Here is a 55,825-nt window from a genome sequence, read left to right as displayed (position 1 = left end):
GGCTGCGCCAGCTCTTCGACCGCATCGAGCACCGCAGCAACGGCCACACGGCGAGCGAAGGCGAGCTGCAGGCGCTGAAGCTGCTGTTCGAGGAAATCACCACGCGCCTGCGCTACCTGCACGACGTCGGCATCGGCTACCTCACGCTCGACCGCCAGAGCCGCACGCTCAGCGGCGGCGAGGTGCAGCGCATCAACCTCACGACCGCGCTCGGCACCTCGCTGGTCAACACGCTGTTCGTGCTCGACGAGCCCAGCATCGGTCTGCACCCGCGCGACATGAACCGCATCACCGAGGCCATGCTGCGCCTGCGCGATGCGGGCAACACGCTGGTGGTGGTCGAGCACGACCCGGCCGTGATGCTGGCCGCCGATCGCGTGATCGACATGGGCCCGGGGCCCGGCGCGCGCGGCGGGCAGGTGGTGTTCGACGGCACCACCGACCAGCTGCGCGACGCCGAGACGCTCACCGGCCTGTACCTGGGCGGGCGCAAGAAGATCGGCATGGGCTTCAAGCGCCTCGTGAGCGAGAACACGCACCGGCTCATCCTCGAGGGCGTGCGCGAGCACAACCTGAAGAACGTGACGGTCGAATTTCCGCTGGCGCGGCTGGTATGCGTTACCGGCGTGAGCGGCTCGGGCAAGTCCACGCTCATACAGGACGTGCTGGCGCCGGCGCTCATGCGCCACTTCGGCAAGGCCACCGAGAGCCCGGGCGCGCACGACCGCCTGCTGGGTGCCGACCACCTCGGCGACGTGGTGTTCGTCGACCAGTCGCCCATCGGCAAGACCGCGCGCTCCAACCCGGCGAGCTACGTGGGCGCCTGGGACGCCATCCGCGAGATCTTCGCCACCGCCACGCTCTCGCGCCAGCGCGGCTACACCGCGAGCAAGTTCAGCTTCAACTCCGGCGACGGGCGCTGCCCGACCTGCGGCGGCTCGGGCTTCGAGCACGTCGAGATGCAGTTCCTGTCCGACGTCTACCTGCGCTGCCCCGACTGCGACGGCAAGCGCTACCGCCCCGAGATCCTCGAAGTGCGCGTGGAACGCAAGGGCAAGAGCTACAACGTGGCCGACGTGCTCGAACTCACCGTGGCCGAGGCGGCGGCGGTGTTCGAGGCCGACCGCGACGTGCTGCGCGTGCTGCAGCCGATTTCCGACGTGGGCCTGGACTACGTCAAGCTCGGCCAGCCCGTGCCCACGCTCAGCGGCGGCGAGGCGCAGCGGCTGAAGCTCGCGGGCTTCCTGGCCGAGGCCGCGAAGAACGCCACCGCCAGCAAGCAGTCGGTGGCGCGCAAGGGCACGCTCTTCCTGTTCGACGAGCCGACCACCGGCCTGCACTTCGACGACATCGCGCGGCTCATGCGCGCGCTGCGCAAGCTGCTGGACGCCGGCCATTCGCTGATCGTGATCGAGCACAACCTCGACGTGATCCGCGCCAGCGACTGGCTCATCGACCTCGGCCCCGAAGGCGGCGAGGGCGGCGGCCAGGTGGTGGCCGAAGGCACGCCCGAGCAGCTGCGCGAGAACCGCGCCTCGCTCACCGGCGCCGCGCTGGCCGACTACGAACTGGCCATCGGCCCCGACGCCTACAAGGTGGCCGAGCGCGCCGCGCGCCGCTACATCGCCAATGCCAAGAAGGCGCCGGGCGCCGATGCGGTGGAGATCGTCAATGCGCGCGAGCACAACCTGAAGAACCTGAGCGTCGACATCCCGCGCGGCAAGTTCAGCGTGGTGACGGGCGTGAGCGGATCGGGCAAGTCGACGCTGGCCTTCGACATCCTGTTCAACGAAGGGCAGCGCCGCTACCTGGAATCGCTCAACGCCTATGCGCGCAGCATCGTGCAGCCGGCCGGCCGGCCCGAGGTGGACGCGGTGTACGGCATTCCGCCGACCGTGGCCATCGAGCAGCGCCTGTCGCGCGGCGGCCGCAAGAGCACGGTGGGCACCACCACCGAGGTGTGGCACTTCCTGCGCCTCTTGTACGTGAAGCTGGGCATCCAGCATTGCGTGCACGACGGCGCGGCCGTGCAGCCGCAGACGCCCGACAGCATCGCCGCGCAGCTCATGCGCAACTTCAAGGGCAAGCACATCGGCCTGCTCGCGCCCCTGGTGACCAACCGCAAGGGCGTGTACACCGAGCTGGCCGACTGGGCGCGCCCGCGCGGCTTCACGCATCTGCGCGTGGACGGCGACTTCCTGCCGACCACCGGCTTCCCGCGCATCGACCGCTTCAAGGAGCACAGCATCGAGCTGCCGGTGGCCAGCCTCGACGTGCTGCCCTCGAAGGAGAACGAGCTGCGCGAGGCGCTGGCCAAGGCGCTGGAGCACGGCAAGGGCGTGGTGCACGTGCTGAGCGAGCTCGACGGGCTGCGCGCCGCGATGATGGCGGGCGTGTCCGCGGCCGGCATCGGCCGCCTCAACGTGTTCTCCACGCTGCGCGCCTGCCCGGTGTGCAGCACCAGCTACGCAGAGCTCGATCCGCGCCTGTTCAGCTACAACAGCAAGCACGGCTGGTGCCCCGACTGCGTGGGCACCGGCGTCAAGCTCAGCAAGGACCAGCGCAAGGTGTTCGACGACTCCGTGCTGGCCGGCGACGACAAGGGCCGCGAGCAGACCTTCGCCGAGCCCGAGGTGGAAGACCTGGCCGACGTGGCCTGCCCGACCTGCGAGGGCACGCGCCTGAACGCCACGGCGCGCGCCGTGAGCTTCGGCACCGCGGCCGACGGCTCGGGCGGCATCGGCATCACCGAGCTCGCGCGCATGAGCGTGACCGAGGTGCGGCAGTGGTTCGACGGGCTGACGCTCACCGGCCGCGAAGCCGAGATCGCGCGCGACCTGGTGCCGGAAATCAGGAGCCGGCTCGAGTTCCTGGAAGAAGTGGGCCTGGGCTACCTCACGCTCGACCGCGGCGCGCCCACGCTCTCGGGCGGCGAGGCGCAGCGCATCCGCCTGGCGGCGCAGCTCGGCAGCAACCTGCAGGGCGTGTGCTACGTGCTCGACGAGCCGACCATCGGCCTGCACGCGCGCGACAACCAGATCCTGCTCGACGCCCTGCACAAGCTCGGCGACAAGGGCAACACGCTGGTGGTGGTGGAGCACGACGAGGACACCATCCGCCGCGCCGACCACATCATCGACATCGGCCCGAGCGCCGGCAAGCGCGGCGGCAGGCTGGTGGCCGAAGGCACGGTGGCCGACATCCAGAAGGCCGACGACTCGCAGACCGGCCGCTACCTGCGCGACGCCATCAGGCACCCGCTGCAGGCGCGCCGCCTGGTGCCCTCGCCCGACCCCAAGGCCGGGAAGAGCGGCGAGTGGCTCACCGTGCACGGCGCCGACCTGCACAACCTGCAGGACGTGACCGCCACGCTGCCGCTGCAGCGCCTGGTGGTCGTCACGGGCGTCAGCGGCTCGGGCAAGTCCACGCTGGCGCGCGACGTGCTGCTGGCCAACGTGCAGGCCATCGTGACGCAGCGCATGACCAAGGCGGGCCGCGACTCGGACGCCGCGGGCAAGCGCCCGGCATGGGCGGGCTGCCGCAGCGTCGAAGGCTACGAGACCATCGACCGCGTGCTCGAGGTCGACCAGACGCCCATCGGCAAGACGCCGCGCAGCTGCCCGGCCACCTACATCGGCTTCTGGGACACCATCCGCAAGCTCTTCGCCGACACGCTGGAGGCCAAGGCGCGCGGCTACGGCCCGGCGCGCTTCAGCTTCAACACCGGCGAAGGCCGCTGCCCGGGCTGCGAGGGCGCGGGCGTGCGCACCATCGAGATGAGCTTCCTGCCCGACGTGAAGGTGCCCTGCGAGGTCTGCCACGGCGCGCGCTTCAACCCCGAGACGCTGGCCGTGAGCTGGCGCGGCAAGAGCATCGGCGACGTGCTGAAGATGGAAGTCGACGAGGCCGTCGAGTTCTTCGCGAGCATGCCCAACATCAGCCATCCGCTGCAGCTGCTGAAGGACGTGGGGCTGGGCTACCTCACGCTGGGGCAGCCCTCGCCCACGCTCTCGGGCGGCGAGGCGCAGCGCATCAAGCTGGTGACCGAGCTGAGCAAGGTGCGCGACGACATCACCCGCCGCGGCCAGAAGGCGCCGCACACGCTGTACGTGCTCGACGAGCCGACCGTGGGCCTGCACATGGCCGACGTCGAGAAGCTGATCCACGTGCTGCACCGGCTGGTGAACGGCGGCCACAGCGTGGTGGTGATCGAGCACGACCTCGACCTGATCGCCGAGGCCGACTGGATCCTCGACCTCGGGCCCGAGGGCGGCAACGCGGGCGGGCGCATCGTCGCGGCGGCGCCGCCTGAAGAAGTGGTGCGGCTGGGCACGCACACCGGCGTGGCCCTGGCGCCGGTGCTGGCGCGATAGGGCAGGGCGGGGCTCGCCCCCGCTCCTTTCCTGCTCCTCTTACTTCTGGATGTCGCCCAGGCAGAGGTACTTGATCTCGACGTAGTCGTCCATGCCGTGGTGCGAGCCTTCGCGCCCCAGGCCCGACTGCTTCACGCCGCCGAAGGGCACATGCTCGGTGGCGATCACGCCGGCATTGATGCCGACCATGCCGTATTCCAGCGCCTCCGCCACGCGGAAGATCCGGCCCACGTCGCGTGTGTAGAAGTAGCTCGCCAGGCCGAACTCGGTGTTGTTCGCCGCGTCGATGCCGTCCTGCTCGGTCCTGAAGCGGAACACGGGCGCGAAGGGGCCGAAGGTTTCCTCGCGCGCGCACAGCATGTCGGGCGTGGCCTCGGCGATGACGGTCGGCTCGAAGAACTGGCCCTGCATCCTGTGGCCGCCCGCCAGCACCTTGCCGCCCTTGGCGACGGCGTCGTCGACGTGGCGCTGCACCTTGTCGAGGGCGGCATCCTCGATCAGCGGGCCCTGCACCACGCCGTCGTCGAAGCCGTTGCCGACCTTGAGCGCCCTGACCCTGGCGGCGAACTTCTCGACGAACGCGTCATAGATGCCTTCCTGCACATAGAGCCGGTTCGCGCACACGCAGGTCTGGCCGGCGTTGCGGTACTTGCTCGCGATGGCGCCCTCGACCGCCGAATCGAGATCGGCGTCGTCGAACACCAGGAAGGGCGCGTTGCCGCCCAGCTCCAGCGACAGCTTCTTGACCGTGGGTGCGCACTGGCTCATCAGGATGCGGCCCACTTCCGTGGAGCCCGTGAAGCTCAGGTGGCGCACGACGTCGCTCTCGCACAGCTCCTTGCCGATCGCGATGCTGTTCTGGCTGTCGGCCGTGAGCACGTTGAGCACGCCCGCCGGAATGCCGGCGCGCACGGCCAGTTCCGCTGCGGCAAGCGCGGTCAGCGGCGTGAGTTCGGCCGGCTTGATGACGACCGTGCAGCCCGCGGCCAGCGCCGGCGCCACCTTGCGGGTGATCATGGCCAGCGGAAAATTCCACGGCGTGATCGCCGCGCACACGCCGATGGGCTGCTTCATCACCAACAGGCGGCGGTTGTTGTCGAACTGCGGCAGCACCTCGCCATTCACGCGCTTGGCTTCTTCGGCAAACCACTCGATGAAGCTCGCGCCGTAGGCGACCTCGCCCTTGGCCTCGGCAAAGGGCTTGCCCTGCTCGGCGGTCATCAGGCGGCCCAGGTCTTCGGTGTTGGCGACCAGCAGGTCGAACCACTTGCGCAGCACGATGCTGCGTTCCTTGCCGGTCTTGCCGCGCCAGGCGGCGAGCGCCTCGTTGGCGGCGGCAATGGCATGCGCGGCGTCCGCACGCGTGAGGTTGGCGACGTCGACCAGCTTGCGGCCGGTGGCCGGGTCGTTCACGTCGAAGCGGCTGGCGCCGGCGACCCATTTGCCGGCGATCAGTGCGTCGGTCTTGAGCAGGGTCGGGTCGTTCAGCAGTGCGAGGGGGGATGTCTTCGTATCCATGGTGTCGTGTTGTCTCGAAGGAATTGAATAACCGGTGCAGGCACCCGGTGTCAGCGGAAAGGAACGCCCGGGAGCACGCAGAGCATTTCGTAGAGCAGATTGGCCCCGAGCAGCGCGGTGTTCCCGCTCGTGTCGTAGGGCGGGCTGACCTCCACCAGGTCGGCGCCCACCACGTTCAGCCCGCGGCAGCCGCGCACGATCTCCAGCGCCTGCGGCACGGTGAGCCCGCCGATCTCGGGCGTGCCCGTGCCGCCGGCGAACGAAGGGTCGATGCCGTCGATGTCGAAGCTGATGTAGACCGGATGAGTCGGCCCGATGCGCTCGCGAACCTGCGCCATCATCGGCGCGAGCGACTGGTACCAGACCTCGTGCGCCTGCACCACGGTGAAGCCCTGCTCGCGCGGCCAGTCGAAATCGTTCGCCGCATAGCCGGTGCCGCGCAGGCCGATCTGCCAGACCTTGTCGCAGGCCAGCAGCCCTTCTTCGACGGCGCGCCGGAACGGCGTGCCGTGGGCGATGCGCTCGCCGAACATGTCGTCGTTCACGTCCGCATGGGCGTCGACGTGCACCAGCGCGACCGGGCCGTGCCTGCGCGCCACCGCGCGCAGGATCGGCAGCGCGATGGTGTGGTCGCCGCCGAGCGTCAGCGGCGCGCAGCCGGCGGCCAGCACCGTGTCGTAGAAGGCCGAGATGATGGCCAGCGACTTGTCGAGCGAATAGGTGTTGATCGGCACGTCGCCCAGGTCGGCCACGTTCAGCTTGTCGAAGGGCGCCGCGCCGGTGGCCATGTTGTAGGGCCGCAGCAATGCCGACTCTGCGCGGATCTGGCGCGGTCCGAAGCGCGCTCCCGGTCGGTTGGAAGTGCCGATGTCCAGCGGCACGCCGATGAATGCCGCATTCAGCCCTTCTGGAGACGTTGCAGCGGGCAGCCGCATCATCGTGCCGGGTCCGGCGAAGCGCGGCATGGTGTTGCCGCCGAGCGGCTGGTTCGGAGTGGTAGGCATCGTGTGTGTATTCAGCGCCGCCGCCCGCGCAGCCATTCGAGCGCGAGCAGCAGCGTGGTGGTGAAGACGATCAGCAGCGTCGCCACCGCGGCGATGGTGGGCGAGATGTTCTCGCGGATGCCGGTGAACATCTGCCGCGGCAGCGTGACCTGGTCCGGCCCCGCGAGGAACAGCGTGACCACCACCTCGTCGAACGAAGTGGCGAAGGCGAACAGCGCGCCCGAGATCACGCCCGGCGCGATCACCGGCAGCGTGACGCGCATGAAGGTCCTGAACGGCGTCTCGCCCAGGCTCAGCGACGCGCGCACAAGGTTCTGGTTGAACCCGGCCAGCGTGGCGAGCACCGTGGTCAGCACGAAGGGCGCGCCCAGAGCCGCATGCACCACGATCAGCCCGAAGTAGGTGTCGGCCAAGCCGATGGGCGCGAAGTAGAGGTACGTGGCGACGCCCACCACCACGATCGGCACCACCATCGGCGAGATCAGCACGCTCATGAGCAGGCCCTTGAAGGCGAAGTTCGTGCGCGACAGCCCCACCGCCGCCAGCGTGCCCAGCACGGTGGCCAGCACCGTGGCGGCCGGCGCGACGATGAAGCTGTTGCGCGCCGCGCGCGCCCACTCTGGCGAATCGAAGAGGTTGCGATACCAGCGCAGCGACCAGCCCGGGATCGGATACGCCAGGAACGAGCTGTCGGAGAACGACAGCGGGATCACCACCAGGATCGGCGCCAGCAGGAAGGCCAGCACCGCGACGCAGCCGATGCGCACGAGCCACCAGCCGAGCTTGTCGGCGAAGGTGGCGTAGGCCGGGAATTGAGGGAGCTTCAGCATGCTTGTCCGTCTTTCGTACAGCTTCTCGTGTCGCTCAGCCGAGGCTCAGCTCGGCCTTGCCGATGCGGCGGTACACGGCATAGAGCACCAGCGTTGCGACCAGCAGCACGGCGCCCAGAGCGCAGGCCATGCCCCAGTTGATCTCGACGTTGGTGTAGCGTGCGATGTAGTAGCTCAGCATCTGGTCGTCCGCGCCGCCGAGCAGCGCGGGCGTCACGTAGTAGCCGATCGCCAGGATGAAGACCAGCAGCGCGCCGGCGCCGATGCCCGGGTAGGTCTGCGGCACGTACACGCGGAAGAAGGCCGCCAGCGGCGAGCTGCCCAGCGAGACGGCCGCGCGCAGGTAGGTGGGCGGCACGCTCTTCATGACGCTGTACAGCGGCAGGATCATGAAGGGCAGCAGGATGTGCACCATCGCGATGATCACGCCGGTGCGGTTGAACAGCAGCGCCAGCGGCTGGTCGATCAGGCCGATGCCCATGAGGCCGCGGTTGACCAGCCCCTCGGACTGCAGAAGCACGATCCATGCGGCCACGCGCACCAGGATGGAAGTCCAGAACGGCACCAGCACCAGGATCATCAGCACGTTGGCCTTGCGCGCAGGCAGCGTCGACAGCCACCACGCCAGCGGATAGGCCAGCAGCAGGCAGAAGAAGGTGACCACGGCGCTGATCTGGAAGGTGCGCAGCAGGATGCCGGCAAAGGCGCGCTGGTCGGCTGGCATGCGCTCCACCTCGCCGGCCACGTCGCGCCGCAGGTCGACCGAGGCGAGCAGGTAGTCGGGCGTCCAGCGCGAGCCGTTCTTGGCGATGGCCTGCCAGTACGGCGCCTCGCCCCAGCGCGGATCGAGCTCCAGCATGCGCGCCTTGATCTCTTCCGGCGTGCCGGTGATGGGCAATGCCCTGAAGGCGCCCATCACCAGCGAGCGGGCGCCGGCGATCTCGGTGTTGAGGCGGCGCGCCAGGGCGCCCGCGTCGGAGCTGTCGGGCAGCTGGCCCAGATCGGCCGCCATGGCTGCATAGGCCGCGGGCGCGGGCGCCTCCTTGCGGTTCCAGCCGTCGAGCGCGCGCACGGTGCGCGGCAGCGCGTTGGCCACTTCGGGGTTCTCGACCGCCCGCTGCAGCAGCGCCACGATGGGCACCAGCAGCGTCAGCAGCAGGAACACCAGCAGCGGCGCCGTGAGCGCGAAGGCGCGCCACTTGCGGCGGGCTTCGGCGCGCGCGAGCGCACGCCGCAGCTCGCCGGGCGGTGCCTGCGTTGGAACCGGGGGGACAGACGTTGCCGCGTGCATGGCCTCTTTCGCGCTCGCTCGTTGGTTGGTTCGTCTGTCTGGTTACTGCGTGGCCCAGGCCGCGAAGCGCTTCTCGAGCGCCTCGCCCTGGTCGGCCCAGAAGCCGACGTTGAACTGCAGCGCATCCTTGGCGTTGGTCGACGAGGTCGGCAGGTCGGCCAGCACCTTGGGGCTGAGCGAGGTCAGCGCCTTGGTGTTGGTGGGGCCGTAGGCGATGTTCTGGGCATAGACCGCCTGGTTGGCCGGCTGCATCGCGAACTGGATGTACTTCAGCGAGGCTTCCTTGTTCGGCGCGCCCTTCGGGATCACCAGGTAGTCGAGGTCGTAGATGCCGCCCGGCCAGTAGATCTTGAGGTCGCGGCCTTCGCGGTTGGCCGCGTCGATGCGGCCGTTGTAGACGGTGGTCAGCACCACGTCGCCGGCCACCAGGAACTGCGGCGGCTGCGCGCCGGCTTCCCACCACTGGATGTTCGGCTTGAGCTCGGTGAGCTTCTTGAACGCGCGGTCGGCGCCTTCCTTGGTGCCGAGCACCTTGTAGACGTCGGCCGGCTTCACGCCGTCGGCCATGAGCGCGAACTCGAGGTTGTAGCGAGCGCCCTTGCGCATGCCGCGCTTGCCGGGGATCTTCTTCACGTCCCAGAAGTCGGCCCAGCTGCTGGGCGCGGTCTTGAGCTTCTCGCCGTTGTAGGCCATCACGGTCGACCACACGAACAGGCCCACGCCGCAGTCGGTGACGGCGGCCGGCAGGAAGTCGGCCTTGCTGCCGATCTTGGAGTAGTCGAGCTTCTCGAACAGGCCCTCGTCGCAGCCGCGCGCGGCGTCGGGCGACTCGACCTCGACCACGTCCCAGGTGACCTTCTTCGTCTCGACCATGGCCTTGATCTTGGCCTGCTCGCCGTTGTATTCGACCGGAATGATCTTGGTGCCGGTCTTCTCGTAGGGCTCGTAGTAGGCCTTCTTCTGGGCATTGGCGTTGGCGCCGCCGAAGTTGACCACGGTGAGCTGCTGCTGGGCGAAGGCCGGCAGGGCGAAGCTGGCGGCGACGGTGCAGGCGAGGAGAGTCTTTTTCATGGTGGAAGTCTTCCTGGGTGATGGAGAAGGGGAGAAGGGAAACGAGGGAACAACAACCGGCCGGGTTCAGGGGGCGTAGATGCGCGCATGCGCCGTCGGAAACTCGAGCACCACCGCTTCGCCGGCCTGCGGCGCGGCGGCGCCGTCGAGGCCGTTCAGCGGCAGCTTCACGGTGGCCTCGGCCTGGCCCCCGCCGACGCTGCACAGCAGCCGCAGGTGATCGCCGAAGTAGATGACCCGCGCCACCTCGGCGTCGAGCATGTTGGCGCGCTGCGCGTCGGGCCGGCGATGCAGCACCACCCGCTCGGGGCGGATGCAGGCCTCGACGGTCGCGCCCGCTGCCGCGCCGCTGACGTTGAGCCCGTGCAGCACGCGGCCGTCGGGCAGCTTCATCTCCGCGTGCTCACCGCCATGGCCCTGTTGCTGGCCGAGCTGTCCCTTGAGCACCGTGTTGTCGCCGACGAAGCCGGCCACGAAGCGGTTGGAGGGCGTCTCGTAGAGCCGGTCGACCGTGTCCAGCTGCTGGATCACGCCTTCGTTGAACACCGCCACGCGGTCGCTCATGGTGAGCGCCTCGCCCTGGTCGTGCGTCACGTACACGAAGGTCACGCCGAGCTGGCGGTGCAGGTCCTTGAGCTCGATCTGCATGTGCTCGCGCAGCTGCTTGTCGAGCGCGCCGAGCGGCTCGTCCATCAGCACCAGCTGCGGCTCGAACACCAGTGCGCGCGCCAGCGCCACGCGCTGCTGCTGGCCGCCCGAGAGCTGGCCGGGCAGGCGGTCGGTCATGCCGCGCAGCTGCACCATGTCGAGCGCGCGCTGCACGCGGCGCTGCTGCTCGTCCTTCGGTACCTTGCGCACGGTCAGCGGATAGGCCACGTTCTGGCCCACGCTCAGGTGCGGGAACAGCGCGTAGTTCTGGAAGACCATGCCGAAGTTGCGCTTGTGCGGCGGCGTGCGGGTGATCGGCTTGCCGTCGAGCAGGATCTCGCCCGAGGTCGGCGACTCGAAGCCCGCCAGCATCATCAGCGTGGTGGTCTTGCCCGATCCCGAAGGCCCGAGCAGGCTAAGGAACTCGCCGCGATGAATGTCCAGATCGAGCTGGCGCACCACCAGGTGCTCGCCGTCGTAGGTTTTCTGGACACGCTGGAAGCGCACCAAGGGTTCAGCTGTCATGGAGGATTTCAGGAAAGGATCGTTCGATCAGCGCAGCGCGGCGAAGCTGTCCGCGAGAAGCGCCAGGCCTTCGTCCACAAGCAAGTCGGATGCCGTGAGCGGCACCAGCACGCGAATTACATTGCCGTAGGTGCCGCATGACAGCAGGATTAACCCGCGCCGCGCCGCCTCCGCGACCACCTTGCGGGTCAGTGCGGCGTCAGGTCGCGCGGTGTCGCCCTCCTCGAACAGCTCGATGGCCACCATGGCGCCGAGCCCCCGCACGTCGCCGATGGCCGGCACGTCGGCGGCGATGCGGCGCAGGCCGGCCGTGAGCCGCTCGCCCAGCGCACGGCTGCGCGCCAGCAGCTGCTCGTCGTCGAACACCTTCAGCACCGCGAGCGCCGCGGCGCAGCCGATGGGGCTGCCGGCATAGGTGCCGCCCAGGCCACCGGGCGCGGGAGCGTCCATCACCTCGGCGCGGCCCACCACGCCGGAAATCGGGAAGCCGCCCGCCATCGACTTGGCGGTGGTGATCAGGTCGGGCGCCACGGGCCACTGCTCGCTGGCGAACCAGGTGCCGGTGCGGCCCGCGCCGGTCTGCACCTCGTCGGCAATGATGAGGATGCCGTGGCGGTCCGCCAGCGCGCGCAGGCCCTCGACGAAATCGTTGGGAGCCACGTAGAAGCCGCCTTCGCCCTGCACCGGCTCCAGGATGAAGGCTGCCACGCGCTCGGGCTCGATGTCGTTCTTGAACAGCAGCTCGACCGAATGCAGCGCATCGTCCACGCTCACGCCGTGCAGCGCGTTCGGGTACAGCGCGTGGAACACCTCGCCCGGGAACGGGCCGAAGCCGACCTTGTAGGGCGCCACCTTGCCGGTCAGGCCGAGGGTCATCATCGTGCGGCCGTGGTAGCCGCCGGTGAAGGCGATGACGCCAGGGCGCCGGGTGTGGGCGCGGGCGATCTTGACCGCGTTCTCCACCGCCTCGGCGCCAGTGCTCAGGAAGACGGACTTCTTCGCGAACTGGCCCGGTGCCAGCGCATTCAGGCGCTCGGCCAGCTCCACGTAGGGCTCGTAGGCCAGCACCTGGAAGCAGGTGTGCGAATAGAGGTCTGCCTGCGCCTTGACGGCGGCCGTGATCTCCGGGTGGCAGTGGCCGGTGTTGAGCACCGCGATGCCGCCGGCGAAATCGATATAGCGGCGGCCCTCCACGTCCCAGAGTTCGGCGTTGGCGGCCCGGCTGACGAAGATTTCATGGGCCTGGCCGACGCCGCGGGCGACTGCCGCGCTGCGGCGGGCCATGAGGACGGCATTGCTGAGGTGGGGTTCGCGTTGCATGGTACGACCTGTGCTTTGGTGCTTGGAGGAAGGAATCCCGGCACTCTAGGTCGCACGATTCGGTCCGGCCATGTACACCGGAAGCGATCGATCGGAAGACTGTACTGGTCTTGTATCCTGTACATACTTTCCTCAATATGGTGCAGGCCGGTCTGCCGGAGACACCCCCGATGCTCATTCTTCGCCCCGAACAGCCGACGCCACTGGTCAGCCAGATCGTTGAAGGGCTGCGCGGACTGATCGGCTCGCAGAAGCTCAAGGCCGACAGCAAGCTACCGTCGATCCGCGCCTTTGCAGCGGCCCACGGCGTCAGTGTCTTCACGGTGGTCGAGGCCTACGACCGGCTGGTGGCCCAGGGCCTGCTGGTCTCGCGTGCCAATGCGGGTTTCTTCGTCAAGCGGCGCAGCGAGGACAGTGCCGCCGGCGCTGCCATCGCACCCCGGCCGGACCCCCGCTTCGACGCCCGCTGGTACCTGCAGCAGATCTTCGAGAACCGCAACCTGCCGCTCAAGCCCGGCTGCGGCTGGCTGCCGCACGACTGGCTGTTCGAGGACGGCATGCGCCGCAGCCTGCGCCACCTGGCCTCGGAGGGCACCGACATCGGCGGCTACGGCCTGCCCTTCGGCCACATGGCGCTGCGCATGGCGACGGCCGAGGCGCTTTCGGAGCAGCAGATCGTGGTCGAGGCCGCCCAGGTGCTGCTGACCCAGGGCTCGAGCCAGGCGCTGGACCTGGTCGCGCGACGTCTGCTCAAGCCGGGCGATTCGGTGCTGGTGGACGACCCGGGCTATCCGAACCTGATGTTCATGCTGCGCTTCCTGGGTGTGGAGATCATCGGCGTGCCGCGCACTCCTGCGGGCTACGACATGCCCGCGCTCGAGGCGCTGCTCGCGGTGCACCGGCCCAAGGCCTTCTTCACCCAGCCCCGGCTGCAGAGCCCGACCTGCTCGATGGCCTCGCTGCCGCAACTGGTGCAACTGCTTCAATTGGCCCAGACGCACGACTTCACGCTGGTCGAGAACGACATCTACGCCGAGATGGACGCATCGATGCGCCCCTCGCTCGCCAGCCTGGGGCAGCTGCGCCGCGTGGTCTACGTGAGCAGCTACTCGAAGACCATCTCGCCGAACATCCGCGTCGGCTACGTGGCCGCGCAGCCGGAGCTGCTCGAAGACCTGGCGCAGCTCAAGATGATCTCGGGCCTCACCTCGTCCGACATCACCGAGCGCCTGGCCTTCGGTACCGTGACCGACGGCCGCTGGCGCAAGCATCTCAAGGCCCTGCGCGAGCGCCTCGCGCAGGCACAGGGCAGCGTAGCGAGGCGGCTGGGCGGCCTGGGCTTCGAGCTGTTCCACGAAGCGGCGGCCGGCATGTACCTGTGGGCCCGCCACCCGGACATTACCGACAGCGCCGAGCTCTCGCGCCGCGCCGCGGCGGAAGGAATCATGCTCGGCCCGGGCCAGCTGTTCCTGGTCAACCCGCATCCCACCGGCTGGCTGCGCTTCAACGTGGCCTTCAGCGAAGACGAGCGGCTGTGGCGCTTTCTGGAGCGCAACATCGAAGAACACAGGCACGACTGAAGACGCGACCGACAGGGCTCGCAATAGCCCGCAAGCAGGCGCACAATGGCTCCAACCCTTGGCGCAGGCGCATCCTGAATCAGCCATGGCGGAGTAAACATGTGAGGGGATGAAGCGCCGCGGCGGGGCTACGCAAGGAGCCATGTCATGACCCGCTTCATCGATGTTCACAGCCTGGTCCGCCTGGTGGACGAGACCGGTGTTCCGCAGTTCCTCACCGCGCTGGCCGACGCGCTGCGCGACGACTTCATGCGGTGGCGGGAGTTCGACAAGAAGGCGCGCGTGGCCAGCCATTCGCACCTCGGCGTGATCGAGCTGATGCCGGTGGCCGACGACGGCGCCTACGCCTTCAAGTACGTCAACGGGCATCCGCACAACACCCAGGTCGGGTTGCCGACCGTCATGGCCTTCGGCGTGCTGGCCGAGGTCGACACGGGTTACCCCGTGCTGCTTTCCGAACTCACGCTCACCACCGCGCTGCGCACGGCGGCCACCTCGGCGATGGCCGCGAAGGCACTGGCACGGCCCGATTCGCGCAGCCTCGCGCTGATCGGCAACGGCTCGCAGAGCGAGTTCCAGGCGCTGGCCTTCCATGCGCTGCTGGGCATCGAGGAAGTGCGCGTGTACGACATCGATCCGCACGCCACCGACAAGCTGGTGCGCCACCTCGCGGCCTGCACGCCGCTGGAGATCGTGCGCGCGCGCTCGGTGGCCGAGGCGGTGCGCGGCGCGGACATCGTCACCACCGTCACCGCCTACCAGGGGCGCGCGACCGTGCTCACGCCCGACATGATCGAGCCGGGCATGCATATCAACGCGGTGGGCGGCGATTCGCCCGGCAAGACCGAGCTGCATCCCGGCGTGCTCGGCAAGGCGCGCGTGTTCGTCGAGTACGAGCCGCAGACCCGCGTCGAAGGCGAGATCCAGCAGGTGGCCGCCGACTTCCCGGTGCAGGAGCTCTGGCGCGTGCTGCTCGGCGAGGTGCCCGGCCGCGAGAGCCCCGCGCAGGTCACGCTGTTCGACTCGGTGGGCTTCGCGCTGGAGGACTACACGGCGCTGCGCTACATCCAGCGCATCGCCATGGAGCGCGGCATCGGGCGGCAGATCGCGCTGGTGCCGGAGCTCGACGACCCGAAGGACCTATTCGGGCTCACCGCCTCGGGGCGGCGCCGGGCGGTGCTGCGGCGTGCGGCATGATGGGCGGCTTCACCATCGCCGATCCTGCCTTTCCTCTTCCATGCTCACCATCTACAACGACCAGCACGTTCTCCATCAGGGCAAAGTCGAGATGTTTCGCGGCGAGCTCGTGCCGTGCTTCGAGGTGCCCGCCCGCGTCGATCATGTGAAGAGCGAGCTGGAGCGCAGGGGCCTCGGCGTGCTGCAGGCGCCCGATGCCTTCGACGAATCGCTGCTCGCCAAGGTGCATGCGCCGCGCTACCTGGACTTCATCGCGCACGCCTGGGACGAGTGGGTGGCGCTGGACCCGGCCAACGCGACGCGCGACGCGCTGCCTTCGTACTGGCCCACGCGCGGCATGCGCAGCGACGTGCTGCCCAAGAGCTTTCCGGCGCGAATGGGGCTGTTCTCCTTCGACGCGGGCACGCCGCTGATGGCCGGCAGCTGGGCGGCGGCACGCCACGGCGCCGCCTGCGCGTGGACCGCGGCACGGCGCGTCATCGGCGGCGAGCGCTCCGCCTTCGCGCTGACGCGGCCACCGGGCCACCATGCGGGCGCCGATTTCTTCGGCGGCTACTGCTTCCTCAACAACGCCGCCGTGGCGGCGCAGGCGATGCGCGATGCGGGCGTCGAACGCGTCGCGGTGCTCGACGTCGACTACCACCACGGCAACGGCACGCAGGCCATCTTCTACGAGCGCGACGACGTGCATTTCGCGAGCCTGCACGGCGATCCGCTGACCGACTACCCCTACTACCTGGGCCACGCCGACGAGCGCGGCGCCGGAAGAGGCGAGGGCTTCAACCACAACCTGCCGCTGCCGCGCGGCACGGACTTCACGGCCTGGCGCGCGGCGCTGAAGACCGCGCTGGCCCGCATCGCCGAGGTGAAGGCCGGCGCGCTGGTGGTCTCGCTCGGCGTCGACACCTTCGAGGGCGATCCGATCTCCGGCTTCAAGCTCAGGAGCGACGACTACCTGCGCATGGGCGAGGACCTCGCGCGCGCCGGATTGCCGACGGTGTTCGTGTTCGAAGGCGGTTACGCGGTGGCCGAGGTGGGCGTCAACGCGGTGAACGTGATCGAAGGGTTCGGGCAGCTCTGACCGGCTGACGCGCAGGCGACTCGGATCTCACGAATCGCCCCGGTTTCGCGGGGAAATCAGGGCAGCCCCGATTGCCTTCGCCGATGCGGCGGGGCCCAATCGGCGCTTTCAAAGTCAGGACCCAGTCAGCCATGCTCCGCCGCTCCACCTTCCTCCGTACCGCCGCCGCACTCGCCGCGGGCTGCGGGCTCGCCCTCCCGATGGCGGCGCTCGCGCAGGCCTTTCCCGCCAAGCCCATCAAGCTGGTGATCGCCTTCCCGGCCGGCGGCCCGACCGACATCACCATGCGCCAGCTCGCAGAGAACGCGAGCAAGATCCTCGGCCAGCCGGTGATCATCGACAACAAGCCCGGCGCCGGCGGCACGCTGCCCGCGCAGGCGCTGCAGACCGCGCAGCCCGACGGCTACACCGTCGCGCAGATCCCGCTGGGCGTGTTCCGCCTGGGCTACACGACCAAGATCAACTGGGACCCGCTGAAGGACATCACGTACGTGCTGAACGTCACGGGCTACGCCTTCGGCATCGTGGTGCCGGCCGACAGCCCCTTCAAGACCTGGGCCGACTTCGTCGCCTACGCCAAGGCCAACCCCGGCAAGCTCACCTACGGCTCGACCGGCACGCTGACCAGCCCGCACCTGACGACAGAAATCGTCGCGCAGAAGGCCGGCATCCAGCTGCAGCACGTGCCCTACAAGGGCAGCGCCGACCTGATGCTCGCGGTGGTCAGCGGCCAGCTGATGGCCGCGGCCGACAGCACCGGCTTCGCGCCGCAGGTCGAGGCCGGCAAGCTGCGCGTGCTCAACACCTGGGGCGAGAAGCGCCTGGCCAAGTTCCCCGACGCGCCCACGCTGAAGGAGCTGGGCTACGACGTGGTGCAGAACTCGCCCTTCGGCATCGGCGCGCCCAAGGGCACGCCGCCCGAGGTGGTGAAGAAGCTGCACGACGCCTTCAAGCAGGCGATGGAAGAGCCGAGCTACGTGGCCGCGCTGGGCCGCTACGACATGCTGCCGAACTACATGAGCTCGGCGACTTACACCAAGTTCGCGCAGGACACGGTGGTGCGCGAGAAGGCCATCATCGACAAGCTGGGCCTGGCGAAGGAAGTCAAGACGAACTGAGCGAGCTGAGGACGAAGAGCTCGTCCACCAGCCGGGACGCCAGTTCCGGCTGCACCGCATCGCCCCCGAAAACCAGCCGGAACACGATCGGCGCGATCAGATGATCGATCACCTGCTGCGGCTCGGGCGAGCGCTCGCCCCGGGCGTGCGCCTGCTCGACCAGCGTCAGCGCTTCCCTGCGGCGGTTGCGCAGGCAGTCGGTGTCGGAGTTGCCGTTGGCCAGCGCGGCCGCGGCTTTCAGCAACGAGGTATTGCACGGCTTGGCCAGGTGCTCGATGAGCTCGCGCGCCCAGGCTTCCAGGTCGGCGCGCAGGGTGCCTGTGTCGGGCAGCGGGCGGTTCGGGTCAAGCCGGTGGGTGGCCGTTTCGGCCAGCAGGCCCTGCAGATCGCCCCAGCGCCGGTAGATGCTGGAGGCGCTGACGCCTGCGCGTTCGGCCACGGCCGGCACCGTCACGCGCTCCCGTCCCTGCTCCGCCACCAGTTCTTCGAGGGCGGTGCGCACCAATGCCTGCACCTGGGCGCTGCGGCCACCGGGACGCTTGTTGGGGAGGGCGATGTCGGTCATGGCTTGGACTTTAACGCAAAGATATTTGCTTTAGAAGGTTCTCAGGTCTAGAATCGCAAAAGCAAAAAAAGTTGCATTAAGGATTCGCCATGCCGTCCTCCTGCCCCGAACTCGCATCCGCCACCGCCGAGATCGCCGCCCGTTCAAAGCCCTGGCGGCTGCCGCAACGCGCTGCCTTTCCGCTGCTGGCCGCGGTGCTGTTCGCCTTCTTCTTCGCGGCTGCCGCGCCTTCGCCGCTCTTCGTGGTGTTCCAGCATGCGTGGCACTTCTCGTCCTCGCTGCTCACGGTGGCCTTCGCTGTCTATGCGATCGCGCTGCTGGTTTCCCTGTTGATCGCGGGCTCGCTGTCGGACCACATCGGGCGGCGGCCGGTGGTGCTGGCGGCGCTGGTGCTGCAGGCGGTGGCGATGGGGCTTTTCCTGCTCGCGAACGGCATCGGCGGGCTGATCGCCGCGCGCGTGGTGCAGGGCATTGCCACCGGCGTCGCGAGCGGCGCGCTGAGCGCGGCGGTGGTCGAGGCCGCTCCGGCCGCGCGCAAGCGGCTGGGCGCGATGATCACGAGCGTTTCGCCGCTGGCCGGCCTGGCCCTGGGCGCGCTGCTGACGGGCGTGGCGGTGAAGTTCTCGGTGCAGCCGGTGATGCTGGTGTTCGGCGTGCTGGCCATGGTGTTCGCGCTGGGTGCGGCGGTGGTGCTGTGGATGCCCGAGACCGTCACGCCGCGTGCAGGTGCGCTGGCCTCGCTGGTTCCGCGCGTGTCGATTCCCGCCCAGGCCAGGGCCGAGTTCGCTCGCGGGCTGCCGGTGTTCGTCGTGGTGTGGGCGCTCGGCGGGCTGTACCTGTCGCTGGCGCCTTCGCTGATGCTGCATGTGTTTGGCATCGACAACGGCGTGGTCAACGGCCTCACGGTGGCGGTGCTGTCGGGCATGGGGGCGATCGCGCCCACCTTGCTCGCGCGCTTTGCCGCGCCGAAGCCCGTCATCCTCGGCATGGCGAGCATCGCCGCAGGGCTGGTGCTGCTGCTGGCTTCGCTCGCAACGCGCTCGCTCGCGCTGTTCTTCGTCGGCACGGCGGTGGCGGGCCTGGGCTTCGGCGGCGCGTTCTCCTCGCTGGTGCAGACGCTGGCGCCGATGGCGCAGTCGCACGAGCGCGGCGAACTGTTCGCTGCGATCTTCGTCGTGAGCTACCTCGCGTTCAGCCTGCCGGCGATGCTGGCGGGCTTCCTGGTGGCGCCGCTGGGTCTGCTGAACACCACCGAAGGCTATGCAGCGGTGCTGCTGTTGATCGCCGCCTTCGGTGTCTGGAACCAGTGGGCGGGCCTGCGTCGGCGCTCGCGCGAGCTGCCAGTGAGCGAATAGCCGCGAGGCGCTTCGGGTCAGGAAACAGTCAGGACACTCATGTCAAGAGCCTTGGCCCTTCGGCGGCCAAGTGTTTACCCTATGTAATTCGTTTGTCTTCCACGGTGGAAACATTCCGATGCAGTCTTGTGGCGTGAAAGCCCGGGCTCTTAACAGCTGCATCTGAATCGGAGCGGCAACTTCCCCATCCTGGAGTGATACGAATGAAGAAATCCCTGCTTGTTCTGGCCGCCATGGCGGCCTGCGGTGCCGCATCGGCGCAATCGACCGTGACGCTGTTCGGCGTGGTCGATGCCGCCTACCGCAACGTGTCGAACAAGAGCGAGTCGATCCCGGCTACCCCCTTCACCCCCTTCTACAGCGTGAAGGCCAGCCGCAGCGAACTGGCCAATTCGGGCCTGAGCTCCAGCCGTCTCGGCTTCCGCGGCGTGGAAGACCTGGGCGGCGGCCTGTCGGCCAGCTTCTGGCTCGAAGCCCCGATCACCAACGACGACGGCGCCACCGGCGTCTCCAACTTCACCCGCCGCTCGACGGTGAGCATTGCCGGCGGCTTCGGTGAAATCCGCCTGGGCCGCGACAAGACCGCCACCGTGCTGAACGACGAGCAGTTCGACCCGTTCGCCGACACCGGCATCGGCGGTTCGCTGATCATCGACGCCAACGAAGCCAGCGTGTCGGGCACCGGCTACGGCAGCAACAGCACGTACAAGCGCGCCGGCAACATGGTTCAGTACTTCCTGCCGCGCAACCTGGGCGGCTTCTACGGCAACGTGGGCTACAGCTTCCACGAAATCACCCGCACGTCGCCCGACACTTTGGCCGGCGCCGACCGCACCAACACCGGCCGCCACATCGGCGGTCGCGTCGGCTATGCCTCGGGTCCGTTCGACGTCGCCGCCAGCTACGCGCAGAACGACACCAGCTTCACCACCGGCACCGGCGCGGCCGCCGTGGCGCGCCCGGGCAAGATCAAGACCTTCAATCTCGGCGCGACCTACGACTTCGGCGTGGCCAAGGTGTTCGGCGAGTACTCGCGCTCGAAGGACCAGCGCGATCCGCTGAACGTCTTCACCCGCGTGCCCAGCACCGACCTGACCGGCTACCTGATCGGCGTGACCGTGCCGATCGGCCCGGGCCAGATCCGCGCCTCGTACTCGCAGGTCAAGTACGACTTCAACCGCACGCCGGCTCTCTTCGCGGTGAACGCTCCCGATCCGAAGTCCAACAAGTTCTCGCTGGGCTACGTGCACAACCTGTCGAAGCGCACCGCGCTCTACGCCACGGTCGCTCGCGTCAGCAACAAGAACGGCGCGGGCAACACGGTCGGTGCCGGCCCGTCGTACGTCGCCACGTACAACCGCGTGGCGCTGCAGCCCAAGACGTCGACCGGCTACGAGTTCGGCATCCGCCACGCCTTCTGAGCCCCGGCGGCTACACGCAACCCTTTCTCCAAGGAGCCTTCACCGGTCCTTTTCGCCCGCCTCGCGCGGGCTTTTTTTCGTCCGTGTGTTGTTTGTTCGCTGCGCCGTGTCGCGCAGCGAGATGCTCAGCGCTCGGGGCGGGCGGCCCGGGCCGAGAGAATCGCGCGCGCCGCCTCGGCGAACCCCGTGCCGCGTTCGCCCTGCGTCACGTAGCGCGGCAGGTGCTCGAGCTGCGGCACGAAGCGCGCGACGTTCGCCACGCCGATGCTGTGCGCGAAGCTGCGGAACATCAGCTGGTCGTTGGTGGAGTCGCCCACGTAGGCCCAGCGGTCCATCTCGTCGTCGAGCGTGCGGCCCCACAGTTCGCGTGCGATCCAGCGCGCGCCTTCGAGCTTGTCGTTGTCGCCGTACCAGCCGTTGATGTGGATGCTGCTCACGGTGGCGTGCATGCCTTCGCCGCGCATCAGCGCCACCACCCGCGCGATGGTGGCGTCGCTCAGCTGCACGAACTCGCTGTGGTCGATGGCGATGTCGGTCTCGCGCCCCGGCGAGTCGGTGGCGCGGCCCACGCCCGGCAGTTCGCGTTCGATGCGCTCCAGCACGGCCTGCATGCGCGCGAAGTTGGCGACGCGCGTGGGCTCGTCCTGCTGGTAGCGCTTCTCCACGCGGCCATCGGCCGAAGGCAGCAGCGCCACCGCGCCGTTCTCGGCCACGATGGCATCGACGGGCCAGCTGTTCACGAAGGGCAGGCTCCAGCCCACCGGGCGGCCCGTGATCGCCACCACCGACAACCCCGCCGCCTTGAGCTCGCCCAGCGCCTGCAGCGCGTCGGGCGTGATCGCGCCGTCGTGGGTCAGCGTGTCGTCGATGTCGGTGAAGACTCCGACGAGGGCGCCGCGCGCGGCAGCCTCCCAGCGGGTCAGCGGCAGCAGGTGGTGAGGCGAGGAGGGCAGCGGAGGCTGGGGGAGCGATGGGGGCATGGCGATCGAACCGGAAGGAGCAGCGATCGTACCGGTGCTTTCGTGTAGCATCCCGCCCCCGCCGTGCCTTCGAGGCCGGCGCGGCGCTCTCCATGCCCCACATCCTCGTCGACGACCTCCGCAAGACCTACCGCATCTCCGAACGCGACCCCGGCGTGATGGGCGCGCTGCGCGGCCTCGTGCAGCGCCGCCATCGCACGGTGGAGGCGCTCTCGGGCGTGTCGTTCTCGCTGGAGCGCGGCGAGCTGCTGGGCTTCATCGGGCCGAACGGCGCGGGCAAGTCGACCACCATCAAGATCCTCTCGGGCATCCTGCGGCCCGACGGCGGGCGCGTGGAGATCGACGGGCGCGACCCTTTCACCGACCGCGAGCGCCACGTGGCGCGCATCGGCGTGGTCTTCGGCCAGCGCACGCAGCTGTGGTGGGACCTGCCCGTGGGCGACGGCTTCGACCTGCTGCGCGACATCTACCGCGTGGACCCCGCGCGCTACCGCCGCACGCGCGACGAGCTGGTGGCGCTGCTGAACCTGGAGCGCGTGCTCGCGCAGCCGGTGCGGCAACTCTCGCTGGGCCAGCGCATGCGCGCCGAGATCGCTGCTGCGCTGCTGCACGAGCCCGACATCCTGTTCCTCGACGAGCCGACCATCGGCCTCGACGCGCCTTCGAAGCTGGCCGTGCGCGACTTCGTGCGCCGCGCCAACCGCGAGCGAGGCACCACCGTGCTGCTGACCACGCACGACATGCACGACATCGAGGCGCTGGCGCGGCGCGTGATCATCATCGGCCACGGCCGCGTGCTGGCCGACAGCCCGGTCGAGGCGCTGCGCGCGCAGGTGATGGCCGAGCGCCGCCTCGTCGTCGATTTCGCGCAGGGCGCCGAGCTGCCCGCGCAGGTGGACGGCGCACGGGTGCATTCGCGCGACGGCCAGACGCTGGTGCTCGACTTCGATCCGGCGCAGACCGCGGCACCGGCGCTCATCGCGCGCATCGCCGCCGCGCACGCGGTGGAGGACATCCGCCTCGAAGGCCTGGCGATCGAGGCCGTGATCGCGCGTTTCTACGCCATGCACGGAGCCGCCGAAGCATGACGGCGATGAGCCCGCACGATCTCGCGCGGCCCTACATCGCGGCCTTCGCATCGCGTTTCCAGCAGATGCTGCAGTACCGCACCGCCGCGCTCGCCGGTTTCGCCACGCAGTGCTGGTGGGGCGGCATCAAGGTGATGGTGTTCGCGGCCTTCTATGGCGGCGCGACAGCCTCGGGCGCCAGCACGTCGATGTCGCTCGCCCAGGCCGTCACCTACACATGGCTGGCGCAGGGGCTGCTCGTGCTCCTGCCCTGGCTGGGCGATCCGGAAGTGGCGCAGGCGGTGCGCACCGGCGCCGTCGCCTACGACCGCCTGCGCCCCGTGGACGCCTATGCGCTGTGGTTCGCGCGCAGCGCCGGCTGGATCGCCGCGCGCGTGCTGCCGCGCATCGCGCTGATGGCGGCCTTCGCGATGGTCGCGTTGCCGCTGCTCGGCCTGGGCGCGTGGGCATGGCAGCTCCCGGCGGGCGCGGCGGCGGGGCTCGGCTTCGCGCTCTCGGCCGTCTTCGCGCTGCTGCTCTCCACGTCTATGGTGATGCTGCTGAACGTCGCGGCCACCGCCGCGCTCAACGAACGCGGCATCAGCGCGGTGACCACGCCCGTGGTCATCGTGTTCTCGGGCAACCTGCTGCCGCTCGCGATGCTGCCGGACGCCTGGCAGACCGCGCTGCTGCTCCAGCCGCTGGCCGGGCTGATGGACATTCCGGCGCGGCTCTACTTCGGGCAGCTGCAGGGCTGGCAGGCCGTCGGTGGGCTCGGGTTGCAGGTCTTCTGGATCACCGTGCTCGTGGCGCTGGGGCACATGGCGATGGGCCGCACGATGCGCAGCCTCCAGGTGCAGGGCGGGTGAGGGCGATGGGATCGATTCCGCTCTTCTTCCGGCTGGTGGGCGCGTCCATCGGCGGCCAGGCGCGCTACCCGGCCTCGGCGCTGATGACGACGGTCGGCCAGTTCCTCGGCACCGGCATCGAGGCCGTCGCCGTGTGGGCGCTGTTCCACCGATTCGGCGACGTGCAGGGCTGGCGCATCGGCGAGGTGGCGCTGTTCTACGGGCTCGTGAACTGCATGTTCGCGCTGGCCGATGCGCTGGGGCGCGGCTTCGACGTGCTGGGCACCGAGTTCCTGCGCACCGGCGCCTTCGACCGCCTGCTGCTGCGTCCGCGTCCGCTCTCGCTGCAGCTCATGGGCAACGACTTCCGCATCAGCCGGCTGGGCCGCCTGCTGCAGGGGCTGGCGATGATTGCGTTCGCGACGCAGCAGATGGGCATTGCGTGGACACCGGGCGCCGTCGCCATCGCGCTGCTTGCCGTCGCCGGCGGCGTGGCGCTTTTCCTGGGCATCCTGGTGCTGCAGGGCACGCTGGCCTTCTGGACCGTCGAGAGCCTGGAGATCGCGAACGTGCTGACCTACGGCGGCGTGCAGGCGGCGCAATACCCGCTGGCGCTCTATGCGCGATGGTTCCGGCGCGTGCTGACCTTCATCGTGCCGCTGGCCTGCGTGGCCTACTACCCGGTGCTGGCGATTCTGGGGAAGGCCGATCCGCTCGGTGCGCCGGCATGGGTGGGCTTGGTGTCGCCACTCGCGGGGGGCGTGTTTCTCGCGGCGGCGTTCGGGGTGTGGCGCGTCGGGTTGCGCCACTACGCTTCGACGGGGAGCTGAGAGGGCCTCAGCCGATCAGGAAGCGCACGCGGTAGCGCAGCGTTCGTGTGCGCTTGGCTCCCGCCAATTCCTCGAAGTCGTCCCCAGGGCCGGCGGACGCCAGTGCCACGGCACCACCCGCATACCCCCAGTTGCGATCGCCGTAGGCACCCGAGTTGTCCGCTTGCGAACCAAGCTCCTCGACCTGCGCGACCGCGCCCAGCGTGACACCCGCTTCCTTCGCAAGAATCAGCGCCTTGCTGCGCGCATGCCGGATCGCGGCCATGCGTGCCTCGGCTTCCGCGCCGTCCTGCGCTTCGAAGCGGGGCTGCTGCATGTCGACGCCCATGGTGTAGCGCGAGTTCGTGAACAGCGGTTCGAGCGCGTCGAGTGCCTGATAGAGACGGCGCGTTTCCTTGCAGGCGATCAGCACGCGGTGCGCCACTTCCTGGCCCACGCTGCGCTTCAGATACCAGGGCTGCCAGGCGTCGCGCCCGCCTTCGGTGATCTCGTCAGGCGTGAGGCCGGCTTCTTTCAGCGTCCGGATCGCGTCGTTGCGCAGCTTGGTCGCTTCGGCCAGTGCCACCTCGGTCTTCGATGCCTTGACGGTGATCGTCAGGGCGGCGCGTTGCTCGACGATCGTTTCGGTCAAGTCGCCGAGCCCCGCCACCTGGATGTAGGTTTCCATGACGAACGCCTATCCCGCGCTCTGCAGCGCCAGCCCCGCATGCTCGCGCAGCGGATGGAAGTGGATCTTCGGAAAGCGCTCCTGCGCCAGCCGCACGTCGTACGGCGAGGTGCACAGGAAGGCCAGCGTGTCGGCCGCGTCCTTCGCCATGCGCTGCGGGTACGCGTTGACGAACTCGCGCAGCTCGGCCGGCGTGTCGGCCGTGATCCAGCGCGCGCCGGTGTACTGGCAGCCCTCCAGCTTCACGTCGGCGTCGTACTCGGCCTTCAGGCGGTGCTGCACCACTTCGAACTGCAGCTGGCCGACCGCGCCCAGCAGCATCGGGCCGCCGATCTCGGGGCGGAACACTTGGATCGCGCCTTCCTCGCCGAGCTGGGCCAGGCCCTGCTGCAGCTGCTTGGTGCGCAGCGGGTTCTTCAGGATCACGGTCATGAAGAGTTCGGGCGCGAAGAAGGGCAGGCCGGTGAACTGCAGGCTCGCGCCGTCGGTGATGGTGTCGCCCAGCTGCACGCCGCCGTGCGTGGTGAAGCCCACGATGTCGCCCGCGTAGGCCTCTTCCACAGCCTCGCGGCGCTGGCTCATGAAGGTCACGACGCTGGTGGGGCGCAGTTCCTTGGCGGTGCGCTGCACCTTCAGCTTCATGCCCGGCGTGTACTTGCCTGAAGCCATGCGCACGAAGGCGATGCGGTCGCGGTGGTTGGCGTCCATGTTGGCCTGCACCTTGAAGACCACGCCCGCGAAGTCCTTGTCCTCGGGCTGGATCTCCTTGACCACCGGCTGGCGGTTGACCAGCGTGGTGCTGGTGCGCGAGCGCGGCGAGGGCGCCAGGTCGACCAGCGCGTCGAGCACTTCCATCACGCCGAAGTTGTTCACGCCGGAGCCGAAGAACACGGGCGTCTGCTTGCCGGCCAGGAAGGCCTCGCGGTCCCAGGCGGGCGATGCGCCGGTGGCGAGCTCCATGCTTTCCATGGCGGTCTCGAAGTCGGCGCCGAAGCGTTTGACCAGCGTGTCGCGCTCGGCGAGCGGGATGGTCTCGAAGTCCTGCGGCAGCCGCTCGCTGCCCGACTCGAACACCGTCATCGCCTGCGTGCGCAGGTTCATGATCCCGCGGAAGCTCTTGCCCTGGCCCACGGGCCAGGTCATGGGCACGCAGGGCATGCCGAGCTCGCGCTCCACCTCGTCGAGGATGTCCAGCGGCTCGCGCACTTCGCGGTCCATCTTGTTGACGAAGGTGATGATGGGCGTGTCGCGCTGGCGGCAGACCTCGATCAGCCGCCGCGTCTGCGCTTCCACGCCGTTGGCCGCGTCGATCACCATCAGCGCCGAGTCGACGGCGGTGAGCACGCGGTAGGTGTCTTCGGAGAAGTCCTTGTGGCCGGGCGTGTCGAGCAGGTTGATGACGTGGTCGCGGTAGACCATCTGCATCACCGACGAGGCCACGGAAATGCCGCGCTGCTTCTCGATTTCCATCCAGTCGGAGGTGGCATGGCGCGAGGCCTTGCGCGCCTTCACCGAGCCGGCGATCTGGATCGCGCCGGAGAAAAGCAGCAGCTTTTCGGTCAGCGTGGTCTTGCCGGCGTCAGGGTGGGAAATGATCGCGAAGGTGCGGCGGCGGCGGGTTTCGGCTACGAAAGACAAGGTGGGCAATCTGCGGGGGGAATCCGCGATTTTAAAAGGCCGGCGGTTTCCGCCCCCGCCGGCCCGTGCGAAGGGGCACTTCAGCCCCCGAGCGCCTCGCCCATCCCATACGCCCGCATCTGCGCCTCGAACCGCGCCACGTCCTGGCTCAGCACCACCAGGTCGTGCGTCAGCCCCTGGCGGTCCTTCACGTGCTTGCCCAGCAGCGCCTCGGGCTTGAAGCCCAGGGCCTGGAAGACGGCGATGGCGCCGCGCTGGTCGACGGTCATGCGGGCGACGAGCTTTTCCGCCCCGCGCTCGATGGCCAGCGCGCAGGCCTCGCGCGCGAGCTTGTGGCCCAGTCCGCTGCCTCGCAACTCGGGTGCGGCGAGCACGCGAAGCTCGGCGACGTGGCTGGACCAGGAATGCGGATCGCGGATCACCGCCGCGCAGCCGAGCACCGCCTCGTCGCGCACCGCGAGCACGCTGTCGATGTCGCCGCGCTCGATGGCGCGCACCCAGGCGCTCATCACCTTGGGCTGGGTGATGTCGCGCGGCAAAAAGAGCAGGTCGTGCGCCGGCAATGCCTGCGCGAAGGCGAGCACGGCGCCGGCGTCTTCCGCGCCCATGAGGCGCAGGACGATGCTGCCCTCGCTGCTGGTCACGGTGCGCGGGTAGGTCCGCGAGAACGAGTCGGTCACGGTGGTGATGCTCATGTCGATCGCACTCCAAGCCATTCGTCGAGTTTGGGCCACAGCCTGCGCACGGCGTTCGGGCCGGCGGCGAGGCTGACGTGGCCGCCCTTGAGCACCACCTCTTCCTTGTCGGTGGAGCCTATGCCGGCGACGAGCGGCTGCCCGGCCTCGTACGGAACGATGTGATCGTGCTGCGCGAGCGCGTGCAGCACCGGCACCTTGATGTTCTTCAGCTGCACCTTGCGCCCGCCGAGCACCAGTTCGCCCTTGAGCAGCTTGTTGCCCCACATCAATTCCTTGACGGTCTGGCGGAAGTACTCGCCGGCCAGCGGCAGCATCTCGTTGCCCCAGCGGTCGAACATGCGGTACGACTTGACGAATTCGTCGTTGTCCATGTTGTCCCACAGCTGCACCATGCCGGCGCTTCGGCCCGCGGGGCGCAGCATGTCGAAGGAAGTGAAGAGCATCTCGGGCGGCACGTTGCCCACGGTGTCGATGAGCCGGTCGACATCGAAGTAGCGGCGGTCCGACCATGCGTGGAACAGCTTCATGCGGCTGAAGTCGACGGGCGTGGTGAAGAGCGCGAGGTTCTTCATCGGCCCGTCGGGGTGCAGCGCGGCGTACAGCGTGGAGAGCACGCCGCCCATGCAGTAGCCCACGAGCGTGATGTCTTCCTCGCCGGAGCGCTCCTGCACGCGCCGGATCGAGTCTGGGATGAAGTCGAGCACGTAGTCCTCGATGCGCAGGTACTTCTCCTGCGGGCGCGGCGCGTTCCAGTCCATCATGTAGACGTCGTAGCCGCGCAGCAGCAGGTGCTCGACCATGCTCTGGCCCGGCGCGAGGTCGAGGATGTAGCCGCGGTTGGTGGTCGCCATGACGATCAGCAGCGGCACGCGGTAGATCTCGTCGACCATCGGCCTGTAGTGGTACAGGCTCAGCGTGCCCCGGCGGTGGATTTCGTCCTTGAGCGTCTGGCCGACGGAGGGCGCGGTCGAGGCGAGGAAATCCAGGCCCTTGATGTTGCGCTGGATCGCGCGCTCGATCTCGGCGGCGATGTCGGGCAGGGCGAAGGTGTCGTCGGCCGCGGCGGTCATGACGGGCGCTTTCCGGCGGGCTTGCGCGTACGGGCCGGTGCTGGGGGGGCTTTCGATGCCGTCGGCGCAGGCGCGGCCGCAGGTGGCTGGCGGGTGCGGCGCGGCCCCGGCGCTGCCTTGGCGGTCGAGGCGGAGGACGCGTTCCCGCCTTCCACCGCGCGGGCGATGCGCGCCAGGTGGTCGTCGATGCGCTGCAGCTGCTCGCCGAGCACCTGCAGGTCGGCGCGCGTGGGCAGGTTCAGCATCGTGAGGTAGCGCGCCATGAGGTCGCCCAGCGCCTTCTGCGCGGTGAGCGAGGCGTTCATGCCGCCGTGCATGCCCTGGCGGAACGGGTCCGAGGCCATGGTCTCGTTGGCGAATTCGTTGGTGCTCTTTTCCCACTGGGCCGTGAGTTCGCGCCACATGGCCATCGGGTCGAGGGGAGAGAACTTGTTCGTCATGGCGGAAGCTCCCTTCTTGTCTGTCGCCTTGTTCCGTTCGTGCCTGCTGTCTCAGCTGCCCGCGTGCCGCGCCGTGTGCGCCGCGATGGCGTCGACGATCTGCGACCACATCGGGATCGGCAGCGCGTGCCCCATGCCCGGGATGCGCAGCAGCTGCGCGCCCGGAATCGCATCGGCCACGTCCACGCCGCAGGCCACCGGCACCAGCGGATCGTCGTCGCCGTGGATCACCAGCGTCGGCACGCGCACTTCGCGCAGCGCGGGCTTGCGGTTGCCCGAGGCCAGGATGGCGGCGAGCTGCCGCGCCACGCCGGCCGGGTTGAGTCCGCGCAGGAAGACGAGCTGCGCCTTCTCGGCGTCGCGCGCCTCGTCCAGCGGAAAGCTCGCCGGCCCGCGCAATATGCGCCACACCTTGGCGTGGTGCGCCTGGTAGGCGTCGAAGGTGGTCGGCGCGGGCGAGAAGAGCACGGCCATCGCCTCGGGCGTCGGCGGCGGCAGGCCCGGCGCGCCGGTGCTCGACATGATGCTGGTGAACGACAGCACCCGCCGCGCGTGGTGGATGCACATCTCCTGCCCGATCGCGCCGCCCATCGAGGCGCCCACGACGTGGGCCCGCTCGATGCCCAGCGCGTCGAGCAGCCCGACGCAGTCGGCCGCCATGTCGCGCAGGTTGTAGGGCGTCCGCAGCGGCTGGCCGGCCATCGCCTGCACCATCAGCGCCTGGATGTCGGGCACGCCCAGCAGCGTGAGGTGCGTCGAGTGGCCGATGTCGCGGTTGTCGAAGCGGATCACGCGGTGCCCGCCGGCCTCGGCGAGCCGAGCGCAGAAGGCGTCGTCCCACGCCACCATCTGCGCTCCGAGGCCCATGACCAGGAGCAGCGGCGAGCCGGCCGGGTCGCCGAAGCTGTCCCAGGCCAGCTCGATGTCGTTGGCGCGCGAGCGCCGCTCCACGCGCGGCGCGACCGTGGTCATGCTTGCGGCTCCGGCTTGTTCCTGCCTGCGGGCTCTTACTTGCGCTGCAGCAGCTTCGTCACTTCGTCCACGTTGGCCTGGATGCGCTGGCGCACCACGTCGAAGGCGTCGGCCTGCGACTTGGCCGCGAGATTGGCCAGCTCCTTGATGTCGTCGATCGCGCGCTGGAACGACTGGCGGCCGAGCTCGTCGAGCTTGGCGAGGTTTTCCTTCGGGTCCTTGCCGGGCATTTCCTTGGCGGCGGCCTGCCACTCGGAAATGGCGCTCTTGATCATCTCTGTCTGCCGCGCCACGACGGTCTGCAGGCCCTGGTAGGACTTCTCGTTGGCCTGCATCAGCGCCGCCAGGTCCTTGCGGCCGCTCTCCAGCAGCTTGCCGGCGCCGCCGGTCAGGTTGAGGTTCTGCAGCCTGTCGGCCATGCCTTTCAGCGGATTGAGCATGTCCGCGGCGTTCGGTGCCGCCTTCTTCGCGCTGGAGGTGCTGCTGCTACTGCTGGCGGTGGTCTTCTTCGCGGCGGCTTTCTTGGCAGTGGCCATGGTGCGGAATCTCCTGTGACGTTGGACGTGTGGATGGCGGGGACCAAGCCTGACGGCAAAAATCCCTCGCCACGATACGCCGCGCCGGAGCGCCGCAACGACAAAATTGCCTGCGGGATTTCCCTTGGATGCCCGCCGGGCCTCCCGCTCGCGGCCTCGCCTACATCGGCGGCGCGAAGCCGTTGCGCCCGGCCGTCACGCGCAGCGCCGTGGGCGTGCCGTTCTTCTCCTGCGCGTTGACTAGCACGCGGGCGCCGGGCACCAGCAGCGCATCGGTGCCGGGGCGGAAGGTGACCACCGGCACGTCGGGCGGCACGATGATGGTCTTCTCGCCGCCCTTGTAGGTCAGGTGCAGCTGCTGGCCGCCGCGCACCGACTTCGGCGCCGCGGCCAGGTCGGCGACGGTGGCGTTGGTCATCGTGCTCTGCGGCAGCAGGTCCCAGGGCCGATGCCCTTCGCCGGTGCCGCGCGCCGCCTCGGGAAACACCACCACTTCGAGCGCCTTCTGCGTGCCGTCGGGCTGTGGCATGGCGGCGGTGCCGATGAAGCTGCCGCGCTTGATGGCGGACAGCTTGATCGGGTAGACCTCGGAGACGGCCAGGTCGGCCGGACGTGCGAGCGAGACGACCTCGCCGCCGCGGTCCTGCACCACGAGGGTGCTGGCGTCCACGCGCACGAGGGTGCCGCGGATGCGGACGGTTTCGGCGTTCTGGGCCGAGGCGACGGTCGGCAGGGCGGCTGTCAGGCAAAGGGCGGCAACGGCGGCGAGCAGGGGAGTCCTGGACGCGCTGGACGAAGGAATCGGCATGGTGGCTTTCGGGACGGTGGGGCTGGCCAATGTACGTCCCGGCGGCGAAACGTGCAGGCGGCCGTCTTAGGCCTGAATGAGCAAGAAAAAAGGCCGCATGCCACGCGGTCTTGCGCGGCAGGCGGCCTTGCGGGCGAGGCGCCCGCGGCTTCAGTCGATCAGGTCGATCTCCATCGCGCCGGCCGTGGCCGGGTTGCGCGAGCCGACCATCGCGAAGAGCTTGCTGCTCTGGCTGGCGAAGTGGTATGCCGGGCCGGCGAAAGTGGCGGCGCGCATGTTGACGGGGCCGTTCGTGCCCATGGTGCCCAGGCTCGCGTTGAGCGTGGCGCTGGTGCCGTCGGGCAGCGTCTGCGTGCGCGCGTAGCTGGAGGCGTCGACGCCAGTGCTGCCCCAGCTGCCGCTGGTGGCGCCGCCGTGCGCCGTGACGGTGGGCCATGTCGCGCGCTCCGGCAGGCCGATGCGGAACACAGACCTCGTGGGCGTGGACGGCACGATGCCGGCCGAGAGGTAGATGTTCTCGCTGCCGACGCGTGCGATCGCGAAGCTGCCGTTGTCCGACGGATTGGCCACGTTCACGATGCGCCAGGTGTCCACGGTCGTGCCGGCCGATACGGTGTAGGTCAGCACGGAGGCCGCCGGGCAGGTGTCGATGCGGTAGACCACGTTGTCGTTGCACAGGTAGAGCACCGTGCCGCCGCTGGCGATCTGGATCTGCGTGATCGACGAGTCGCCGGCGGTGGCCGTCAGGTTGATGCCCAGGCGGTTGTAGGTGCCGTCGAGCGCACTCTGCGTCTTCACCAGCGCGCGCGATGCCACGAAGGGCCGCACGGCATAGCTCTCCGGCGTGACCTGCGCGACCGCGAACGGGAACGAGCCGACCACCGTGTCCGTCGCGAAGCGGAAGCGCGCCGTGTTCGCCGTGCTCGTGATGCGGCTGCTCGCGAAGACGAAGCTGCCGGCCTCAGCCGTGTCCTCGGCGAAGCTGCCCGAGGCGACGGTGCCGGCGCCGTCGGTCATCTCGTAGCGCTTGCTGTCGAGGTTCAGGGCCAGCGTCTGCCGCGAGCCGTTGGTGGCGTAGACCTTGTAGCGGCCGTTGCGTGCATCGGGTGCGGCGCCGGTGTCGATCAGGTTGAGCTGGATGTAGCCCTGCGTGGCGGTGTTGCTGCGCGCGCCGACCAGTACCGAAAGCTCGCCGCCCTGCATCGCGAAGTATTTGCTCGCGCCGCTCATGTTGACGCCGCGGATGCCCAGGGGCTGGTTCGCGTAGGCGGTGCTGTCCACCGGCATCGTCAGCGTTCCGTAGGTGTCGTCCGTGCCGGTGGAGGTGCGCACCGAGCTCGCGGTGTCGATCAGGTTCGTGCCCCAGCTGCCCGTGGTCGACGAGCCGATGCCGCGCGTAGTCGGCCAGCTCGAAGACTCGGGCAGGGCGATGCGCATGAACTGCTGGGCCGGCGAGACGCTGACGCCCCCGCCGAGGTACACGTTCTGGCCGCCGATGCGCGCAACGCGGAAGTTGGCGACGTCGCTGCTGTTGGCAACGTTGGTGGCGACCCAGGCGTCGTCGGTGCCGGCCGTGACCGCGTAGGTGCGCTTCGAGGCGGCGGGGCAGAGGTCGATCTTGTAGATGATCGCGTCGTTGCAGAACTCCAGCACCGTGCCGCTGCCCGACAGGCGCATCGAGAGGATCGACGAGTCCTGCGCGCCGCCGGGGCTGCGCGTGACGCTGAAGCGGTTGTAGGTGCCGTCCAGCAGTGCCGCGGTGGTGACGAAATCGCGCGCCGCCACGAAGGGCTGCGCGGCATACGCGGCGGGGCTCGAGTACGCGGTCTGGAACGGGAACGCGCCGACGAGGGCGTCGCTCGTCACCCGGAAGCGCGAGGTGTTGGCCGCGGTGGTGATGCGGCTGCTGGCGAACACGTAGGTGCCCGGCTCGGTGAAGTCCTCGGCGAAGGTGCCGGACTCGGGCACGCCGAGGTTGTCCGTCATCGTGTAGCTGCCGGCGTCGAAGTCGACCGAGAGCTGCTGCTGTGTTCCGTTGGCCGCGTAGACGCGGTAGCTGCCGTTGCGCACGTCGGGCGTGGTCAGGGTCTTGGTGGCCTGGGCTTCCTGCTTGGAGCTGCCGCCTGCCGACAGCGACAGGCCGCCGGAGCTGCCGCCGCCTCCTCCTCCGCAGGCCGCCAGCAGGGCGGCCATGCTCAGGCTTGCGAGATACCTTGTCATCCTCATGTGTTGTTCCCTCTTGTTTTCAGAACGGGCCCTGCAGCGAGCCGGCTGGCTCCTGAACCTGGCCCGTGGGAAATCGTAACCAGAGGTCAATGCAACGCCGAGGCTGGCGGATGTCAGCCGATGCCCGGCCGAATCCCGCAGCATTGGCGCGGACGGCCGCGGCGACTACAATCCGCCCCTCCGAGGAGCGTTGCAGCGCCGTCAGGCGTGAGGCTCGGACCACATATAGCAACGACGCTCACCCGCTGTTCTTGCGGTGAGCCTTTTTCCCCGTATCCGGCGGCATCTTTCAAACCAGTTTTGTTGGAGTTCCCATGAGCGCTGTTCTCAAGCCCACCCCCGTTTCGACCGCCGACCAGGCGATCGCCGACCTGTCCCTCGCCGCCTGGGGCCGCAAGGAAATCAGGATCGCCGAAACCGAGATGCCCGGCCTGATGGCCATCCGCGAGGAGTTCTCGAAGTCGCAGCCGCTGAAGGGCGCGCGCATCACCGGCTCGCTGCACATGACGATCCAGACGGCCGTGCTGATCGAGACGCTGCAGGCGCTGGGCGCGCAAGTGCGCTGGGCATCGTGCAACATCTTCTCGACGCAGGACCACGCCGCCGCAGCCATCGCCGCCGCCGGCACGCCGGTGTTCGCGATCAAGGGCGAGTCGCTGAAGGACTACTGGGACTACACCCACGCCATCTTCGACTTCGGTCCCAAGGACTCGAAGGGCGAAGGCCCGAACATGATCCTGGACGACGGCGGCGACGCCACGCTGCTGATGCACCTGGGCCAGCGCGCCGAGAAGGACCAGAGCGTGCTCGCGAACCCGACCAGCGAGGAAGAGCGCATCCTCTACGCCGCCATCAAGGCCAAGCTGGCTGTCGACGGCACCTGGTACACCCGCAAGTCGGCCGAGATCATCGGCGTGACCGAAGAAACCACCACCGGCGTGCACCGCCTGAACGAGATGTCCGCCAAGGGCACGTTACTGTTCCGCGCGATCAACGTGAACGACTCGGTCACCAAGAGCAAGTTCGACAACCTGTACGGCTGCCGCGAGTCGCTGGTGGACGGCATCAAGCGCGCGACCGACGTGATGATCGCCGGCAAGGTGGCGCTGGTGGCCGGCTACGGCGACGTGGGCAAGGGCTCGGCCCAGGCTCTGCGCGCGTTGTCGGCGCAGGTGTGGGTGACCGAGATCGACCCGATCAACGCGCTGCAGGCCGCCATGGAAGGCTACAAGGTCGTGACGATGGAATACGCCGCCGACAAGGCCGACATCTTCGTGACCACCACCGGCAACCGCGACGTGATCCGCCACGAGCACATGGCCGCCATGAAGGACCAGGCCATCGTCTGCAACATCGGCCACTTCGACAACGAGATCGACGTCGCTTCGATCGAGAAGTACGAGTGGGAAGAGATCAAGCCGCAGGTCGACCACATCAAGTTCCCCGACGGCAAGAAGATCATCCTGCTGGCCAAGGGCCGCCTCGTGAACCTGGGCTGCGGCACGGGCCACCCGAGCTTCGTGATGTCGTCGTCGTTCGCGAACCAGACCATCGCCCAGATCGAGCTGTTCACCAAGCCCGACGCCTACCAGGCCGGCAAGGTCTACGTGCTGCCCAAGCACCTCGACGAGAAGGTCGCGCGCCTGCACCTGAAGAAGGTCGGCGCCATGCTCACCGAGCTGACCGACACCCAGGCCGCCTACATCGGCGTGGACAAGAACGGTCCGTACAAGCCGGACACCTACCGCTACTGAGCGGGCAGGCAGGCGACAGGCAGCAGCGCGTGCGCGCCGATCAGTTGCTGGTGGAGCGCGGCCTGGCCGCGTCGCGTTCGCAGGCGGTGCGGCTCATTGCCGGCGGCCTGCGCTGGCGCGACGCGGGCACCAGCGACGCGTGGCGTACCGTCGTCAAGAACAAGGACGACGTGCCCGAATCCGCCGAGCTCGAGTTGCTCGACGCCGCCGAGGCGCGCTATGTCTCGCGCGGCGGCCTCAAGCTCGAGGGCGCGCTTGCGGCGAGCGGCATCGACCCGGCCGGCAGGCTGTGCCTCGACGTGGGCCAGTCGACCGGCGGCTTCACCGACTGCCTGCTGCAGCGCGGCGCGGCGAAGGTGGTGGGCATCGACGTCGGCCATGGGCAGCTGCACGCGCGGCTGCGCGAGGACGAACGCGTCGTCGCCATCGAGGGCGTCAATGCGCGCGCGCTGTCGGCCGATGACCTGGGCGAAGAGGGCGATGAAAGTGCCCCACGCTTCGACCTGATCGTTGGCGACCTGTCGTTCATCTCGCTCACGCTGGTGCTGCCGGCGGTCGTCGGATTCATGGCGGACGATGGGCGCCTGCTGATGCTGGTCAAGCCGCAGTTCGAGCTGCAGCCCGGCCAGGTCGGCAAGGGCGGCATCGTGCGCGACGAGTCGCTGTATGCGGTGGTCGAGAAGCGCCTGCGCGATGCCTGCGAGGCGCTCGGCCTGCGGGTGCTGCAATGGTTCGACAGCCCGATCGCCGGGGGCGACGGCAACCGCGAGTTTTTCATTCACGCCGTTCGCGCTGTTCACGCTGTTCACGCGAACGGTTCCTAAGGAGACGCAGGTGCGCCTTCCGTTGAGTTTCGAATTCTTCCCGACCAAGACGCCCGAAGGCGCGGTCAAGCTGCGCGCGGTGCGCCAGCAGCTGTATGCGCGCAAGCCGCAGTTCTGCTCGGTCACGTACGGCGCGGGCGGCTCCACGCACCAGGGCACCTTCGGTGCGGTGCAGGAGATCCTGTCCGAGGGCGTGGACGCCGCGAGCCACTTCTCGTGCATCGGCGCCACGCGCGCCACGGTGCGCGAGCAGCTCGCCGAGCTGAAGGCCATGGGCGTCAAGCGCCTCGTGGCCCTGCGCGGCGACCTGCCCAGCGGCTACGGCATCGGCGGCGAGTTCCAGTACGCGAGCGATCTGGTGGGCTTCATCCGCGAGGAGACGGGGCGCGACTTCCACATCGAGGTGGCCTGCTACCCCGAGATCCATCCGCAGGCCCGTTCGCCCGAGGCCGACCTGCAGGCCTTCGCCGCCAAGGTGAAGGCGGGCGCCGATTCGGCGATCACGCAGTACTTCTTCAGCCCAGAGGCCTACTTCCGCTTCGTCGACGACGTGCGCAAGCTGGGGCTCGACACGCCGATCGTGCCGGGCATCATGCCGATCACGAGCTCGACGCAGCTCATGCGCTTCTCGGACGCCTGCGGCGCCGAGATCCCGCGCTGGATCCGCCTGCGGCTGCAGAGCTTCGGCGACGACACGGCGTCGATCAAGGCCTTCGGCCTCGACGTGGTCACCGACCTGTGCGAGCGCCTGCAGGAAGGCGGCGCCCCGGCGCTGCACTTCTACACGATGAACCAGTCGGCGGCCACGCTGGCTGTGCTGGAGCGCCTCGATTGAGAGGGCGCGCGGGGCTTCGGGCGGCGCTCGTCGCGGCGACTTGCGTTCTCGCGGGATGCGCGATGCCGCCTGCGACCGACGCCGAGGGCAACGCGAAATTGCTGCCCCTGCCTCGCGCCATCGCGGTGCCCCCGGGCGCGGCCGCGCGCTCCAGCGTGCCGGCGGTGCGCTATGACCTCGCCGTCTCCGGCACCGGCGAGCAGGCCCCGGACGACGGCGTGCCCGACGACGGGCCGCGCGAGATCTTCGAGCGCGGCGGAGCCTCCTGGTACGGCATCCAGTTCCATCAGCGCAAGACCGCCAGCGGCGAGCGCTTCGACATGACCGCCATGACGGCGGCGCACAAGACCCTTCCCTTCAACACGCGCGTGTGCGTTCGCAGCCTCGTCAACGGCAGCGAGGTGCTGGTGCGCATCAACGACCGCGGCCCCTACGCGGCGGGCCGTGTGATCGACCTGAGCCGCGCGGCGGCCGACCGGATCGGCCTCACGGGGCTGGGCATCAAGCAGGTGGCGCTGACGGTGATCGACCGCGACGGCATGCGCTGCGGCGGCCTGCAGGTCGAGGCCAGCGATGCGGCGGCACCGGCGGCCTCGAGCGAGCCGCAGCAGCAACGCGCGCGTACGCCGGCTCCGGCGCGGCGCAAGGCGGCTGTGCCGCCCCGTCGCCGCAAGTAAGCAGGCAAGCAGATGCGGGGAGGGCGGCTTGCTCAGCCGTCCGAATCGAGCGAGAACGCGGCGTTGCGGTCCTGGCCCAGGCGCTGCACCAGTTGCGGCAGCGCGGCCGCCAGCAGCGGCTTCAGCGTGTACGGCGGATTGATCAGGAACATGCCGCTGGCCGGCAGCCCCGGCCGATGGGTCTCGCCCGAGGCGGCGTCCTTGGTGATCTTGCTGGACTTGACCGTCAGCGTGGCATGCAGCCACGACTTGCCGGCCTTGGTCGCCATGGTCTTGAGCCGGCGCGGCAGGTCGTGCGCCTCGGGGCGCGGAATGATCGGATACCAGACCGCGTAGGTGCCGGTGGCGAAGCGCTTGAGCGCCTCGGCCATGAAGTCGAGCACGCGGCCGTAGTCGGTCTTCATCTCGTAGCTGGGGTCCATCAACACCAGCGCGCGGCGCGACGGCGGCGGCAGGAACTTGGTGGCGCTGCCGAAGCCGTCCTCGCGCAGGACGGTGATCTGACGGCCGGCCTCGAGCTGGGCGATGTTGGCGTCCAGCGTGCGTGCGTCGGTGGGGTGCAGCTCGAACAGCTTGAGCTTGTCGTGGTCGCGCAGCAAGTGCTGCACGATGAACGGCGAGCCGGGATAGACGCGGGCGCCGCCCTTGGGGTTGAAGTCCTGGACCACGCTCAGGTAGCGGGCGACGGCGTCGGCCAATGGGGCCTCGGCTTCGGCTGCTACCTTTTTGGTAGCGGATTTCGCCGTGGGGGCAGGAGTAGCGGGCTCTTTCTTGTCCGAAAGAAGGCGCAGGATGCCGTCGGCCGCCTCGCCGCTGGTGCCGGCGTAGTCGCCGTCCAGCCGGTAGAGGCCGGCACCGGCATGGGTGTCTACGACCGTCAGGGCTGCTTCTTTTTCGAGCAGGTGGTCGAGCGTGGCAATCAGCACCGTGTGCTTGAGCACGTCGGCGTGGTTGCCGGCATGGAAGGCGTGGCGGTAACTGAACATGAGAAATAGTGCCTGAAGAATGAGAGTTGGAACGCTAGACTCTCGCGCCGCAACATCGGTTTACAAAAAGAGGGTGCAGATGCGAGGAGTCGGATGGCGATTTTGGGGCCTGTGCGCAGGCGCGGGTGTTCTGTCTATTCTGACGGGCTGTGCATCGGTGACGCATGGCACCACGCAGAACGTGAAGATCGAGACGATGACGGCGGCGGGCAAGGTGGTCGATGGCGCGAAATGCCTGATCACCAACGATCGCAACGACCTGGTCATGCGCTCCGGCGACACCGTGCCGGTCCGGCGCTCGGGTGCCAATCTCACTATCGAATGCAGCCAGCCCGGCTTCGCGCCGGCCCACGGACAGGCCGTTTCGCGTGCCAACGTGGGCATGGCGGGCAACATCCTGATCGGCGGCATGATCGGCGCCGTGGTCGACGCCAGCACGGCGGCGGGCTACAACTATCCGAGCTGGATCCAGCTGATTTTCGGGGAGGTGCGGAGCATCGACCGTAGCGCGCAGACGGGCGAAGGGCCGACGGCCGGTGTCCGGATCGGGACGACCGAGATGGTTGCAGCGCAGCCGGTGGCGCCGCCGAAGGCCGTGGCAGTGAAGCCGCCTGAGGAGCCGCGCCCGGTGCCTGTAGTGCCGGCGCCGGAACCGGCGCCTGTCAAGGTGGTCGCGCCTGCCGCACCCGTGGCTCCGTCGCCGAGCCAGGCCCTGGCGCCCCCTCCACCTTCGTCGCAATCCAGGCCCGAAACGCGCGTTTCGATGGACGACCTGAACGGCTTGCTGCCGGGCAAGCCATGAGCGGTCTGCGGATGAGAGCTTGGCCGCTGCGTGCGGCATCCGCGTTCCTGGGCCTGGCCCTGGCGGCGGGCACGGCCGCTGCGCTGGAGCCGGACGCGCTGTTCAACAAGGTATCGGGCAGCGTCTGGTCGGTTCGTACCTTCGACGCCCAGGAGCGCCCCCTGCGCGCCGGCAGCGCGGTGGTGATCGCGCCCGGCCGCCTCGTGACCAACTGCCACGTGCTGGCCAAGGCGAGCAGCTTCGTCGTCAAGCAGGACAACGTCACCTTCGGGGCGACTCTGGAGTTTCCGGACCCGGCGCGCGACCTGTGCCAGATCAAGGTGGCCAATTTCACGGCGCCTCCGGTCGTGCTGGCGCCTGCGGGCAGCGCGCGCGTGGGGCAACGGGTGTATGCCATCGGCAACCCGCGCGGGCTGGAAAACACCCTCAGCGAGGGGCTGCTGTCGGGCCTGCGCGGCGGCGGTGGCGGCGAGTCGGAAGCGCGGCTGCTGCAGACCACCGCGGCGATCTCGCCCGGTTCGAGCGGCGGCGGGCTGTTCGACAGCGAGGGGCGCCTGCTCGGCATCACCAGCTTTGCCGCTCGCGATGGCGGCAGCCTCAATTTCGCGATGCCGGTCGAGTTCCTGGCGGAGCTGCCGATGCGGGCCAAGGCGATGCTGGAGGCCCGAGCCCGTGAGCCCGGCGGGTCGTCGGTGCGGCGGGTGCCCGGAGTCGAAGTGCCGCTGAACGAGCCTCTGCGGCCTGGGGACGCCCTTGAATACGTGCGGATTGACAAGTTGACGGGTAACCGGTCGCCGGTGGTCTATCGGTTGGACAAAGTCAATGGCGATGAGCTGTCGTTCAACATGGGAGGGCGCATCGAGAAGGCCGGCGGGGAAGTCGTGTCCGTCACATCACCGGCTGGCGGCATGTTCGACACTTCGTCGCCTCCTGGGGGATGGGCCCGGAAGGGCATGCAGCCCGGCATGCGCTGGCATCTCGACTACATCGCTGCAAGCGGAGACAGGCTGCGGCACGAACTGGACGTGACGGTCGGTGGAGAGCGCCCGTTCCGGGTGGGAGGCGTGGAGCTCAATGTGCTGCGCATCGGTTACGAGGGGTGGATCTATGCCTCCTACGGGACCGGCGCTTCTCTCGTCGGCACGCGCTTCGTTGGCTCGGCCCTCTATAGCCCCGAACTTGGCCGGATCGTTCGGTTCGAGGGCGAACATCGGCGCGGCAACTCCAGCGCGACGAATGAGGCCCTGGAGCTTGTCCGCATCCAGCGCTGAAAACGGTCCGAGGTCCGGAAATTGGCCATTTGGCCGTTTCTTCATATAATCGCGGGCTTCGCAGCGTTTTTGTGGCCCCGCGGCGAAGACTTCAAACCCACCTAAGAGATTCCCGCCAGAGGAACGCCGACCGTGGAAAAGGGCCCGCCAAACCCTCTTTTCAAGAGAAAACTCATGACCAAAACGTTCAGCGCCAAGCCCGCTGACGTGACGCACGAGTGGTTTGTGATTGACGCGACCGACAAGGTCCTCGGACGAGTAGCCAGCGAAGTTGCTCTCCGTTTGCGCGGCAAACACAAGGCCATTTACACGCCTCACGTCGATACCGGTGACTTCATCGTCATCATCAACGCATCGCAACTGCGCGTCACCGGCGCCAAGTCCATCGACAAGGTGTACTACCGTCATTCGGGCTACCCGGGCGGCATCACGGCGACCAACTTCCGCGACATGCAGAACAAGCACCCGGGCCGCGCCCTGGAAAAGGCTGTCAAGGGCATGCTGCCCAAGGGCCCGCTCGGTTACGCAATGATCAAGAAACTCAAGGTGTACGGTGGCGCTGAGCACCCGCATACCGCCCAACAGCCCAAAGTGCTGGAACTGTAAGGAGCCTTGAGAATGATTGGTGAATGGAACAATGGCACCGGCCGTCGCAAATCCAGCGTCGCCCGCGTGTTTCTGAAAAAGGGCTCGGGCAAGATCACGGTCAACGGCAAGGACATTCAAGAGTTCTTCGGCCGCGAAACCTCGATCATGATCGCGAAGCAACCCCTCGCGCTGACCAACAACCTCGAAACCTTCGACGTGATGGTCAACGTGCACGGCGGTGGCGAATCGGGTCAAGCCGGCGCTACGCGCCACGGCATCACCCGTGCGCTGATCGACTACGACGCAGCACTGAAGTCGGTGCTGAGCCAGGCTGGCTACGTCACGCGCGATGCACGTGAAGTCGAGCGTAAGAAGGTCGGTCTGCACTCCGCCCGTCGTCGCAAGCAGTTCAGCAAGCGCTGATCCGCTTATTGCGAGGAAGAAGCCGCCTTCGGGCGGCTTTTTCATTGGAACGCCCTTGGCGGTGGGCGCTCCGACCCCACTTGCAATGGGGTGCGCGCCTGTACCGGCCTGCCGAGATTGCGTCATTGCAGTAGGATTCGTTTCATTGGCCGCACATCCGGCCCCCCAAGGAGTTATCAGTCCATGAGCGCCGTAGCCGAAAACATCCAGACCCAGATGCCCGAGCCGATCGTCTTCACCGACAGCGCGGCAGCCAAGGTGGCCGACCTGATCGCCGAAGAAGGCAACCCCGACCTCAAGTTGCGCGTGTTCGTGCAGGGCGGCGGTTGCTCCGGCTTCCAGTACGGTTTCACCTTCGACGAAATCACCAACGAAGACGACACCACCATGACCAAGAACGGTGTGTCGCTGCTGATCGACGCCATGAGCTACCAGTACCTGGTCGGCGCCGAGATCGACTACAAGGAAGACCTGCAGGGCGCCCAGTTCGTGATCAAGAACCCGAACGCCACCAGCACCTGCGGTTGCGGATCGAGCTTCTCGGCCTGATCTCCCGCCGAATGCTGCTCACCCAGCCCCTCTGAAAAAGCCGCCTCCGGGCGGCTTTTTCATTCCCGCCGTTTTTCCTGCCTGCCCCCAATGACATCCGAGGCCGAAGCCGCCGCCGCCAATCCCGTCCGCAAGAGCCTGCTCTGGCTGGTCGCCGTCGGCTTCTTCATGCAGACGCTCGACGCCACCATCATCAACACGGCTCTGCCGGCGATGGCAGCGAGCCTCGGCGAGAGCCCGCTGCGCATGCAGTCGGTGGTGGTGGCCTATGCGCTGACCATGGCGATGCTGATCCCCGCCTCGGGCTGGATCGCCGACCGCTTCGGCACGCGCCGCGTCTTCTTCTCGGCCATCGTGCTGTTCGCGCTGGGCTCGGTGCTGTGCGCGCTGTCGCACAGCCTGGGCCAGCTGGTGGCGGCGCGCGTGGTGCAGGGGCTCGGCGGGGCGCTGCTGCTGCCCGTGGGGCGGCTGTCGCTGCTGCGCACGGTGCCGCGCGGGGAGTTCCTCCAGGCGATGAGCTTCGTGGCCATTCCGGGGCTCATAGGCCCCCTGCTGGGCCCCACGCTGGGCGGATGGCTGGTGCAGTACGCCTCCTGGCACTGGATCTTCCTGATCAACGTGCCCGTGGGGCTGGCCGGCTGCATCGCCACGCTCAGGTACATGCCCGACTTGCGCGGCGTGGTGCTCAAGCGCTTCGACAGCGTGGGCTACGCCCTGCTGGCCTTCGGCATGGTGGCGATCTCGCTTGCGCTGGACGGCGTGGGCCTGCGCCAGGGCGGCGTGATGGTCGTGCTGATCTTCGGCTTCGCCAGCATCGTCGCCTACTGGTTGCGCGCCGCGCGCACGCCCGAGCCGCTTTTCTCGCCGTCGCTCTTCCATGTGCCGACACTCAGCATCGGCCTGATCGGCAACCTGTTCTCCCGGCTGGGCAGCAGTTGCATGCCGTTCCTGGTGCCGTTGCTGCTGCAGGTGTCGATGGGCTACTCGCCGGTGCATGCCGGGCTGATGATGTTGCCGATCGCGCTGGCCGGCATGGCCATGAAGCGCTTCGCCACGCCGCTGATCACCCGCCATGGCTATCGCAGGGTGCTGGTGGTCAACACCATCCTCGTGGGCTGCACCATGGCGAGCTTCGGGCTCACGGCGCCTGGCCAGCCGATGGCGCTGCACCTGCTGCAGCTGCTGGCCTTCGGCGCGGTCAATTCGTTGCAGTTCACAGCCATGAACACCATCACGCTGAAGGACCTGGACGGCAGCATGGCCAGCAGCGGCAACAGCCTGCTGTCGATGGTGCAGATGCTGGCCATGAGCATGGGCGTGGCCGCCGCGGGCGCCGTGCTGGCAGGCTACAACGGCATCTTCGGCACGGATACGCCGGCACACACGCTGGACGCCTTCCAGGCCACCTTTGCGAGCATGGGGCTCATCACGGTGGCTTCTGCTCTGATCTTCTGGCATCTGCCATCAGAGGTGCGCGCGCCGCACCCGGCGCAGCCGGAGGTTTCCGGCCAGGGCTGATTCAGGCCGGGTAGATCGCGCCGAGCACGCGTTCTCCGCGCGCACCGGTCACGCTGGCGAGATTGCCCGCCTCGCGACGGACGCTGGCGCGGGCAAGCCAGGCGAATGCCGCCGCCTCGACTTGCTGGGGCGGCAGGCCGTGATCGGTCGAGGCTGCGACCGTCACTCCGGGCAGCAGGGCGCGCAACCGGTCGAGCAGGTGGTCGTTCAGGGCGCCGCCGCCGCAGACGATGAGCAGATTGCTATCTTTTCCATAGCTCTTGAGGTCCGCCGCGCAGGCCTGAGCGGTCAGCTCGGCCAGGGTCGCCTGAACGTCCTCCGGCGCCATGGCCGTCGTGCCGAGCTGCGCAGCCAGCCAGGCCGGATTGAACAGGTCGCGTCCGGTGCTTTTGGGCGGCGTCCGCGCGAAGTACGGATCCGCCAGAAGCTGCGCGAGCAGGCCGGGCAGCACCTGTCCGCTGGCCGCCCATTGACCGCCGCGGTCGAAGGGTTGGCCCTGGTGGGCCTGGCACCAATGGTCCATCAGCGCATTGCCGGGGCCGCAGTCGAAGCCGAGCACGGAGGTATCGCCGGCCGTGTTCGTGGCCGGCAGCAGGCTCAGGTTGGAGATGCCGCCGATGTTCAGCACCGCGACCGTCTCGTCGGGCCTTGCGAACAGTGCCCTGTGAAAGGCTGGCACCAGCGGGGCGCCCTGGCCGCCGGCCGCGAGGTCGCGGCTGCGGAAATCCGCGACCACGTCGATGCTGGTCAGCTCGGCCAGCAGCGAGGGATTGTTGATCTGGAGCGTGTAGCCGACCTCGTCGAACTCGAGCGGCCGGTGGCGCACGGTCTGGCCGTGTGCGCCGATGGCGGTGACGGCGCGGGCGTCGGTGCCGCTGTCCGCGAGCAGTTGCTGGACCACGCCGGCATAGGCCCGCGCGAGCCCGTTGCCGGCAAGGGCTGCCCTGTGCAGTTCGTTGTCGCCGGGGGTGTTGAGTGCGAGCAGTTCCGCGCGCAGTGCCACGGGGAAGGCGGCCGTGGCGTAGGAGCGCACCGCGATGCGGCCGCCCGAGAAGTCCGCGAGCACGCCGTCGACGCCGTCGAGCGAGGTGCCCGACATCAGGCCGATGAAGAGCTCGGCCGCCATGGCTGGATCGGTGGGAGGCCGCGTGGCGACGACGGAATCAGTCGGCGCTGGCCTGGATGACGGAGAAGGCCGCAGCCAGTTCGGTGCGCGCGCCAACGGCCACGCGTTCGAAGGCGGGACGCATGGCGGCGGTGATCGGTGCGCCGCCTTCCTGTGCGATGGAGGCCGGATCTTGATAGACGCCGCCAACGCGGAATTCGAAGTGCAGGTGCGGGCCGGTGGCCCAGCCGGTGGAACCCACCGCGCCGACCGTCTGGCCCTGGCTCACGACCTGGCCGGCCTTGACGTCGATGCGGCTCAGGTGCGCGTACGCCGTCTGCTGGTTGTTGCGGTGGTTGATGATGACGATGTTGCCGTAGCCGTTCTGCGTGCCGGCGAAATCGACCGTGCCGTCGCCGACCGAGCGCACCGAGGTGCCGGTGGGCGCTGCGTAGTCGATACCGTTGTGCTGGCGCCAGCTGTTCAGGATCGGATGCATGCGCATCGCGAAGCCGCTGGACACGCGCGAGAACTCGACCGGCGTCGCCAGGTAGGCCTTGCGCAGGCTGTCGCCGTTCGGGCGGTAGTAGCTGCCCTTCTGGCCCGCGCCCGGGGGCTGGAACCAGACGGCCTGGTGGATCTTGCCGTTGTTCTCGAACTCGGCCGACAGCACGCGGCCGCTGCGCAGTGCCTGCCCGTCGGCTTCGAAGGTCTCGTACACCACGGCGAAGCGGTCGCCCTTGCGCAGGTTGCGCACGTCGACGTCGCCCGCGAAGATGTCGGCCAGCTGGCTCGCCACCGCGTCGGGAATGCGCGAGTCGTCGGTGGCGGCGAACAGCGAGGTGCGGATGGTGCCGCTGGCCAGGCGCGTGCCCGGGGTGAGCGAATCGCGCTCGGTCACGCCGGCGAAGCCGGTGGGCGTGCGCTCGATGACGAAGCGCTTGAAGCCGCCGTCGCCGTCGGGAATCCAGCGCGCGCTGAGCCTCTTGAGCTGGTTTTCCTGCGTGGCCTCGGCCGTCACGGTGCGGCCGGCGCGAGAGAAGAGTGCATTGCGGGCCTCGACGCTGCCGCGCACGAAGGCGGTGGCGGCCGGGTCGGAGATGCCCAGGCGCTTCATCAGCGCGTCGGCGGTGTCGCTCGAGCGGGTGACGTCGGTGCGGAAGAGGGTGAAGCTGAAGTTCTCGAGCGATTCGCTCTGGTCGGCGAACGAGACGGGCGCCGTGGCTTCGAGGATCTGGTGGACCGGGAGGTCGGATGCGTCGGGGCCGAGGGAGGCCACCGCGAGGGTGCCGGCGCTCAGCAAGGCGGCCGCGATGACCGCGGTGATCTGCCTGGGGTACGTCCGGAATGTATAGGCCACGCGAGAAGCGAGTAGCTCCTCGGCGGCAAGAATGCCGTTGATCAAACTATGAATTCCAGCTCAGGTTCTGCAGGTCCGTGCTGCAAGGCCCAGTCACGTTCAGGGCGGCAGGAGACGGTGCGGAAAGAAGCGCCGCTTAGAATTCGGCGCTTGAAAAGTCGGGCTGAGTATAGCTTCGGCGCCCCAAAAATCAGCCAAAAAAGCCCGTAAAGGCCGAATCTGTTACATCCATGAGCCTCTCGAATAGTGTAGGACGCGCGCTCGAAATCTCCCTCCGGGGTGCCGACGAGCTGCTGCCGCAGGACGAATGGGTGCGCAAGCTCCAGCGCTCCGAAGCGACCGGAACCCCCCTGCGGATCAAGCTGGGCCTGGACCCGACGGCGCCGGACATCCACGTCGGCCACACCGTGGTGCTCAACAAGATGCGCCAGCTTCAGGACCTGGGCCACCGGGTGATCTTCCTGATCGGCGACTTCACCACCACCATCGGCGACCCCTCCGGCCGCAACAGCACCCGCCCGCCGCTCACCCGCGAGCAGATCGAGGCCAACGCCCAGACCTACTACAAGCAGGCCAGCCTGGTGCTGGACCCCGAGAAGACCGAGATCCGCTACAACTCCGAATGGAGCGACCCCCTGGGCGCCCGCGGCATGATCCAGCTCGCCGCCAAGTACACGGTGGCCCGGATGATGGAGCGCGACGACTTCAACAAGCGCTTCAAGGCCGGCCAGTCGATCTCGGTCCACGAATTCCTCTACCCGCTGATGCAGGGCTACGACTCGGTCGCGCTGAAGAGCGACCTGGAACTGGGCGGCACCGACCAGAAGTTCAACCTGCTCGTCGGTCGCCATCTCCAGCAGGAATATGGCCAGGAGCCGCAGTGCATACTCACTATGCCGCTGTTGGAGGGGCTCGACGGCGTCGAGAAGATGTCGAAGAGCAAGAACAACTACATCGGCATCAGCGAAGACGCCAACACCATGTTCGCCAAGGTGCTGTCGATCTCCGACGACCTGATGTGGCGCTGGTACACGCTGCTGAGCTTCCAGTCGCTCGAGCAGATCGCGGCGCTGAAGGCCGAGGTCGAGGGCGGCCGCAACCCGAAGGACGCCAAGGTCGCGCTGGCCAAGGAAATCACGGCGCGCTTCCACAGCGCTGCGGCGGCGGACGCGGCCGAGCAGGATTTCATCAACCGCAGCAAGGGCGGCGTGCCCGACGAGATCCCGGAAGTGTCGTTGTCGGGCGCCCCGCTGGGCATAGCTCAGGTGCTCAAGCAGGCGAACCTCGCGCCCTCGACCTCGGAAGGCAACCGCCTGATCGACGGTGGCGGCGTGCGGATCGACTCCGCCGTGGTCAGCGACAAGGCGCTGAAGCTGCCCGCGGGCAGCTACGTGGTGCAGGTCGGCAAGCGCAAGTTCGCGCGCGTGACCCTGAGCTGAGCCGGGGGGGCGGCTCGTCACCTGCTCGACCCGATCAGCGGACCTCGATGGTGACGCGCCGGTTGCGCGGCTCGTCCACCTCGTCGGCGGTCGGGATCGCCAGGTCGCGCTCGCCGCGGCCCACGGCCTCGATGCGGTTCGCCGGGAACTGGCGCTCGACGAAGAGCTGGGCCACTTCCTGAGCCCGGCGGCGCGACAGCTCGTCGTTCTGCTCGCCGTTCCCCTTGGTGTCGGTGTGGCCGGTGACCACGATGTCGCCGCCGCTGCGTGCCAGCGCCGCGGCCAGCGCCTCGGTCATGATCTGCTGCGACGCCGGCGTCAGCGTGGTGCCGCCGAGCTCGAAGTACACCGTGTAGCGCTGCGGCGGGGGCGGGCGCATGTCGAAGAGCGACTTGTTCTCCGCCTGCACCTTGGCCGGATCGACGCTGTCGACCACCGGCGCGCCCTTGGCTCCGACTGCGGCCGTGGCGCGCTGGTAGGGCGTGGAAAGCACTTCCTCGCCGTCCTTGGCGCGCACCACCACCGCGGAGGGCTTGCCGTCGGCCTGCGGCAGGAGCACCACCCGCGTGCCGGGCGTCGAGCACGCGGCCAGCAGCGCTGCAGCCAGCGTGGCCGCGAAAAGGGAGGCGAGGCGGGAGGATCGGAGTTTCGGCATCTGCATCTTCGTCATGGCTGGCCGTCGGCTTGCACGATGAAGTCGGTACCGCGGATGCCGATGGTGGCAGTCTGCGTCTCGACCCGGACCGCGTCGGGGTTGGTCTTGCCGATCAGGCCGGTGATCATGCGCATCGAGCCGCGCAGCAGCGAAAGAAGCATGCCGCCGTCGCGCGTGGTGCCGTCGAAGTGGAATTCCTTGAGATCGAGCCGGGAAGAGGGGCCGACCACCAGCGTCGTGTCGTCGCGCAGCACCACGGAGGCCGAGGAGTCGGGGCCGGTCACGATGCGGTCGACTGCGCCCAGCGCGTCGCCCGGGTTGGCGGTGCGGGCGGCGCCGGCGCCGTTGAGCAGCTGCACGCTGCCGCGCACGGATTTCACGAAGCCGGCCTGGAGATCGGGTTTCGCGACTGGTGCGGCCGGTGCGGCTGCTGTTGCTGCGGGCGTGGGCGCCGCAGCGGGAGCTGCCGGCGGCGTCTGCGTCTGGGTCTGTGCCAGCGCGGCTCCCGCGATGGCGAGGCTGCCCAGGGCAGTCAGGAGATTTTTCATCGTCTGGCTCTCTGCGAAGAACTGTTGCGCAATGGTCGCAAATATTAATGCGAAGGCGTTACATATGGACACGAGGCCGATAATTCAGGCAGTTTCTGCGGCCTTTTACCGCTTTTCGCGTTGCTTCCTGCCCCTTTCCTGATGGCTTTTGCATGATGTTTACCCCTAAGACGCTGCTTCGCGTGTCGATCGGCGTGGCATTGATCACGATCGTGCTCAAGGGCCTGGCCGGCTACATGACGAACTCCATGGGCCTGATCTCGGACGCCATGGAGTCCTTCGTGAACCTGGCGAGCGCCATGTTCGCGCTCGCCATGGTGACCATCGCCGAGCGGCCCGCCGACGAAGACCACCCCTACGGCCACCACAAGGCAGAGTACTTCTCCTCGGGCTTCGAAGGCGTCCTGATCGTCGGCGCGGCCATCGCCATCCTCTGGGTCTCGGTGCAGCGTCTGCTGTCTCCCCAGCCGCTGGAGCAGCTGGGCTGGGGCCTGGCGCTGTCGGTGCTCAGTTCGGGCTTCAACGCCGGCCTGGCCATCCTGCTGTTCCGCGCGGCGCGGGCCCACCGCTCGATCGCCCTGGAGGCCGATGGCCGCCACCTGATGGCCGACGTCTGGACTTCCGCCGCGGTGCTGGCCGGCATCCTCGGCGTGCTGCTCACCGGCTGGTTGTGGCTCGATCCGCTGCTGGCCATCGGCGTCGCGCTGAACATCGCGCGCGAGGGCGTCAAGCTGGTGTGGCGCTCGTCGCAGGGGCTGATGGACAAGGCCCTCGACCCCGAAACCATCGCCATCGTGCGTGCCACGCTGGAGGCCTTCGCCGCCCGCGTGCCCGACGGCGCCCGGCTGCGCTTCGACGACATGGCCACGCGCAGTGCCGGCCAGCGCCGCTTCGCCGACCTGCACATGCACGTGCCCGGCGAATGGACCCTGCAGCACGCCGCCAGCATGCGCGACGAACTCGAGCAGGCGCTGATGGACGCCGTGCCTGGCCTGCGCGTCACGATCCAGCTCCTGCCCCTCACCATGGAAGCCCGCGCCACCCAGGCCGGCGAACATCACCCCCTATGAAAGCTGTTCTGCAACGCGTCGCGAATGCACGCGTCGACATTTCCGGCCGCACCGTCGGCGCCATCGACGCGGGCCTGCTCGTGCTGCTTTGCGCCGAGCGCGGCGACGTCGACGCGCTCGCCGACCGCATGCTCGCCAAGATCCTCAAGCTGCGCATCTTTGCCGACGAGGCCGGCAAGATGAACCGCAGCGTGCAGGACATCGGCGGCGGCCTGCTCGTGGTGAGCCAGTTCACGCTGGCGGCCGACGCGAGCGCGGGCAACCGCCCCAGCTTCACCCAGGCCGCGCCGCCCGACGAAGGACGGCGCCTCTACGAATACTTCGTGGCGCGGGCCCGCGCCGCGCATCCGGTGGTGGCCACCGGCGAATTCGGCGCCGACATGCAGGTGCACCTGCTGAACGACGGCCCCGTCACGATCCCGCTGCAGATGACGGCCTAGCGGCGGCCGGCTGCCCGGCTACTTGCCGTACGGGCTGCGGATGCCCAGCCCCGCGAGGATCTCGATCTCGTACGCCTCCATCTCGTCGGCGTCGGCCTCGCTGGTCTCGTGGTCCCAGCCCTGCGCGTGCAGCGTGCCGTGCACCAGCAGGTGCGCGTAGTGGTCGGCCAGCGTCTTGCGGTTTTCCTTCGCCTCGCGCGCGACCACCGGCGCGCACAGCACCAGGTCGGCCATCACGACCGGGCCCTGCGCATAGTCGAAGGTCAGCACGTTGGTCGCATAGTCCTTGCCCCGGAACTCGCGGTTCAGGCGCTGGCCTTCCTCGGCATCGACGATGCGCACCGTGATCTCGCCGTCGATGTCGAGCGCATGGCGGATCCAGCGCGTCACGCTGTGGCGCGGCAGCGCGGAGCGATGGCGCTCCACGCCCTTGAAGCGGCCGAACTGCAGCGAGAGCGAAAGCGCCGGGAGCTTCGATGCGGCCATCTCAGTGGCTCCCCGCGCGCTTGCGATGGCCGTCGTAGGCATCGACGATCTTCGCCACCAGCGGGTGGCGCACCACGTCCGCGCTGGTGAAGTGCGTCATGGCGATGCCGTTCACCCGCTTGAGCACGCGCTCGGCGTCGATCAGGCCGCTGAGCTGGTTCTTCGGCAGGTCGATCTGGCTCACGTCGCCCGTCACCACCGCGCGCGCGCCGAAGCCGATGCGCGTGAGGAACATCTTCATCTGCTCCGGCGTGGTGTTCTGCGCCTCGTCGAGGATCACGAAGGCGTTGTTCAGCGTGCGCCCGCGCATGAAGGCCAGCGGCGCGATCTCCAGCGCGTTGCGCTCGAAGGCCTTCTGCACCTTCTCGAAGCCCATCAGGTCGTAGAGCGCGTCGTACAGCGGGCGCAGGTACGGGTCGACCTTCTGCGTCAGGTCGCCGGGCAGGAAGCCCAGCCGCTCTCCGGCTTCGACGGCCGGCCGCGTCAGCACGATGCGCTGCACGGCCGCGCGCTCCAGTGCATCGACCGCGCAGGCCACCGCGAGATACGTCTTGCCGGTACCGGCCGGGCCGATGCCGAAGGTGATGTCGTGCTTGGCGATGTTGTCCAGGTAGATCGCCTGCGTGGGCGTGCGCGGCCGCAGGTCGCCGCGGCGGGTGACGAGCATCGCCACGTCCTCGTCGCCGTCGATCATTCCGCCGTCGCCGGCCAGCGTGAGCTGCACCACCGCCGCGTCGATGGGCCGCTGCGCGATCTCGTAGAGCGCCTGCAGCACGTCCATCGCGCGCTGCGCGGCGGCCTTGTGCCCGTCGACCTTGAACTGCTCGTGGCGGTGCGCGATCTTCACGTCCAGCGCCTCCTCGATGCGGCGAAGGTGGGCGTCCAGCGGGCCGCACAGGTGGCTGAGGCGCGAATTGTTCAGTGGGGTAAAGGTGTGTCGCAGAATCACGCCGGACATTTCAAGGAAAAAGGGCACCCATGATAGGCAAACTGACCGGCACGCTCGCCGAACGCAATCCGCCGCAGGTGGTTGTCGACTGCAACGGGGTCGGCTACGAGGTCGACGTGCCGATGAGCACGTTCTACAACCTGCCGAACGTCGGCACCAAGGTTTCGCTGCTCACGCACTTCGTCGTGCGCGAGGACGCGCAGATTCTCTACGGCTTCGGCACCGCCGAGGAGCGCGCGGCCTTCCGCCAGCTCATCAAGATCACCGGCGTGGGCCCGCGCACCGCACTGGGCCTGCTCTCGGGCATGAGCGTGGGCGAGCTCTCGCAGGCGATCACCACGCAGGAGCTGGGCCGGCTCGTGAAGATTCCGGGCATCGGCAAGAAGACGGCCGAACGGCTGCTGCTGGAGCTCAAGGGCAAGCTCGGCGCCGACATCGGCCTGCCGGCGCACGCCGCCTCCGACGCGCAGGCCGACATCCTGCAGGCGCTGGTCGCGCTGGGCTACAGCGACAAGGAAGCCGCACTCGCACTCAAGGCGCTGCCCAAGGACGCGACGGTGAGCGAGGGCATCAAGATGGCGCTGAAGTCGCTCGCCAAGTAGGCCTCGGCCAGCGGGCGGCTGCTCACTCGAGCGTCAGCCCGATGTCCTTCACCAGCACGCTCCAGTCGTGCAGGTCCTTCTGCATCGTCGCGGCGAACTGCTCGGGCGTGTTCTGCGGCAGGTCGGTGAAGTTGAGTTCGCGCAGGCGCTGCACCACGGCCGGGTCCTTCAGCACCTGGTTCAACGCCACATTGAGCTTCTTCACGATGGCCGGCGGCGTCTTCGCGGGCGCCAGCACGCCGTACCACGAGTAGTTGGTGAAGGGGTAACCGGCCTCGGTCATCGTCGGCACATCGGGCAGCATGGGGATACGCGATGGCCCGCTGTTGGCCAGCGCCTTCAGGCGCCCGGCGCGCACCAGCTCCACAGTAGACGACATGTCCGCGAACGCAGCGTCCACCTGCCCGCCCATCAGGTCCTGCACGCAGGGGCCGCTGCCCTTGTAGGGCACGTGCGTCATCGCAAGGCCGGCTTGCTTCTTGAGGCTTTCCATCGCGAGGTGGCCGCCCGAGCCGTTGCCCCACGAGCAGTAGTTGAGCTTGTCGGGGCGCGCCTTGGCATAGGCGACGAATTCCTTGAGAGTCTTCACCGGCAGGTCCTGGCGCACCAGCAGCAGGTTGCCGCCGCGCCCGATCTGCGCCACCGGCGCGAAGTCCTTCACCGGGTCGTAGGGCAGCTTCCTGTAGAGGCTGGGGTTCACCACCATCGCCGCGGCGTAGGTGAACAGCAGCTTGTAGCCGTCGGGCGTGGCGCGCGCTGCGAGTTCGGTGCCGAGGATGCCGTTGGCGCCGGGGCGGTTGTCGATGATGAAGGGCTGCTTCAGCTGCTTGGAGAGCGCGTCCGCGAGCAGTCGCGAGATGGTGTCGGTGCCGCCCGCGGCTGCCGTGGGCACGATCAGCGTCACCGGCTTGTCGGGGTAGGCATCGGCGCCTTGCGCGTGGACGGCCGTCGCCGCCCAGGCCGCGAGCGCGCCCAGCGCAAACGCACGCAGGTGGCGTCGAAGGAGTGTGGTTCTCATGTCTTGTCTCCTGTCTCTTGTCGTCTGTATCAGTGAATGCCGAAGCGCCCCTGCGTTCCCTGCTCGATCATGTCCGCGCCGACGCGATACAGGTTGCGCGACACGTAACTGGGCACCTGTCGCGCGCGCTCGCGCAGCCACTCGGCCTTGAGCGAGCGCGCCTCCGCGATCTCGGGCGCATCGCCCTCGGCGATGGCCAGCAGGTCGATCACGTGCAGCGCCAGCTGCCAGCGGCCTTCCTTCGCCAGGCTGCACGCATGCGCGATCACGCCGCGCTTGTCGGTGATGGCCTCGGCCACGGCCCGGCCGATGGTCTCGGGCGCCTCGGGGTGCAGCGATGTCGGGTTGCGGTCCCACCAGCCGTTCTCCGAGCGGTAGATGTCGCGCACGATGTAGCCGGGGTCGCCGTAGGTGGGCTTCATCCACTCGACACCGAACAGCTCGTCGGGAAAGCGGATGCGCGCGAGCACGCCGCGCTCGTTGAAACCCTCGTTCATCAGCCGCACGACCTCGGCGCGCAGCCAGCGCAGCGCACGCGCGGTGTGCGTGAGCACGTGACGCACCTGCTCCTCGCCTTCGAGCGTGGCGCCGAACTCGCGCACCGCCTTGCGCGCACCGAGCGCCGCGAGCGCATCGAGCGTGTCGGCCCAGCGCACCGTGTCGCGCATCGTGCGAAAGGGCGTGCCGATGTTGGGAATCGAGTCGATCAGCGCCGCGCCGCCGTACAGCACGCGCTGCGACGGGCTCCACAGCGCGATCGCGTCGTCGGTCTCCGAAGGCGCCCAGCGCAGCTCGATACGGCTGTCGCCCTGGCCGATATGCAGCCGGTCGTCGAAGGTCCCCGTGGGCGCGTGCATGGTGAGCCGACGGTCGAAGAAGCCGGCGGGCCGGTTGAACTGGATCTCGGCCATGCGGTGCTGCAGCGCCTCGGTTTCCCGGTAGCGGGCCTGGCGTCGCAGCACGTTGCGGTGGGCAATGACGCGCGGCGGCGCATCCCCGCGCTGCGCGGCATGCGCGAGCCACATCGGCACGCCGGAGTTGTAGCCCACGTGCCCGTGGCTGTAGCAAAGCGCATGCAGCGGCGCGTTGCTGAGCTGGCGCACCGCGTCGATCATTCCCTGCGTCACCGGGCCGCCCGGCCCGGCATCGATCACCACCAGGCCGGCGTCCGTCTCGGCCACGAAGGACTGACCCTGCCCGCGCAGGATGTGCAGGCCCGGCGCCACCGTCTCGGTGCCCGTGCCGACGATGAGGAAAGGCTTCTCCTGCTCGGCCTTGTCGATGTTGCTCTTGTCTTTCGCGTTCATGCAGCCTCCCCGGTACGGACCAGTGCCGGCAGCGCATAGCGGCCGTCCAGCATTTCCTCGCGCGGCACATAGGCGCGCAGGCAGAGATAGAAATCGCCGGCAGGTGCCGGCAGCCAGTTCGCCTGCGCGGCCTCGCCTTCGGGGCGCGCATGCTGGATATGCAGCGTGAGCCCGCCGTCGGCGTCGCGGCGCAGGTCGGGCGTGCGGTCGCCGATCGCGTAGCGGTCGATGGGGTTGTCCACCAGCATGTAGTCGCGGCTGTCGTACATCGTGAGCGACCAGAAGGCTTCGACCGGCGGCAGCGCGCCGGGCGCGAAGCGCAGCGTGTAGCGGCCGCTTCCGTTGAGCTTGCGCCCCGAGGCGTCGTTCCAGGCCAGCGGATAGGTCGCCTCGCGGCTCTCGAGCATGCCGATGTACTTGAGCGCCACCAGCGCGCGCGCCAGGTGGTCGTCGCCGAAGCTGCCTTCGACCAGCGGCATCTGCACCCAGCCGGAGGGCGCCGTGGACCCGGACTGCGCGCCGCGCAGCCGCGGCAGCACGGCATCGAGCGCGTCCTGCAGCACGGCGAGCTGCATGTCGTCGAGCGCATCGACGTCAGGTCCGAGACCGAGCGAGGCGAAGCGGGCGAGCAAGGCTGCATCGCTCGCCGGCGGCGGGTTCTCGCGCAGCGCGCGGTTCACCTGCGCCGCGAAGTGTTCGGCGCTCAGCGGCGCCTTCGGGTCGCAGGCCGGGTCGAAGTGCTTCGGCATCGAAGAGGTCTTGCCCGCTTGCCAGTCGCCGAGCGTGCGCACGATGAAGCCGTCCTGCAGCGCATTGACGGCAGGCACGTCCTGTGGCCCGTCGACCAGGATGCGGCCGATCACCCAGAGCCAGCGCGTCGGCGCCTCGACATGCGAGCCGGCCTCGCGGAACGCGGCCGGCACTTCGCCGCGCCAGCCCGGC

52 protein-coding genes and 1 riboswitch (2 of these 53 running past the window's edge) are annotated in these 55,825 nt (G+C 68.7%); of the genes, 24 read left to right on the top strand and 28 right to left on the bottom strand.

Annotated elements, in window-relative coordinates:
- A protein-coding gene (uvrA, locus tag BMY35_RS26500; RefSeq protein WP_093205871.1) for an excinuclease ABC subunit UvrA crosses the window boundary here: on the top strand, positions 1-4,373 show its 3' portion. Its footprint begins 1,378 nt before the window's first position; only the last 4,373 of its 5,751 coding nucleotides appear in the window; its start codon lies beyond the left edge, outside the window; the stop codon is at positions 4,371-4,373.
- A 39-nt stretch (positions 4,374-4,412) separates the two neighbouring features.
- Here the strand turns inward: uvrA and BMY35_RS26495 are convergent, their stop codons facing one another.
- From BMY35_RS26495 to gabT, 7 genes are all read right to left on the bottom strand, one after another.
- Positions 4,413-5,891 (bottom strand): NAD-dependent succinate-semialdehyde dehydrogenase, encoded by a 1,479-nt coding sequence (locus BMY35_RS26495; RefSeq protein ID WP_093205869.1) that lies wholly within the window; start codon positions 5,889-5,891, stop codon positions 4,413-4,415.
- 50 nt (positions 5,892-5,941) lie between these two features.
- Positions 5,942-6,895, bottom strand: a complete 954-nt coding sequence (gene speB / locus BMY35_RS26490; RefSeq protein WP_093206048.1) for an agmatinase — start codon at positions 6,893-6,895, stop codon at positions 5,942-5,944.
- Between the two features lie 11 nt (positions 6,896-6,906).
- The gene (locus BMY35_RS26485; RefSeq protein WP_093205867.1) at positions 6,907-7,725 is read right to left on the bottom strand and encodes an ABC transporter permease; all 819 of its coding nucleotides are present in this window, start codon (positions 7,723-7,725) and stop codon (positions 6,907-6,909) included.
- A 34-nt stretch (positions 7,726-7,759) separates the two neighbouring features.
- Positions 7,760-9,016, bottom strand: a complete 1,257-nt coding sequence (locus tag BMY35_RS26480) for an ABC transporter permease (protein ID WP_093205865.1) — start codon at positions 9,014-9,016, stop codon at positions 7,760-7,762.
- Positions 9,017-9,058: 42 nt separating this feature from the next.
- Positions 9,059-10,087: an ABC transporter substrate-binding protein gene (locus tag BMY35_RS26475; RefSeq protein ID WP_093205863.1), complete on the bottom strand. Its 1,029-nt coding sequence runs from the start codon at positions 10,085-10,087 to the stop codon at positions 9,059-9,061.
- Between the two features lie 66 nt (positions 10,088-10,153).
- A complete protein-coding gene (locus tag BMY35_RS26470) occupies positions 10,154-11,260 on the bottom strand; it encodes an ABC transporter ATP-binding protein (protein WP_093205861.1) in 1,107 nt (368 codons plus the stop codon).
- 27 nt (positions 11,261-11,287) lie between these two features.
- On the bottom strand, positions 11,288-12,580 hold the full coding sequence (gene gabT, locus BMY35_RS26465; RefSeq protein WP_093205859.1) for a 4-aminobutyrate--2-oxoglutarate transaminase: 1,293 nt from the start codon (positions 12,578-12,580) through the stop codon (positions 11,288-11,290).
- A 170-nt stretch (positions 12,581-12,750) separates the two neighbouring features.
- On the opposite strand from gabT, the gene BMY35_RS26460 reads away from it, so the two are divergent.
- The 4 genes from BMY35_RS26460 (at position 12,751) to BMY35_RS26445 (ending at position 17,556) form a co-directional block, all read left to right on the top strand.
- Entirely contained in the window at positions 12,751-14,160 is a 1,410-nt protein-coding gene (locus tag BMY35_RS26460; protein ID WP_093205857.1) for an aminotransferase-like domain-containing protein, read from the top strand.
- Between the two features lie 147 nt (positions 14,161-14,307).
- Entirely contained in the window at positions 14,308-15,357 is a 1,050-nt protein-coding gene (locus tag BMY35_RS26455) for an ornithine cyclodeaminase (protein WP_093205855.1), read from the top strand.
- A 40-nt stretch (positions 15,358-15,397) separates the two neighbouring features.
- Entirely contained in the window at positions 15,398-16,438 is a 1,041-nt protein-coding gene (locus BMY35_RS26450) for a histone deacetylase family protein (RefSeq protein ID WP_093205853.1), read from the top strand.
- Between the two features lie 131 nt (positions 16,439-16,569).
- Complete coding sequence (locus BMY35_RS26445) at positions 16,570-17,556, top strand: tripartite tricarboxylate transporter substrate binding protein (RefSeq protein ID WP_093205852.1); 987 nt, start codon at positions 16,570-16,572, stop codon at positions 17,554-17,556.
- On the opposite strand, the gene BMY35_RS26440 is transcribed toward BMY35_RS26445, so the two are convergent.
- Positions 17,543-18,121 carry a TetR/AcrR family transcriptional regulator gene (locus tag BMY35_RS26440; protein ID WP_093205850.1) on the bottom strand — a complete coding sequence of 193 codons (579 nt, stop codon included), beginning with the start codon at positions 18,119-18,121 and terminating at the stop codon, positions 17,543-17,545. The two genes, BMY35_RS26445 and BMY35_RS26440, sit on opposite strands and share 14 nt — an antisense overlap.
- A gap of 89 nt (positions 18,122-18,210) precedes the next feature.
- On the opposite strand from BMY35_RS26440, the gene BMY35_RS26435 reads away from it, so the two are divergent.
- Complete coding sequence (locus BMY35_RS26435; RefSeq protein ID WP_093205848.1) at positions 18,211-19,476, top strand: MFS transporter; 1,266 nt, start codon at positions 18,211-18,213, stop codon at positions 19,474-19,476.
- A 203-nt stretch (positions 19,477-19,679) separates the two neighbouring features.
- Positions 19,680-20,897: a porin gene (locus tag BMY35_RS26430; protein WP_093205846.1), complete on the top strand. Its 1,218-nt coding sequence runs from the start codon at positions 19,680-19,682 to the stop codon at positions 20,895-20,897.
- Positions 20,898-21,022: 125 nt separating this feature from the next.
- On the opposite strand, the gene BMY35_RS26425 is transcribed toward BMY35_RS26430, so the two are convergent.
- Positions 21,023-21,877, bottom strand: a complete 855-nt coding sequence (locus tag BMY35_RS26425) for an HAD-IIB family hydrolase (RefSeq protein WP_093206046.1) — start codon at positions 21,875-21,877, stop codon at positions 21,023-21,025.
- A gap of 92 nt (positions 21,878-21,969) precedes the next feature.
- Here BMY35_RS26425 and BMY35_RS26420 point away from each other — a divergent pair, with 92 nt between their 5' ends.
- The 3 genes from BMY35_RS26420 to BMY35_RS26410 are packed head-to-tail and all read left to right on the top strand — an operon-like array spanning position 21,970 to position 24,622.
- Positions 21,970-22,965, top strand: a complete 996-nt coding sequence (locus tag BMY35_RS26420; protein WP_093205844.1) for an ABC transporter ATP-binding protein — start codon at positions 21,970-21,972, stop codon at positions 22,963-22,965.
- Positions 22,966-22,970: 5 nt separating this feature from the next.
- Entirely contained in the window at positions 22,971-23,813 is an 843-nt protein-coding gene (locus BMY35_RS26415; protein WP_093206044.1) for an ABC transporter permease, read from the top strand.
- Between the two features lie 5 nt (positions 23,814-23,818).
- The gene (locus BMY35_RS26410; protein ID WP_093205842.1) at positions 23,819-24,622 is read left to right on the top strand and encodes an ABC transporter permease; all 804 of its coding nucleotides are present in this window, start codon (positions 23,819-23,821) and stop codon (positions 24,620-24,622) included.
- A 7-nt stretch (positions 24,623-24,629) separates the two neighbouring features.
- Here BMY35_RS26410 and BMY35_RS26405 read toward each other — a convergent pair whose 3' ends face one another.
- From BMY35_RS26405 to BMY35_RS26365, 9 genes are all read right to left on the bottom strand, one after another.
- Complete coding sequence (locus tag BMY35_RS26405) at positions 24,630-25,289, bottom strand: SIMPL domain-containing protein (RefSeq protein ID WP_093205840.1); 660 nt, start codon at positions 25,287-25,289, stop codon at positions 24,630-24,632.
- 9 nt (positions 25,290-25,298) lie between these two features.
- Positions 25,299-26,927: a peptide chain release factor 3 gene (locus BMY35_RS26400; protein WP_093205838.1), complete on the bottom strand. Its 1,629-nt coding sequence runs from the start codon at positions 26,925-26,927 to the stop codon at positions 25,299-25,301.
- A gap of 80 nt (positions 26,928-27,007) precedes the next feature.
- Positions 27,008-27,622 (bottom strand): GNAT family N-acetyltransferase, encoded by a 615-nt coding sequence (locus tag BMY35_RS26395; protein ID WP_093205836.1) that lies wholly within the window; start codon positions 27,620-27,622, stop codon positions 27,008-27,010.
- The gene (locus BMY35_RS26390; protein ID WP_093205834.1) at positions 27,619-28,695 is read right to left on the bottom strand and encodes an alpha/beta fold hydrolase; all 1,077 of its coding nucleotides are present in this window, start codon (positions 28,693-28,695) and stop codon (positions 27,619-27,621) included. Before BMY35_RS26390 ends, BMY35_RS26395 begins: the two co-directional genes overlap by 4 nt.
- Complete coding sequence (locus BMY35_RS26385) at positions 28,692-29,135, bottom strand: hypothetical protein (RefSeq protein WP_093205832.1); 444 nt, start codon at positions 29,133-29,135, stop codon at positions 28,692-28,694. The genes BMY35_RS26390 and BMY35_RS26385 overlap by 4 nt, the downstream gene beginning before the upstream one ends.
- 51 nt (positions 29,136-29,186) lie before the next feature.
- Complete coding sequence (locus BMY35_RS26380) at positions 29,187-30,107, bottom strand: alpha/beta fold hydrolase (RefSeq protein WP_093205830.1); 921 nt, start codon at positions 30,105-30,107, stop codon at positions 29,187-29,189.
- Between the two features lie 35 nt (positions 30,108-30,142).
- Positions 30,143-30,643: a TIGR01841 family phasin gene (gene phaP / locus BMY35_RS26375; RefSeq protein ID WP_093205828.1), complete on the bottom strand. Its 501-nt coding sequence runs from the start codon at positions 30,641-30,643 to the stop codon at positions 30,143-30,145.
- Positions 30,644-30,803: 160 nt separating this feature from the next.
- Positions 30,804-31,451 carry a single stranded DNA-binding domain-containing protein gene (locus tag BMY35_RS26370; protein ID WP_093205826.1) on the bottom strand — a complete coding sequence of 216 codons (648 nt, stop codon included), beginning with the start codon at positions 31,449-31,451 and terminating at the stop codon, positions 30,804-30,806.
- Positions 31,452-31,601: 150 nt separating this feature from the next.
- Entirely contained in the window at positions 31,602-33,677 is a 2,076-nt protein-coding gene (locus BMY35_RS26365; protein ID WP_143080732.1) for a hypothetical protein, read from the bottom strand.
- A gap of 176 nt (positions 33,678-33,853) precedes the next feature.
- Positions 33,854-33,924: riboswitch (S-adenosyl-L-homocysteine riboswitch) on the top strand.
- Between the two features lie 67 nt (positions 33,925-33,991).
- Here BMY35_RS26365 and ahcY point away from each other — a divergent pair.
- From ahcY to BMY35_RS26345, 4 genes are all read left to right on the top strand, one after another.
- Positions 33,992-35,431, top strand: coding sequence for an adenosylhomocysteinase (gene ahcY / locus BMY35_RS26360; RefSeq protein WP_093205822.1), 1,440 nt, complete (start codon positions 33,992-33,994; stop codon positions 35,429-35,431).
- Positions 35,432-35,460: 29 nt separating this feature from the next.
- The gene (locus tag BMY35_RS26355) at positions 35,461-36,255 is read left to right on the top strand and encodes a TlyA family RNA methyltransferase (RefSeq protein ID WP_093205820.1); all 795 of its coding nucleotides are present in this window, start codon (positions 35,461-35,463) and stop codon (positions 36,253-36,255) included.
- Positions 36,256-36,265: 10 nt separating this feature from the next.
- Positions 36,266-37,090, top strand: coding sequence for a methylenetetrahydrofolate reductase [NAD(P)H] (gene metF, locus BMY35_RS26350; RefSeq protein ID WP_093205818.1), 825 nt, complete (start codon positions 36,266-36,268; stop codon positions 37,088-37,090).
- 62 nt (positions 37,091-37,152) lie between these two features.
- Entirely contained in the window at positions 37,153-37,767 is a 615-nt protein-coding gene (locus BMY35_RS26345; protein WP_093205816.1) for a septal ring lytic transglycosylase RlpA family protein, read from the top strand.
- Between the two features lie 32 nt (positions 37,768-37,799).
- Here the strand turns inward: BMY35_RS26345 and BMY35_RS26340 are convergent, their stop codons facing one another.
- Positions 37,800-38,753 (bottom strand): 23S rRNA (adenine(2030)-N(6))-methyltransferase RlmJ, encoded by a 954-nt coding sequence (locus tag BMY35_RS26340; protein WP_093205814.1) that lies wholly within the window; start codon positions 38,751-38,753, stop codon positions 37,800-37,802.
- 157 nt (positions 38,754-38,910) lie between these two features.
- Between BMY35_RS26340 and BMY35_RS38365 the strand changes: the two genes are divergently transcribed.
- The 6 genes from BMY35_RS38365 to mdtD all read left to right on the top strand — a co-directional run bounded on the left by BMY35_RS38365 (position 38,911) and on the right by mdtD (position 43,904).
- Complete coding sequence (locus tag BMY35_RS38365; protein WP_218153010.1) at positions 38,911-39,555, top strand: hypothetical protein; 645 nt, start codon at positions 38,911-38,913, stop codon at positions 39,553-39,555.
- Positions 39,552-40,826, top strand: coding sequence for a S1C family serine protease (locus BMY35_RS26330; RefSeq protein WP_093205812.1), 1,275 nt, complete (start codon positions 39,552-39,554; stop codon positions 40,824-40,826). The genes BMY35_RS38365 and BMY35_RS26330 overlap by 4 nt, the downstream gene beginning before the upstream one ends.
- A 174-nt stretch (positions 40,827-41,000) precedes the next feature.
- Complete coding sequence (gene rplM / locus BMY35_RS26325) at positions 41,001-41,432, top strand: 50S ribosomal protein L13 (RefSeq protein ID WP_093205810.1); 432 nt, start codon at positions 41,001-41,003, stop codon at positions 41,430-41,432.
- 12 nt (positions 41,433-41,444) lie between these two features.
- Entirely contained in the window at positions 41,445-41,837 is a 393-nt protein-coding gene (gene rpsI / locus BMY35_RS26320) for a 30S ribosomal protein S9 (RefSeq protein ID WP_093205808.1), read from the top strand.
- 183 nt (positions 41,838-42,020) lie between these two features.
- Entirely contained in the window at positions 42,021-42,386 is a 366-nt protein-coding gene (gene erpA, locus BMY35_RS26315; RefSeq protein WP_007827949.1) for an iron-sulfur cluster insertion protein ErpA, read from the top strand.
- Positions 42,387-42,476: 90 nt separating this feature from the next.
- Positions 42,477-43,904: a multidrug transporter subunit MdtD gene (mdtD, locus tag BMY35_RS26310; protein ID WP_093205806.1), complete on the top strand. Its 1,428-nt coding sequence runs from the start codon at positions 42,477-42,479 to the stop codon at positions 43,902-43,904.
- A 1-nt stretch (position 43,905) separates the two neighbouring features.
- Here mdtD and BMY35_RS26305 read toward each other — a convergent pair whose 3' ends face one another.
- Positions 43,906-45,030, bottom strand: coding sequence for an anhydro-N-acetylmuramic acid kinase (locus BMY35_RS26305; RefSeq protein WP_093205804.1), 1,125 nt, complete (start codon positions 45,028-45,030; stop codon positions 43,906-43,908).
- Positions 45,031-45,067: 37 nt separating this feature from the next.
- Positions 45,068-46,414 carry a M23 family metallopeptidase gene (locus BMY35_RS26300; RefSeq protein WP_093205802.1) on the bottom strand — a complete coding sequence of 449 codons (1,347 nt, stop codon included), beginning with the start codon at positions 46,412-46,414 and terminating at the stop codon, positions 45,068-45,070.
- Positions 46,415-46,599: 185 nt separating this feature from the next.
- On the opposite strand from BMY35_RS26300, the gene tyrS reads away from it, so the two are divergent.
- Positions 46,600-47,808, top strand: coding sequence for a tyrosine--tRNA ligase (gene tyrS, locus BMY35_RS26295; protein WP_093205800.1), 1,209 nt, complete (start codon positions 46,600-46,602; stop codon positions 47,806-47,808).
- A gap of 34 nt (positions 47,809-47,842) precedes the next feature.
- Here tyrS and BMY35_RS26290 read toward each other — a convergent pair whose 3' ends face one another.
- Together BMY35_RS26290 and BMY35_RS26285 are read right to left on the bottom strand one after the other, a co-directional pair.
- Complete coding sequence (locus BMY35_RS26290) at positions 47,843-48,463, bottom strand: OmpA family protein (protein WP_093206042.1); 621 nt, start codon at positions 48,461-48,463, stop codon at positions 47,843-47,845.
- Positions 48,464-48,474: 11 nt separating this feature from the next.
- Complete coding sequence (locus tag BMY35_RS26285; RefSeq protein ID WP_093205798.1) at positions 48,475-49,011, bottom strand: FecR family protein; 537 nt, start codon at positions 49,009-49,011, stop codon at positions 48,475-48,477.
- A gap of 152 nt (positions 49,012-49,163) precedes the next feature.
- Between BMY35_RS26285 and BMY35_RS26280 the strand changes: the two genes are divergently transcribed.
- Positions 49,164-50,081, top strand: a complete 918-nt coding sequence (locus BMY35_RS26280; protein ID WP_093205796.1) for a cation diffusion facilitator family transporter — start codon at positions 49,164-49,166, stop codon at positions 50,079-50,081.
- Positions 50,078-50,521 (top strand): D-aminoacyl-tRNA deacylase, encoded by a 444-nt coding sequence (gene dtd, locus BMY35_RS26275; RefSeq protein ID WP_093205794.1) that lies wholly within the window; start codon positions 50,078-50,080, stop codon positions 50,519-50,521. The genes BMY35_RS26280 and dtd overlap by 4 nt, the downstream gene beginning before the upstream one ends.
- Positions 50,522-50,539: 18 nt before the next feature.
- Here dtd and ybeY read toward each other — a convergent pair whose 3' ends face one another.
- Positions 50,540-51,007 (bottom strand): rRNA maturation RNase YbeY, encoded by a 468-nt coding sequence (ybeY, locus tag BMY35_RS26270; protein ID WP_093205792.1) that lies wholly within the window; start codon positions 51,005-51,007, stop codon positions 50,540-50,542.
- Position 51,008: 1 nt separating this feature from the next.
- Positions 51,009-51,965 (bottom strand): PhoH family protein, encoded by a 957-nt coding sequence (locus BMY35_RS26265; RefSeq protein WP_176947543.1) that lies wholly within the window; start codon positions 51,963-51,965, stop codon positions 51,009-51,011.
- 20 nt (positions 51,966-51,985) lie between these two features.
- On the opposite strand from BMY35_RS26265, the gene ruvA reads away from it, so the two are divergent.
- Positions 51,986-52,558, top strand: a complete 573-nt coding sequence (gene ruvA / locus BMY35_RS26260; protein ID WP_093205790.1) for a Holliday junction branch migration protein RuvA — start codon at positions 51,986-51,988, stop codon at positions 52,556-52,558.
- Between the two features lie 22 nt (positions 52,559-52,580).
- Here the strand turns inward: ruvA and BMY35_RS26255 are convergent, their stop codons facing one another.
- The 3 genes in view from BMY35_RS26255 to BMY35_RS26245 are tightly spaced (at most 29 nt apart) and all read right to left on the bottom strand, a layout consistent with a single transcriptional unit that may run on beyond the window.
- On the bottom strand, positions 52,581-53,576 hold the full coding sequence (locus BMY35_RS26255; protein WP_093205788.1) for a Bug family tripartite tricarboxylate transporter substrate binding protein: 996 nt from the start codon (positions 53,574-53,576) through the stop codon (positions 52,581-52,583).
- A gap of 29 nt (positions 53,577-53,605) precedes the next feature.
- Entirely contained in the window at positions 53,606-54,883 is a 1,278-nt protein-coding gene (locus BMY35_RS26250) for an alkyl sulfatase dimerization domain-containing protein (RefSeq protein ID WP_093205786.1), read from the bottom strand.
- A protein-coding gene (locus tag BMY35_RS26245) for a DUF1254 domain-containing protein (protein WP_093205784.1) crosses the window boundary here: on the bottom strand, positions 54,880-55,825 show its 3' portion. The gene runs 398 nt beyond the window's last position; the window shows 946 of its 1,344 coding nt (coding positions 399-1,344); its start codon lies off the right edge, out of view; it ends in the stop codon at positions 54,880-54,882. The genes BMY35_RS26250 and BMY35_RS26245 overlap by 4 nt, the downstream gene beginning before the upstream one ends.

Origin of the sequence: Variovorax sp. YR750, from assembly GCF_900109805.1 — a bacterium.
Taxonomy (GTDB): Bacteria; Pseudomonadota; Gammaproteobacteria; order Burkholderiales; family Burkholderiaceae_C; genus Variovorax; species Variovorax gossypii.
Note: the sequence above shows the minus strand (reverse complement) of the source record. Positions and strands in the feature narration are given on the sequence as shown.

Coding starts and splice junctions, on each gene's coding strand:
- BMY35_RS26495 (WP_093205869.1), bottom strand. CDS start 5,891: ATGGATACGAAGACATCCCCCCTCGCACTGCTGAACGACCCGACCCTG.
- speB (WP_093206048.1), bottom strand. CDS start 6,895: ATGCCTACCACTCCGAACCAGCCGCTCGGCGGCAACACCATGCCGCGC.
- BMY35_RS26485 (WP_093205867.1), bottom strand. CDS start 7,725: ATGCTGAAGCTCCCTCAATTCCCGGCCTACGCCACCTTCGCCGACAAG.
- BMY35_RS26480 (WP_093205865.1), bottom strand. CDS start 9,016: ATGCACGCGGCAACGTCTGTCCCCCCGGTTCCAACGCAGGCACCGCCC.
- BMY35_RS26475 (WP_093205863.1), bottom strand. CDS start 10,087: ATGAAAAAGACTCTCCTCGCCTGCACCGTCGCCGCCAGCTTCGCCCTG.
- BMY35_RS26470 (WP_093205861.1), bottom strand. CDS start 11,260: ATGACAGCTGAACCCTTGGTGCGCTTCCAGCGTGTCCAGAAAACCTAC.
- gabT (WP_093205859.1), bottom strand. CDS start 12,580: ATGCAACGCGAACCCCACCTCAGCAATGCCGTCCTCATGGCCCGCCGC.
- BMY35_RS26460 (WP_093205857.1), top strand. CDS start 12,751: ATGCTCATTCTTCGCCCCGAACAGCCGACGCCACTGGTCAGCCAGATC.
- BMY35_RS26455 (WP_093205855.1), top strand. CDS start 14,308: ATGACCCGCTTCATCGATGTTCACAGCCTGGTCCGCCTGGTGGACGAG.
- BMY35_RS26450 (WP_093205853.1), top strand. CDS start 15,398: ATGCTCACCATCTACAACGACCAGCACGTTCTCCATCAGGGCAAAGTC.
- BMY35_RS26445 (WP_093205852.1), top strand. CDS start 16,570: ATGCTCCGCCGCTCCACCTTCCTCCGTACCGCCGCCGCACTCGCCGCG.
- BMY35_RS26440 (WP_093205850.1), bottom strand. CDS start 18,121: ATGACCGACATCGCCCTCCCCAACAAGCGTCCCGGTGGCCGCAGCGCC.
- BMY35_RS26435 (WP_093205848.1), top strand. CDS start 18,211: ATGCCGTCCTCCTGCCCCGAACTCGCATCCGCCACCGCCGAGATCGCC.
- BMY35_RS26430 (WP_093205846.1), top strand. CDS start 19,680: ATGAAGAAATCCCTGCTTGTTCTGGCCGCCATGGCGGCCTGCGGTGCC.
- BMY35_RS26425 (WP_093206046.1), bottom strand. CDS start 21,877: ATGCCCCCATCGCTCCCCCAGCCTCCGCTGCCCTCCTCGCCTCACCAC.
- BMY35_RS26420 (WP_093205844.1), top strand. CDS start 21,970: ATGCCCCACATCCTCGTCGACGACCTCCGCAAGACCTACCGCATCTCC.
- BMY35_RS26415 (WP_093206044.1), top strand. CDS start 22,971: ATGAGCCCGCACGATCTCGCGCGGCCCTACATCGCGGCCTTCGCATCG.
- BMY35_RS26410 (WP_093205842.1), top strand. CDS start 23,819: ATGGGATCGATTCCGCTCTTCTTCCGGCTGGTGGGCGCGTCCATCGGC.
- BMY35_RS26405 (WP_093205840.1), bottom strand. CDS start 25,289: ATGGAAACCTACATCCAGGTGGCGGGGCTCGGCGACTTGACCGAAACG.
- BMY35_RS26395 (WP_093205836.1), bottom strand. CDS start 27,622: ATGAGCATCACCACCGTGACCGACTCGTTCTCGCGGACCTACCCGCGC.
- BMY35_RS26390 (WP_093205834.1), bottom strand. CDS start 28,695: ATGACCGCCGCGGCCGACGACACCTTCGCCCTGCCCGACATCGCCGCC.
- BMY35_RS26385 (WP_093205832.1), bottom strand. CDS start 29,135: ATGACGAACAAGTTCTCTCCCCTCGACCCGATGGCCATGTGGCGCGAA.
- BMY35_RS26380 (WP_093205830.1), bottom strand. CDS start 30,107: ATGACCACGGTCGCGCCGCGCGTGGAGCGGCGCTCGCGCGCCAACGAC.
- phaP (WP_093205828.1), bottom strand. CDS start 30,643: ATGGCCACTGCCAAGAAAGCCGCCGCGAAGAAGACCACCGCCAGCAGT.
- BMY35_RS26370 (WP_093205826.1), bottom strand. CDS start 31,451: ATGCCGATTCCTTCGTCCAGCGCGTCCAGGACTCCCCTGCTCGCCGCC.
- BMY35_RS26365 (WP_143080732.1), bottom strand. CDS start 33,677: ATGAGGATGACAAGGTATCTCGCAAGCCTGAGCATGGCCGCCCTGCTG.
- ahcY (WP_093205822.1), top strand. CDS start 33,992: ATGAGCGCTGTTCTCAAGCCCACCCCCGTTTCGACCGCCGACCAGGCG.
- BMY35_RS26345 (WP_093205816.1), top strand. CDS start 37,153: ATGCCGCCTGCGACCGACGCCGAGGGCAACGCGAAATTGCTGCCCCTG.
- BMY35_RS26340 (WP_093205814.1), bottom strand. CDS start 38,753: ATGTTCAGTTACCGCCACGCCTTCCATGCCGGCAACCACGCCGACGTG.
- BMY35_RS26330 (WP_093205812.1), top strand. CDS start 39,552: ATGAGCGGTCTGCGGATGAGAGCTTGGCCGCTGCGTGCGGCATCCGCG.
- rplM (WP_093205810.1), top strand. CDS start 41,001: ATGACCAAAACGTTCAGCGCCAAGCCCGCTGACGTGACGCACGAGTGG.
- rpsI (WP_093205808.1), top strand. CDS start 41,445: ATGATTGGTGAATGGAACAATGGCACCGGCCGTCGCAAATCCAGCGTC.
- erpA (WP_007827949.1), top strand. CDS start 42,021: ATGAGCGCCGTAGCCGAAAACATCCAGACCCAGATGCCCGAGCCGATC.
- mdtD (WP_093205806.1), top strand. CDS start 42,477: ATGACATCCGAGGCCGAAGCCGCCGCCGCCAATCCCGTCCGCAAGAGC.
- BMY35_RS26305 (WP_093205804.1), bottom strand. CDS start 45,030: ATGGCGGCCGAGCTCTTCATCGGCCTGATGTCGGGCACCTCGCTCGAC.
- tyrS (WP_093205800.1), top strand. CDS start 46,600: ATGAGCCTCTCGAATAGTGTAGGACGCGCGCTCGAAATCTCCCTCCGG.
- BMY35_RS26290 (WP_093206042.1), bottom strand. CDS start 48,463: ATGCCGAAACTCCGATCCTCCCGCCTCGCCTCCCTTTTCGCGGCCACG.
- BMY35_RS26285 (WP_093205798.1), bottom strand. CDS start 49,011: ATGAAAAATCTCCTGACTGCCCTGGGCAGCCTCGCCATCGCGGGAGCC.
- BMY35_RS26280 (WP_093205796.1), top strand. CDS start 49,164: ATGATGTTTACCCCTAAGACGCTGCTTCGCGTGTCGATCGGCGTGGCA.
- dtd (WP_093205794.1), top strand. CDS start 50,078: ATGAAAGCTGTTCTGCAACGCGTCGCGAATGCACGCGTCGACATTTCC.
- ybeY (WP_093205792.1), bottom strand. CDS start 51,007: ATGGCCGCATCGAAGCTCCCGGCGCTTTCGCTCTCGCTGCAGTTCGGC.
- BMY35_RS26265 (WP_176947543.1), bottom strand. CDS start 51,965: ATGTCCGGCGTGATTCTGCGACACACCTTTACCCCACTGAACAATTCG.
- ruvA (WP_093205790.1), top strand. CDS start 51,986: ATGATAGGCAAACTGACCGGCACGCTCGCCGAACGCAATCCGCCGCAG.
- BMY35_RS26255 (WP_093205788.1), bottom strand. CDS start 53,576: ATGAGAACCACACTCCTTCGACGCCACCTGCGTGCGTTTGCGCTGGGC.
- BMY35_RS26250 (WP_093205786.1), bottom strand. CDS start 54,883: ATGAACGCGAAAGACAAGAGCAACATCGACAAGGCCGAGCAGGAGAAG.